At 61.1% G+C, this 51,545-nt stretch carries 67 protein-coding genes and 2 tRNA genes (1 of these 69 only partly in view); 36 read left to right on the top strand and 33 right to left on the bottom strand.

Annotated features, from left to right (window positions below; all coding sequences use genetic code 11):
* Window position 1 precedes the first annotated feature (1 nt).
* Window positions 2-241 (bottom strand): GCG_CRPN prefix-to-repeats domain-containing protein, encoded by a 240-nt coding sequence (locus tag ACVWVY_RS29335; RefSeq protein WP_456629637.1) that lies wholly within the window; start codon window positions 239-241, stop codon window positions 2-4.
* 1,673 nt (window positions 242-1,914) lie between these two features.
* Between ACVWVY_RS29335 and ACVWVY_RS29330 the strand changes: the two genes are divergently transcribed.
* On the top strand, window positions 1,915-2,082 hold the full coding sequence (locus ACVWVY_RS29330) for a hypothetical protein (protein ID WP_456628592.1): 168 nt from the start codon (window positions 1,915-1,917) through the stop codon (window positions 2,080-2,082).
* A 1,468-nt stretch (window positions 2,083-3,550) separates the two neighbouring features.
* Window positions 3,551-3,727: a hypothetical protein gene (locus tag ACVWVY_RS29325; RefSeq protein ID WP_456628593.1), complete on the top strand. Its 177-nt coding sequence runs from the start codon at window positions 3,551-3,553 to the stop codon at window positions 3,725-3,727.
* A 436-nt stretch (window positions 3,728-4,163) separates the two neighbouring features.
* Here ACVWVY_RS29325 and ACVWVY_RS29320 read toward each other — a convergent pair whose 3' ends face one another.
* Window positions 4,164-4,958, bottom strand: a complete 795-nt coding sequence (locus ACVWVY_RS29320; protein ID WP_456629636.1) for an outer membrane protein — start codon at window positions 4,956-4,958, stop codon at window positions 4,164-4,166.
* A 291-nt stretch (window positions 4,959-5,249) separates the two neighbouring features.
* On the opposite strand from ACVWVY_RS29320, the gene ACVWVY_RS29315 reads away from it, so the two are divergent.
* Window positions 5,250-5,495, top strand: coding sequence for a DUF2934 domain-containing protein (locus tag ACVWVY_RS29315; protein ID WP_456629635.1), 246 nt, complete (start codon window positions 5,250-5,252; stop codon window positions 5,493-5,495).
* Between the two features lie 282 nt (window positions 5,496-5,777).
* On the opposite strand, the gene ACVWVY_RS29310 is transcribed toward ACVWVY_RS29315, so the two are convergent.
* The gene (locus ACVWVY_RS29310) at window positions 5,778-5,960 is read right to left on the bottom strand and encodes a hypothetical protein (protein WP_456629634.1); all 183 of its coding nucleotides are present in this window, start codon (window positions 5,958-5,960) and stop codon (window positions 5,778-5,780) included.
* A 961-nt stretch (window positions 5,961-6,921) separates the two neighbouring features.
* A tRNA-Glu gene (locus ACVWVY_RS29305) sits at window positions 6,922-6,996 on the bottom strand.
* A gap of 235 nt (window positions 6,997-7,231) precedes the next feature.
* Between ACVWVY_RS29305 and ACVWVY_RS29300 the strand changes: the two genes are divergently transcribed.
* A complete protein-coding gene (locus ACVWVY_RS29300) occupies window positions 7,232-7,501 on the top strand; it encodes a PilZ domain-containing protein (protein WP_456629633.1) in 270 nt (89 codons plus the stop codon).
* Window positions 7,502-7,537: 36 nt separating this feature from the next.
* The gene (locus ACVWVY_RS29295; protein WP_456629632.1) at window positions 7,538-7,786 is read left to right on the top strand and encodes a hypothetical protein; all 249 of its coding nucleotides are present in this window, start codon (window positions 7,538-7,540) and stop codon (window positions 7,784-7,786) included.
* 4 nt (window positions 7,787-7,790) lie between these two features.
* Here ACVWVY_RS29295 and ACVWVY_RS29290 read toward each other — a convergent pair whose 3' ends face one another.
* The 4 genes from ACVWVY_RS29290 to ACVWVY_RS29275 form a co-directional block, all read right to left on the bottom strand.
* Window positions 7,791-8,438, bottom strand: a complete 648-nt coding sequence (locus ACVWVY_RS29290) for a glutathione S-transferase family protein (RefSeq protein ID WP_456629631.1) — start codon at window positions 8,436-8,438, stop codon at window positions 7,791-7,793.
* Between the two features lie 249 nt (window positions 8,439-8,687).
* Entirely contained in the window at window positions 8,688-8,960 is a 273-nt protein-coding gene (locus ACVWVY_RS29285) for a hypothetical protein (protein WP_456629630.1), read from the bottom strand.
* A complete protein-coding gene (locus ACVWVY_RS29280; protein WP_456629629.1) occupies window positions 8,927-9,379 on the bottom strand; it encodes a VOC family protein in 453 nt (150 codons plus the stop codon). Before ACVWVY_RS29280 ends, ACVWVY_RS29285 begins: the two co-directional genes overlap by 34 nt.
* Window positions 9,380-9,876: 497 nt before the next feature.
* A complete protein-coding gene (locus ACVWVY_RS29275; protein ID WP_456629628.1) occupies window positions 9,877-10,038 on the bottom strand; it encodes a Flp family type IVb pilin in 162 nt (53 codons plus the stop codon).
* A gap of 255 nt (window positions 10,039-10,293) precedes the next feature.
* Between ACVWVY_RS29275 and ACVWVY_RS29270 the strand changes: the two genes are divergently transcribed.
* Both ACVWVY_RS29270 and ACVWVY_RS29265 read left to right on the top strand, forming a co-directional pair.
* Window positions 10,294-10,449: a hypothetical protein gene (locus ACVWVY_RS29270; protein ID WP_456629627.1), complete on the top strand. Its 156-nt coding sequence runs from the start codon at window positions 10,294-10,296 to the stop codon at window positions 10,447-10,449.
* 82 nt (window positions 10,450-10,531) lie between these two features.
* Window positions 10,532-10,828, top strand: coding sequence for a putative quinol monooxygenase (locus tag ACVWVY_RS29265; RefSeq protein ID WP_456629626.1), 297 nt, complete (start codon window positions 10,532-10,534; stop codon window positions 10,826-10,828).
* Window positions 10,829-10,838: 10 nt separating this feature from the next.
* Here ACVWVY_RS29265 and ACVWVY_RS29260 read toward each other — a convergent pair whose 3' ends face one another.
* The gene (locus ACVWVY_RS29260; RefSeq protein WP_456629625.1) at window positions 10,839-11,117 is read right to left on the bottom strand and encodes a hypothetical protein; all 279 of its coding nucleotides are present in this window, start codon (window positions 11,115-11,117) and stop codon (window positions 10,839-10,841) included.
* Between the two features lie 58 nt (window positions 11,118-11,175).
* On the opposite strand from ACVWVY_RS29260, the gene ACVWVY_RS29255 reads away from it, so the two are divergent.
* The gene (locus tag ACVWVY_RS29255; RefSeq protein ID WP_212418160.1) at window positions 11,176-11,361 is read left to right on the top strand and encodes a hypothetical protein; all 186 of its coding nucleotides are present in this window, start codon (window positions 11,176-11,178) and stop codon (window positions 11,359-11,361) included.
* Between the two features lie 55 nt (window positions 11,362-11,416).
* Here the strand turns inward: ACVWVY_RS29255 and ACVWVY_RS29250 are convergent, their stop codons facing one another.
* Together ACVWVY_RS29250 and ACVWVY_RS29245 are read right to left on the bottom strand one after the other, a co-directional pair.
* Window positions 11,417-11,611 carry a hypothetical protein gene (locus ACVWVY_RS29250; protein WP_456629624.1) on the bottom strand — a complete coding sequence of 65 codons (195 nt, stop codon included), beginning with the start codon at window positions 11,609-11,611 and terminating at the stop codon, window positions 11,417-11,419.
* Between the two features lie 241 nt (window positions 11,612-11,852).
* Window positions 11,853-11,999: a hypothetical protein gene (locus tag ACVWVY_RS29245; protein ID WP_456629623.1), complete on the bottom strand. Its 147-nt coding sequence runs from the start codon at window positions 11,997-11,999 to the stop codon at window positions 11,853-11,855.
* 357 nt (window positions 12,000-12,356) lie between these two features.
* Between ACVWVY_RS29245 and ACVWVY_RS29240 the strand changes: the two genes are divergently transcribed.
* Window positions 12,357-12,542 carry a hypothetical protein gene (locus ACVWVY_RS29240; RefSeq protein ID WP_456629622.1) on the top strand — a complete coding sequence of 62 codons (186 nt, stop codon included), beginning with the start codon at window positions 12,357-12,359 and terminating at the stop codon, window positions 12,540-12,542.
* A 433-nt stretch (window positions 12,543-12,975) separates the two neighbouring features.
* Here the strand turns inward: ACVWVY_RS29240 and ACVWVY_RS29235 are convergent, their stop codons facing one another.
* Window positions 12,976-13,143: a hypothetical protein gene (locus tag ACVWVY_RS29235; protein ID WP_456629621.1), complete on the bottom strand. Its 168-nt coding sequence runs from the start codon at window positions 13,141-13,143 to the stop codon at window positions 12,976-12,978.
* Between the two features lie 191 nt (window positions 13,144-13,334).
* Between ACVWVY_RS29235 and ACVWVY_RS29230 the strand changes: the two genes are divergently transcribed.
* The 7 genes from ACVWVY_RS29230 to ACVWVY_RS29200 all read left to right on the top strand — a co-directional run bounded on the left by ACVWVY_RS29230 (window position 13,335) and on the right by ACVWVY_RS29200 (window position 17,078).
* The gene (locus ACVWVY_RS29230) at window positions 13,335-13,571 is read left to right on the top strand and encodes a hypothetical protein (protein WP_456629620.1); all 237 of its coding nucleotides are present in this window, start codon (window positions 13,335-13,337) and stop codon (window positions 13,569-13,571) included.
* Between the two features lie 157 nt (window positions 13,572-13,728).
* The gene (locus ACVWVY_RS29225) at window positions 13,729-14,490 is read left to right on the top strand and encodes an SIR2 family NAD-dependent protein deacylase (protein WP_456629619.1); all 762 of its coding nucleotides are present in this window, start codon (window positions 13,729-13,731) and stop codon (window positions 14,488-14,490) included.
* Between the two features lie 201 nt (window positions 14,491-14,691).
* Window positions 14,692-15,357 carry a cold-shock protein gene (locus tag ACVWVY_RS29220; RefSeq protein WP_456629618.1) on the top strand — a complete coding sequence of 222 codons (666 nt, stop codon included), beginning with the start codon at window positions 14,692-14,694 and terminating at the stop codon, window positions 15,355-15,357.
* A 117-nt stretch (window positions 15,358-15,474) separates the two neighbouring features.
* Entirely contained in the window at window positions 15,475-15,972 is a 498-nt protein-coding gene (locus ACVWVY_RS29215) for a DUF192 domain-containing protein (protein WP_456629617.1), read from the top strand.
* A 65-nt stretch (window positions 15,973-16,037) separates the two neighbouring features.
* Window positions 16,038-16,114, top strand: a tRNA-Pro gene (locus ACVWVY_RS29210).
* 78 nt (window positions 16,115-16,192) lie between these two features.
* Window positions 16,193-16,780, top strand: coding sequence for a CAP domain-containing protein (locus tag ACVWVY_RS29205; RefSeq protein WP_456629616.1), 588 nt, complete (start codon window positions 16,193-16,195; stop codon window positions 16,778-16,780).
* 73 nt (window positions 16,781-16,853) lie between these two features.
* Entirely contained in the window at window positions 16,854-17,078 is a 225-nt protein-coding gene (locus ACVWVY_RS29200; RefSeq protein WP_456629615.1) for a hypothetical protein, read from the top strand.
* Between the two features lie 413 nt (window positions 17,079-17,491).
* Here the strand turns inward: ACVWVY_RS29200 and ACVWVY_RS29195 are convergent, their stop codons facing one another.
* The 5 genes from ACVWVY_RS29195 to ACVWVY_RS29175 are packed head-to-tail and all read right to left on the bottom strand — an operon-like array spanning window position 17,492 to window position 21,457.
* The gene (locus tag ACVWVY_RS29195; RefSeq protein ID WP_456629614.1) at window positions 17,492-18,259 is read right to left on the bottom strand and encodes an ABC transporter permease; all 768 of its coding nucleotides are present in this window, start codon (window positions 18,257-18,259) and stop codon (window positions 17,492-17,494) included.
* Complete coding sequence (locus ACVWVY_RS29190; protein ID WP_456629613.1) at window positions 18,256-19,020, bottom strand: ABC transporter permease; 765 nt, start codon at window positions 19,018-19,020, stop codon at window positions 18,256-18,258. Before ACVWVY_RS29190 ends, ACVWVY_RS29195 begins: the two co-directional genes overlap by 4 nt.
* Complete coding sequence (locus tag ACVWVY_RS29185; protein ID WP_456629612.1) at window positions 19,017-19,820, bottom strand: ABC transporter ATP-binding protein; 804 nt, start codon at window positions 19,818-19,820, stop codon at window positions 19,017-19,019. Before ACVWVY_RS29185 ends, ACVWVY_RS29190 begins: the two co-directional genes overlap by 4 nt.
* A gap of 4 nt (window positions 19,821-19,824) precedes the next feature.
* Complete coding sequence (locus tag ACVWVY_RS29180) at window positions 19,825-20,523, bottom strand: GntR family transcriptional regulator (RefSeq protein WP_456629611.1); 699 nt, start codon at window positions 20,521-20,523, stop codon at window positions 19,825-19,827.
* 10 nt (window positions 20,524-20,533) lie between these two features.
* Window positions 20,534-21,457, bottom strand: coding sequence for an ABC transporter substrate-binding protein (locus ACVWVY_RS29175; RefSeq protein ID WP_456629610.1), 924 nt, complete (start codon window positions 21,455-21,457; stop codon window positions 20,534-20,536).
* Window positions 21,458-21,542: 85 nt separating this feature from the next.
* Between ACVWVY_RS29175 and ACVWVY_RS29170 the strand changes: the two genes are divergently transcribed.
* From ACVWVY_RS29170 to ACVWVY_RS29160, 3 genes are all read left to right on the top strand, one after another.
* Window positions 21,543-22,526 carry a fumarylacetoacetate hydrolase family protein gene (locus tag ACVWVY_RS29170; protein ID WP_456629609.1) on the top strand — a complete coding sequence of 328 codons (984 nt, stop codon included), beginning with the start codon at window positions 21,543-21,545 and terminating at the stop codon, window positions 22,524-22,526.
* Window positions 22,527-22,996: 470 nt separating this feature from the next.
* Window positions 22,997-23,773: a cyclase family protein gene (locus tag ACVWVY_RS29165; RefSeq protein WP_456629608.1), complete on the top strand. Its 777-nt coding sequence runs from the start codon at window positions 22,997-22,999 to the stop codon at window positions 23,771-23,773.
* A 129-nt stretch (window positions 23,774-23,902) separates the two neighbouring features.
* Window positions 23,903-24,910: an amidohydrolase family protein gene (locus tag ACVWVY_RS29160; RefSeq protein ID WP_456629607.1), complete on the top strand. Its 1,008-nt coding sequence runs from the start codon at window positions 23,903-23,905 to the stop codon at window positions 24,908-24,910.
* Between the two features lie 127 nt (window positions 24,911-25,037).
* On the opposite strand, the gene ACVWVY_RS29155 is transcribed toward ACVWVY_RS29160, so the two are convergent.
* Window positions 25,038-25,343, bottom strand: coding sequence for a hypothetical protein (locus ACVWVY_RS29155; RefSeq protein WP_456629606.1), 306 nt, complete (start codon window positions 25,341-25,343; stop codon window positions 25,038-25,040).
* A 338-nt stretch (window positions 25,344-25,681) separates the two neighbouring features.
* Here ACVWVY_RS29155 and ACVWVY_RS29150 point away from each other — a divergent pair, with 338 nt between their 5' ends.
* Window positions 25,682-27,493, top strand: coding sequence for a carbamoyltransferase family protein (locus ACVWVY_RS29150; RefSeq protein ID WP_456629605.1), 1,812 nt, complete (start codon window positions 25,682-25,684; stop codon window positions 27,491-27,493).
* Window positions 27,494-27,624: 131 nt separating this feature from the next.
* On the opposite strand, the gene ACVWVY_RS29145 is transcribed toward ACVWVY_RS29150, so the two are convergent.
* Window positions 27,625-28,770, bottom strand: coding sequence for an OpgC domain-containing protein (locus ACVWVY_RS29145; protein WP_456629604.1), 1,146 nt, complete (start codon window positions 28,768-28,770; stop codon window positions 27,625-27,627).
* Between the two features lie 227 nt (window positions 28,771-28,997).
* On the opposite strand from ACVWVY_RS29145, the gene ACVWVY_RS29140 reads away from it, so the two are divergent.
* The gene (locus ACVWVY_RS29140) at window positions 28,998-29,303 is read left to right on the top strand and encodes an ETC complex I subunit (protein ID WP_456629603.1); all 306 of its coding nucleotides are present in this window, start codon (window positions 28,998-29,000) and stop codon (window positions 29,301-29,303) included.
* A gap of 36 nt (window positions 29,304-29,339) precedes the next feature.
* Here the strand turns inward: ACVWVY_RS29140 and ACVWVY_RS29135 are convergent, their stop codons facing one another.
* Complete coding sequence (locus tag ACVWVY_RS29135; protein ID WP_456629602.1) at window positions 29,340-29,840, bottom strand: Lrp/AsnC family transcriptional regulator; 501 nt, start codon at window positions 29,838-29,840, stop codon at window positions 29,340-29,342.
* Between the two features lie 10 nt (window positions 29,841-29,850).
* Complete coding sequence (locus ACVWVY_RS29130; protein ID WP_456629601.1) at window positions 29,851-30,519, bottom strand: TetR/AcrR family transcriptional regulator; 669 nt, start codon at window positions 30,517-30,519, stop codon at window positions 29,851-29,853.
* A 173-nt stretch (window positions 30,520-30,692) separates the two neighbouring features.
* Between ACVWVY_RS29130 and ACVWVY_RS29125 the strand changes: the two genes are divergently transcribed.
* The 5 genes from ACVWVY_RS29125 to ACVWVY_RS29105 all read left to right on the top strand — a co-directional run bounded on the left by ACVWVY_RS29125 (window position 30,693) and on the right by ACVWVY_RS29105 (window position 37,423).
* Window positions 30,693-31,865: an isovaleryl-CoA dehydrogenase gene (locus ACVWVY_RS29125; protein ID WP_456629600.1), complete on the top strand. Its 1,173-nt coding sequence runs from the start codon at window positions 30,693-30,695 to the stop codon at window positions 31,863-31,865.
* Between the two features lie 114 nt (window positions 31,866-31,979).
* On the top strand, window positions 31,980-33,584 hold the full coding sequence (locus tag ACVWVY_RS29120) for a carboxyl transferase domain-containing protein (RefSeq protein ID WP_456629599.1): 1,605 nt from the start codon (window positions 31,980-31,982) through the stop codon (window positions 33,582-33,584).
* 14 nt (window positions 33,585-33,598) lie between these two features.
* Window positions 33,599-35,599, top strand: a complete 2,001-nt coding sequence (locus ACVWVY_RS29115; protein WP_456629598.1) for an acetyl/propionyl/methylcrotonyl-CoA carboxylase subunit alpha — start codon at window positions 33,599-33,601, stop codon at window positions 35,597-35,599.
* Window positions 35,596-36,504, top strand: a complete 909-nt coding sequence (locus ACVWVY_RS29110; RefSeq protein WP_456629597.1) for a hydroxymethylglutaryl-CoA lyase — start codon at window positions 35,596-35,598, stop codon at window positions 36,502-36,504. The genes ACVWVY_RS29115 and ACVWVY_RS29110 overlap by 4 nt, the downstream gene beginning before the upstream one ends.
* A gap of 229 nt (window positions 36,505-36,733) precedes the next feature.
* The gene (locus ACVWVY_RS29105; protein WP_456629596.1) at window positions 36,734-37,423 is read left to right on the top strand and encodes a GntR family transcriptional regulator; all 690 of its coding nucleotides are present in this window, start codon (window positions 36,734-36,736) and stop codon (window positions 37,421-37,423) included.
* Between the two features lie 45 nt (window positions 37,424-37,468).
* On the opposite strand, the gene ACVWVY_RS29100 is transcribed toward ACVWVY_RS29105, so the two are convergent.
* Genes ACVWVY_RS29100 through ACVWVY_RS29090 form a run of 3 tightly spaced genes read right to left on the bottom strand, consistent with a single transcriptional unit; the run spans window position 37,469 to window position 40,397 of the window.
* On the bottom strand, window positions 37,469-38,827 hold the full coding sequence (locus ACVWVY_RS29100) for a TRAP transporter large permease (RefSeq protein WP_456629595.1): 1,359 nt from the start codon (window positions 38,825-38,827) through the stop codon (window positions 37,469-37,471).
* Window positions 38,824-39,378: a TRAP transporter small permease gene (locus ACVWVY_RS29095; protein ID WP_456629594.1), complete on the bottom strand. Its 555-nt coding sequence runs from the start codon at window positions 39,376-39,378 to the stop codon at window positions 38,824-38,826. Before ACVWVY_RS29095 ends, ACVWVY_RS29100 begins: the two co-directional genes overlap by 4 nt.
* Window positions 39,375-40,397, bottom strand: coding sequence for a TRAP transporter substrate-binding protein (locus ACVWVY_RS29090; protein ID WP_456629593.1), 1,023 nt, complete (start codon window positions 40,395-40,397; stop codon window positions 39,375-39,377). The genes ACVWVY_RS29095 and ACVWVY_RS29090 overlap by 4 nt, the downstream gene beginning before the upstream one ends.
* Window positions 40,398-40,810: 413 nt before the next feature.
* On the opposite strand from ACVWVY_RS29090, the gene ACVWVY_RS29085 reads away from it, so the two are divergent.
* Window positions 40,811-41,050: a pentapeptide MXKDX repeat protein gene (locus ACVWVY_RS29085; protein ID WP_456629592.1), complete on the top strand. Its 240-nt coding sequence runs from the start codon at window positions 40,811-40,813 to the stop codon at window positions 41,048-41,050.
* A gap of 199 nt (window positions 41,051-41,249) precedes the next feature.
* Here the strand turns inward: ACVWVY_RS29085 and ACVWVY_RS29080 are convergent, their stop codons facing one another.
* Window positions 41,250-41,603 carry a DUF6481 family protein gene (locus ACVWVY_RS29080; protein WP_456629591.1) on the bottom strand — a complete coding sequence of 118 codons (354 nt, stop codon included), beginning with the start codon at window positions 41,601-41,603 and terminating at the stop codon, window positions 41,250-41,252.
* A 128-nt stretch (window positions 41,604-41,731) separates the two neighbouring features.
* On the opposite strand from ACVWVY_RS29080, the gene ACVWVY_RS29075 reads away from it, so the two are divergent.
* On the top strand, window positions 41,732-41,905 hold the full coding sequence (locus ACVWVY_RS29075) for a hypothetical protein (RefSeq protein WP_456629590.1): 174 nt from the start codon (window positions 41,732-41,734) through the stop codon (window positions 41,903-41,905).
* Window positions 41,906-42,059: 154 nt separating this feature from the next.
* Here ACVWVY_RS29075 and ACVWVY_RS29070 read toward each other — a convergent pair whose 3' ends face one another.
* A complete protein-coding gene (locus ACVWVY_RS29070) occupies window positions 42,060-42,275 on the bottom strand; it encodes a hypothetical protein (RefSeq protein WP_456629589.1) in 216 nt (71 codons plus the stop codon).
* Between the two features lie 196 nt (window positions 42,276-42,471).
* Between ACVWVY_RS29070 and ACVWVY_RS29065 the strand changes: the two genes are divergently transcribed.
* Complete coding sequence (locus ACVWVY_RS29065) at window positions 42,472-42,717, top strand: hypothetical protein (RefSeq protein ID WP_456629588.1); 246 nt, start codon at window positions 42,472-42,474, stop codon at window positions 42,715-42,717.
* 44 nt (window positions 42,718-42,761) lie between these two features.
* Window positions 42,762-43,070, top strand: coding sequence for a hypothetical protein (locus ACVWVY_RS29060; protein WP_456629587.1), 309 nt, complete (start codon window positions 42,762-42,764; stop codon window positions 43,068-43,070).
* Between the two features lie 487 nt (window positions 43,071-43,557).
* Here the strand turns inward: ACVWVY_RS29060 and ACVWVY_RS29055 are convergent, their stop codons facing one another.
* Window positions 43,558-43,698, bottom strand: a complete 141-nt coding sequence (locus ACVWVY_RS29055; RefSeq protein ID WP_456629586.1) for a hypothetical protein — start codon at window positions 43,696-43,698, stop codon at window positions 43,558-43,560.
* A gap of 56 nt (window positions 43,699-43,754) precedes the next feature.
* Between ACVWVY_RS29055 and ACVWVY_RS29050 the strand changes: the two genes are divergently transcribed.
* Window positions 43,755-43,907 (top strand): hypothetical protein, encoded by a 153-nt coding sequence (locus ACVWVY_RS29050; RefSeq protein WP_456629585.1) that lies wholly within the window; start codon window positions 43,755-43,757, stop codon window positions 43,905-43,907.
* Between the two features lie 649 nt (window positions 43,908-44,556).
* On the opposite strand, the gene ACVWVY_RS29045 is transcribed toward ACVWVY_RS29050, so the two are convergent.
* Window positions 44,557-44,973, bottom strand: a complete 417-nt coding sequence (locus ACVWVY_RS29045; protein ID WP_456629584.1) for a septal ring lytic transglycosylase RlpA family protein — start codon at window positions 44,971-44,973, stop codon at window positions 44,557-44,559.
* A 461-nt stretch (window positions 44,974-45,434) separates the two neighbouring features.
* On the opposite strand from ACVWVY_RS29045, the gene ACVWVY_RS29040 reads away from it, so the two are divergent.
* Together ACVWVY_RS29040 and ACVWVY_RS29035 are read left to right on the top strand one after the other, a co-directional pair.
* Window positions 45,435-45,758: an H-NS histone family protein gene (locus tag ACVWVY_RS29040; protein WP_456629583.1), complete on the top strand. Its 324-nt coding sequence runs from the start codon at window positions 45,435-45,437 to the stop codon at window positions 45,756-45,758.
* Window positions 45,759-45,822: 64 nt separating this feature from the next.
* On the top strand, window positions 45,823-46,044 hold the full coding sequence (locus tag ACVWVY_RS29035; RefSeq protein ID WP_456629582.1) for a hypothetical protein: 222 nt from the start codon (window positions 45,823-45,825) through the stop codon (window positions 46,042-46,044).
* 311 nt (window positions 46,045-46,355) lie between these two features.
* Here the strand turns inward: ACVWVY_RS29035 and ACVWVY_RS29030 are convergent, their stop codons facing one another.
* On the bottom strand, window positions 46,356-46,607 hold the full coding sequence (locus tag ACVWVY_RS29030) for a hypothetical protein (RefSeq protein WP_456629581.1): 252 nt from the start codon (window positions 46,605-46,607) through the stop codon (window positions 46,356-46,358).
* A gap of 261 nt (window positions 46,608-46,868) precedes the next feature.
* On the opposite strand from ACVWVY_RS29030, the gene ACVWVY_RS29025 reads away from it, so the two are divergent.
* On the top strand, window positions 46,869-47,141 hold the full coding sequence (locus ACVWVY_RS29025; protein WP_456629580.1) for a hypothetical protein: 273 nt from the start codon (window positions 46,869-46,871) through the stop codon (window positions 47,139-47,141).
* A 192-nt stretch (window positions 47,142-47,333) separates the two neighbouring features.
* Here ACVWVY_RS29025 and ACVWVY_RS29020 read toward each other — a convergent pair whose 3' ends face one another.
* Both ACVWVY_RS29020 and ACVWVY_RS29015 read right to left on the bottom strand, forming a co-directional pair.
* The gene (locus tag ACVWVY_RS29020) at window positions 47,334-47,609 is read right to left on the bottom strand and encodes a DUF3551 domain-containing protein (protein ID WP_456629579.1); all 276 of its coding nucleotides are present in this window, start codon (window positions 47,607-47,609) and stop codon (window positions 47,334-47,336) included.
* Window positions 47,610-47,750: 141 nt separating this feature from the next.
* Window positions 47,751-48,008 carry a hypothetical protein gene (locus tag ACVWVY_RS29015; protein WP_456629578.1) on the bottom strand — a complete coding sequence of 86 codons (258 nt, stop codon included), beginning with the start codon at window positions 48,006-48,008 and terminating at the stop codon, window positions 47,751-47,753.
* A gap of 329 nt (window positions 48,009-48,337) precedes the next feature.
* Between ACVWVY_RS29015 and ACVWVY_RS29010 the strand changes: the two genes are divergently transcribed.
* The gene (locus ACVWVY_RS29010) at window positions 48,338-48,700 is read left to right on the top strand and encodes a hypothetical protein (protein WP_456629577.1); all 363 of its coding nucleotides are present in this window, start codon (window positions 48,338-48,340) and stop codon (window positions 48,698-48,700) included.
* 154 nt (window positions 48,701-48,854) lie between these two features.
* On the top strand, window positions 48,855-49,229 hold the full coding sequence (locus ACVWVY_RS29005) for a hypothetical protein (protein WP_456629576.1): 375 nt from the start codon (window positions 48,855-48,857) through the stop codon (window positions 49,227-49,229).
* Window positions 49,230-49,756: 527 nt separating this feature from the next.
* Here the strand turns inward: ACVWVY_RS29005 and ACVWVY_RS29000 are convergent.
* Together ACVWVY_RS29000 and ACVWVY_RS28995 are read right to left on the bottom strand one after the other, a co-directional pair.
* On the bottom strand, window positions 49,757-50,866 hold the full coding sequence (locus ACVWVY_RS29000; protein ID WP_456629575.1) for an NAD-dependent epimerase/dehydratase family protein: 1,110 nt from the start codon (window positions 50,864-50,866) through the stop codon (window positions 49,757-49,759).
* 18 nt (window positions 50,867-50,884) lie between these two features.
* Window positions 50,885-51,545, bottom strand: partial view of an FkbM family methyltransferase gene (locus tag ACVWVY_RS28995; protein WP_456629574.1) — the end only. It continues 1,286 nt past the right edge of the window; only the last 661 of its 1,947 coding nucleotides appear in the window; its start codon lies beyond the right edge, outside the window — the gene reads right to left on this strand; its stop codon occupies window positions 50,885-50,887.

The following is a 51,545-nucleotide window of genomic DNA, read 5'->3' as shown; positions in this document are numbered from 1 at the left end:
ATCACCGCGCAACGCACATCATGGATCGCCGACTCCATCGCTGATACGGGCCGCAAGGGGGAGATGGCCGAGATGTGGCCGGGCACACGTTCCAGACGGGCAAACCTTCCTGCCACCCATCGCGAACGCAGGCTCCTTCTGACGTGGCGTGACAACCAACGCCGCACCCGTCTGCAGCCGAGGCCGGCCCAGGAAGCGCGACAACCGCAAGGAGGGCTCCAAAGCAAGCAAAGCGGATCATCAGCGGCTCCTCTTTGTCTCCAACGCGTGGGTTAACATTGGCGCCGCGATTATCGTTCCTATGCTCGCCGGCTCACGCTGGAGGGCCCTCTAACCCAGCCTGTCGCCGGCCCGCGGGGCGACTTAGAAGCTGCGGCTTCCCGTGCTAACCGCTCTGCTTTCAGACGCTCTCGGTTTGCATGGAAGACCTGTTGAGCCACTTCATAATCACTCAACGCTTTTTCCGCCTCACGCGCCGCGAAGACCCTACGTGCTTCGCGCTCCGCCGGCGTGAGCGTCTTTGGCTCAGAATGTTGACGATTGATCATGCGACAGTAATGCTTTCAGAGGAAAAATAGTTCCCTCAACTGATCATGACCGTTGCGGTCTAGATTGACGTGCGGCGATAAGAACAATGAGGACTGCCTGCTTCCGGGTTAGTACGTGGCTTGCGATAGCTGGCAAGAGGCTCGCCGGCTCGGAAGGAAAAGGCCCCAGCTATCTCAACCGACAGTTGGGGCCGCCAACCCGAGTTTTTCTTCCGGCAACGATCTTTGGGAGGTAAAAACCGGAAGCTTAAATCTGACTCCGCCAGCAGGCGGATGTTCCTGGTCGCTTGCTACTTTTCCCGATCGATTTCACGCCGCCGGTATCGGATAAGAAACGGCCCCAGCTTGTGGGGGACAGAAACGCTGGGGCCGCCATTCCAATGCCACGCGGAGGGGCGTGGCGCTTCCATCAACGTGGGCAGTCAGTGCCCGTTCCTAAAGACGGGATGCGTGACGAGTGGCAATGGCCCGGCGTGTGTTGCCCCGGCAACGTCGTGCGCGGGCCGCCAAGTGAGGCGGCCCCTTACTTCTTTAGACTAGTTCGGGTGGTCGAAGCCCCGGAGAGGTAAGCCACTCGTTTATGTCAGAGGCGGTCTCAAGCTGGCTGATCTTCTTGAGCAGCGCATCTCTTTGAGGACCAGGCTTGAGCTTGGCTATCTGTGCTTCTAGCCGAGCCTTCTCGGCTGCGATGTTTTCTTCAAAGGTATGGGCCGGGGATCGGCGACGCTGCATGATTCAACCTCGTTGCATACGGGTCCTAACCGTTGGGTTTGCAAGTCCGATCCTAATATGCCGATCCCGGGCTATCAGTTCCGGAGTGAACAATTTAAAATTAGGCTACTGAGGTTGGAAACAGGCCTGTGTCGGGGACAGGAACGATGTGGCTCTGCCGCGGAGTCGATTCCAAGCTTTCGGCCAGGTCTCCGACTGGAAGAAACCCGTGACCTCAGGCTCGGGTTGGGGGCGGTGGGGCAGGGCGCCAGGGCCGTTTTGATTTCTGAAGAGCGAAGGTTAGCAGCTCAGGCAATAAGCCGCAGGCATTGGCGCACTGCGGCTTTAGCCGGGCAATACTCCAATCCATGGTGAAATGACGAACCGCCGGCTCCGGTTTCCAAAGACTGATCCAAACCATAATGCATGAGGAGTCCGGTTTTCCGTTCCGCGATGGAAACCGCGGCCGTGTTGCCGCCATGCGATAGGCAATGATCTGAGCGTTCAACCTGCGCTCTCCATTTGTACCTTTGAGAGTTAGGCTGGCATTCGATGCAACTCCCGTGAGCCGGCTCGGCCTCATTCGACCGTCGTTCCGGGGACCGAAAGCCGCTTCTGCTTGGAACTACGCGCTGGGCTAGCAATTGGACTTTTCATGAAGATGGCCAAAGCAATCCGGCAGCAGGCAGTCACCGCAGAACGGGTAGCGGCGAGCTCGGCTGACGCGATTGTGGTCGATCAGATGAAGTCTTTGGCCCAGGCCTTCAGAGTTCAGGCCGAAATCATGAAGAAGAACAAAAAGAACAAGAAAAACAAGAAATGAGATTCTCGATAAAGGCGAAGTGCAAGGACGGCGAAATCCTGCATCGGAGGAAGACCCCCGAGGCTGCGCTGAAGAAGGCTCGCGAGATGTCGCAAACGGGCTGCTACGACATCCACATCACCACTCCCGAAGGCCGAGACTACCATTCGTCAGAGTTTGCAGATCTACCGCGCACGCCCGCTGCACGGCGAGCTCCTCAGCCGTCTGGAGTTGGAGGGCAGCGAAGCCGCTGAGGTGATTGCGGCGGAGAACGGCGCCGGGCTTTTTCATGGAGGCCGACGGCTATCGTCAGGATATTCCGCCGCGACAACAGCCGGCTTTCAAGCCGTTTCATCGAGTCCACGGACGCGCCCGCTACCTGCCCAGCGACGCGGACAATCGACGCGAATGGAGGGCGCGTAAGCGTCCAGTGGGACGCCGGCTCAGATTTCAGTTATCAGGAATTTCCGGGCAACTGACGGTGTCGGTGAGCCGAAATCATCGCGAAGAACGCACCTAGGCGTTGTTTGATGAGACCGTCCGGCATGATAGCCTCCGGTTGATCCCCCACGCGGAGGGATCATATCCAGTAGAGCAAGGTACCTGAGCCCCGTCCCACCCAGGCGGGGCTTTTTTCGACCTGGGCGAGCGCCAGCTCATGCGGATCTCGGCCGGCCACATTTGTCTCAAAAGAACTGGTGAACTTTTCTCTCCGCACTACTTTGTCTCAGGGGCTAAAAGTTCACCCAGTTAGAAAGGACAGCAAATGGCTTGGACAGCGCCAAAAATTGTCGAAGTGTCCGTGGGGGATGGAAATCAACATGTACATGTGTGCTACCCGCTAGTAAGCGGCCGCCTTGGACGTTTGATTGCTCACGAAATCAAGGCCTGCCGGTTCACGCTGGCGGGCCTTTCTCTTCGGCATTAATTGGCAGGGGCCCCTGAGCCAGCGGTGCGAACCAACTTGTCCGCCTTTTTTAGTACGTAGGTATTTTCCGGCTGTTCTCTGGCATAAAAACTGAACACCACAAACGCCGCGCAAAATAACAAGCCTACCAGTATAACTTTCCGGTAGGTGCGTCTGTCTGCGCTGTGAAAAGAACTCGACATAAATCACCACTCACGCAACGCGGAACCACTCCAATACTAGCTGGTGTTTATTTCCGGGCGGCTTCGCAGCGATTGAAAAATGGTTTCGTCCGACCGCCGCCTAAACATCACCGCAGGGGGGAGCCGTGCGCCGGCGCCGATCGCACAGGAAACGCAACCGGCAGTGACTGATGAGCCACCGCCGCCGGCTCAAGCGATAGAATGAGGACGCGGGGCGAGACCCCGCGTTTTTCGTGTTGGGCACCTGATGCATCGCCCGAAACGCCCGACGGCCTTAGTCTTGGCCATTTTTTACCATGAATACTCTAGAAAGCGCCTCGAACACGCCCTCAGACGTCCCAATCAATGAAAGGATTAAGAACCAACGGGGAGGTCTAAAATGGAGTCCGGTCTCGAACGCGTAACCTTAGATGCCCTTATGTTGCTTCAAGAAGTTGCCGCCTCTGGCCGTGCAGATATTGCGGCAGTGATCGCCAAGTTTCGACCGGAACAGCAGAGAGTCAGGCGACTGAGCGAGTATTGCGATGAAATTTTCGCTGAGATCCGCGTTGCTTAAACCAAGATCCGGCAAACCGATCTCAGCGCACTCCCCGAGCGTCGAAGAAACGGCCCCAGCGCGCTGGAGCTGAGGCCGCTAACGGGTGACGTGCGGAGATTGGGCAATTCCTGCCACCTGCCGATCGAGTTACGGACACAGCCACCCGTAGGTTTCAGTGCTTGCGGGCACTGCGTGGCACAAGCTCGTACGCACCAGCGGCCCAGACTCGCCCATGCGCTGGCGCCGATGGACCGGCGGCCGGACTCACTACGAAGGATACGAGTGCGTTGTCCCGGGTCCGCTCGGGAGATTTGGATATGGCTGTGCGTCAACAAAGCGGATGGCTCTAGAGCATCTAGGACGCTTGGTTAACCCCGGCAGGCGATTTTTGCTCAGGCCAACAAAAAAGCCCCGGACGATGCCGGGGCTTTTGAGCTTGCTGATTTAGCAGAGATCAGTAATTCGCGCCGACCGGCGTGCCACCCCAGTTGAAACGGTAGGACAGGGTCGATGTGATAGTTTGCGTGAACATCCTGTCGCGGCTCACGTTGCCGGTGAGCACACCCGTCGCAGTGACAAACTCGGCGTTATCGCGGCGGTCGAATTCCGAGAACCGGTACTCGGTCTTCCAAGTCAGGCCCGGAATCCATCCAACCGTGTGTTCGATACCAGAACCGAGAAACCAGCCCTTGTTCGTTCCCCCCGACAGCCCGACACCGGTCGCAACGTTCGCAGCGGTCAGGTAGCTACCGAACCCGGTGCGATGAGCCTCAGTGTAGCCACCAGAGAAATAGGTGAGCGTCTGGGGATTGACCAGCCAGCCGATGCGGCCGCCGATCGCCCAGTACCAGTCGACCTTCTCCGTGTTGCTGACCAAGCCAACAAGGCCGCCGTTACCGGTGAAATCGCCCCTCATGTCAGAGAAATTGTAATCGCCGAAGGCACCGAAAACGAACTGGTTCGCGCCGATCGGGAACTGATAGTCGCAGCCTGCCTGAAGGGTACCAATCCAGCCCCGACCACCCTGATCGACGGAGCGATTAATGGCCAGACCCGTCGGAATGTTGCGCTGCTGCGTCTCGATATCGAACAGACCGTAGCCGCCGCCGCCGCCAACATAGCAGCCCGTCCACGACGGAGCGTAGGCAACTGGAGCAGCCCGCAGCGGAGCCTTGGTGGCCATATCGGCCGCAAGAGCCGGGCCGGTGAATGCCGCCGTCACGGCAAGCGCTGCAATCAATTTGTTCATATGTGGACCCCAAGGCGTTGTGGACTGGAAACCTTAGTTCCGACGGTAACCGGATTCGCATAAATTGCTGTAACTCGAAGGACACAGTGAAATTGTTACGCCGAGAAGGCGCAGGGCAACCGCGATTACGTTCTCAACAAGGCTCACGGCGTCGGCTGGCGCGCCGTCGAAGGCGGTCTTGTCCCGGCGGGCCTTACAACGATCCGAGCATCAGCAGCGGGTAGGATTTCATTAACCTTACGGGAGCAAGCTTTTGTCGCCGGGGCTGGGCGCATCATGAAAGGAAAACCCATGCCTAATCTGGAAGAGGCCATCCGCGAACGTGCTTACCACCTCTGGATCGCCGATGGTCAACCCGAGGGCCAGGCAGACATGTATTGGCTCAATGCTCAACGCGAAATTCTCACGACATCGGTTGAAGGCTCGGGCAGCATCGCTGCCGCCGCAGCGCCCATAGACACGGGATTGGTTGCAACGAAACCCGCTAAACAGGCAAAAGTCGCACGATCGGGAAAAAGCAAAACCCGCGCCGCATAGTTTCATGCGAGCATCGTCACAGGGACCGTCGCGCGCCGGGCCGCCACGCTCAGGCAATAAATTGGCGCGCTGCGGCTTTAGCCGGATCAATGTATTCGTGATGAACTTCGGTCCCGCGCCTAACTATTGGTTCCATTCGGCTGTCCAAATTCGGAAGACGCTTTTCCGTATCTAGGACTATGGGAAAGAAGCACCCGAGGACGAGCCGAAAGACCCAGCGGTCGCAGCTGGAGGAAGCGCGACGGCTCATCGAAGAGTACATGGCAGACCTTCGCGAGATCATCAAGAAGCTCTGCCGTCGCTTGAATTGATCACCGTCTCGATATCGCTTGCGAGCTTCCTGAAATGGCCGGCGAGGCGCTCGTAAAGCTCGCGCTTCTGGACAGCCGTCGCGCTTCTGGCGATCTGCTCCGCATAGTCGGCTTCTGCGCGCAGCTTCTGTGCGCTGGCCTTCATGTCCTGCATCGGCCTTTACCTTGGCGGTTGCTATTCCACAAATCGAAGGGTCCGGCGCCTTTTCATTCGATCGAGAGCGTGGACGAGCTCATCTCTATCAAAGACCCCGATGAGCCGGTGCACTGTATACGTAACGTCTCGCGGGCGTGGCGCGTTGTATTCTCCGAGGATGCGCCTGGCATCCTCCATCGCTCGCAATACAGTCTCTTGATCAGTGTTGTTCATGGTCCGCGCCTAACAGAGCGCTGACTTAATGCGGTATGCTGGAAATCTGTTCCTACGCAAAACCAAGCAGATAGATCCCCAGCCCGGGAAGTTAGGACGTCGTCCGCAACGGTCGTGCGTTAAGGAACTTGACGCCGATCAGCTTTCCCGCTCGCCAAATGATCGTGCAGCTATGTCTGGTGCGGTCAGTGGCTACCAGCAATGTAAATTGTGCCGGAAGCTCGTTCGCGCTGACTACCTCCAACGTGGCTCCAGTCTCGGACTGGTTCCGAACGAGACAGGCGATCCTCAGCCCGCGAAATTCAATACTTCCTGCCTTCAAACCGCTTCGACCCCAGTATTTCCTGAGTGCGTTGTCGCGTTTCAAACGCATCGTTCGCCTTTTAATCTGGCGGCCTCAATCCCGGGGATGTCAGCCACTCGGTGATATGGTTGGCTGTATCGGCCTGCCTTGCCCTGCGCTCCATGCGTGCACGTTCGCTGCCACCCAAGGGAAGGGCTTCGGCCTTTGCTCTAATCCCGTCGATCCGTTCCGCGATCCGCTCCTCCAATGAAGCCGTATGCTTCACTTGATGACGCCGCAGCATGAGGATTCCCTCCAACGAGTCCTGCCTCACTGGCCATAACGCTTTTTGGGGAACCAAAGTTCCAGTCACCCGGGCTCGGCCCTAACAGCAAACCACAGTGGATGCCGGACATTTGCTGGACACGGCACGGAGGCGCGAAGCTAAGTGTTTGATTTGAATGGCGCTCCCTAGCGGAATCGAACCGCTCTCTCCACCGTGAAAGGGTGGCGTCCTAACCGATAGACGAAGGGAGCAAAACAACCGGAAAATCAATGCGTTAGGCGCTTGATAGGCCGTTTGGCCGCCGGCGTCCATGTTCCATGGAGGTGGCGACGGGCGAACGTATAGTGGCGTTTGGCCGGGTGGGCAAGCCGCTCGAAAACCCGTTTTTTGCGGCCGTTCCGGGCCTCCATCGACGCCGGGTATGACGGGATGCAACGGATTTTAAAGCCGCATGGGCGTAAGGTTTTTGTCGGGGGAACTTCCGACATGGCCTTACTATCGAAATTATCGAGCAAAAAGCGCGAGACGCGCAAATCGTTGAGTCAGCCCGGGTGGATCACGCTCGAGGGTGGTTTTGCCGCGCGCCAATGCGTGGTGCAGGATCTGTCCACGACGGGGGCGAAGGTCACGATCGACGATCCCAACTCGTTGCCGGCGAAGTTGCGGCTGGCGTTTTCGCGCGACGCCAGGACCGGACGCCGCTGCGAGGTGGTCTGGCGCCGTGGCAAGTCGGTCGGCGTCAAGTTCGTCCGCTAATCTGGCACTGATCGGCAAGCGGCGATAAAAGGCGGGATGCGAAAAACCCTCCTGGTCATAATGGCTTTGGTGTTGCCGTCGGTTGCCGCCGCCGAGCAGCTTCGTCTTCAGAAGCCCGACAAGGCCGCAACATCCGGCAAGTTGCTGCCGCTGAAGCGCTCGAATTCGGCCAGTGCCTGCGCGGAGTACGGCGCGGGCTTTGTCAAGATCGAGGGCGCCAACACCTGCGTGAAAATCGGCGGGGCGGTGAGCGTCGGCGCCGGTGTGTCGGGCGGCTCGCGCTAGCTCCTCACGTCATCGGCGGCGCGATGTACTGCGCAAAACCGGAGCGGGTGGCGAACTGCGCAAACCAGCGATCGAGGTTCGGCAGTTTTGGCTTGGTGACGCCCTCGACACCGAGCCAGCGCCGCGCATAGGCGCCGAGCGCGATGTCGGCGATCGTGAACTGGTCGCCTTCGATGAAGCGCCGCGTCTCAAGCTGCGCCTCGACGATCCGCCACACCACGGCCTCGGCATCGACATCCTTCTGGATCGCGACCATGTCGCGCTTTTCGACCGGCGTCCGCACCAGCGCCCAGAACACCGGCCGGTCGACCGGCTGCAGCGTCGACAGCGTCCAGTCGAGCCAGCGGTCGACGCCAGCGCGCGTTTTCGGCTGCGCGGGGTAGATCGGCGAATTTTCGCCATAGGCCATGCAGAGATAGCGCATCACCGAATTGGATTCCCACAGCACATAGTCGCCGTCGACCAGCGTGGGGACGCGGCCGTTGGGATTCATCGCCAGATAGGCGGCTTCGTTGTTCTTGCCGAACTGCATGCCGGCGTCGATGCGCTCATAGGCGAGGTCGAGTTCGGCGAGACACCACAGCACTTTTTGAACGTTGACCGAATTGGCCCGGCCCCAGATGGTGAGTTGTTGTTTCTTGTTGTCGGCCACGCGTTATCGCTCCCGCTGATCTTCCGATCGCCGTTCATAGCTGAAGATCAGTAAAAAAGCGCGCTTCTTGCGCGGCCTCAAACCCAACAAAAAATCAGGCTCCGCCGCAGTGCGACAGAGCCCCGAGTTCTCGCGCAACGTGAGCTGGCGTCAGCCGGTCAGCGGCCGAAGAACAGCCACAGCAGAATGATCACCGGAATAGGCACGCCAACCAACCAAAGCAGAAGTCCTCGTCCCATCATTTCCTCCTCAAAATGCAGTCGAGGAGAAAACGCGCGATGTCGCGGCCGGTTCCTGCGCGCAAAAGAAGCTAACGCGAAGGAACGTTTTATGATTTCGAATTTCCGGGAGCAGCAATCCGATCCGAAACAGCAAGTCACCGTCGGGGTCGATGGCCTTGCGCACTTCGGCGTTGACGTCGTCAGAATGGCGGCTTCGCGTCAGCCGCCATTCGCTTTCACACATGCCTGATGGAAACGGCGCGAGGCCTACCAGTGGCCGGTGTTCGGCATCGACGACCACGGCTCCGCCGGCGGCTTCGGATCGCCCTTCTGCAACAGCTCGATCGAATGCAGATCCGGCGAGCGGACGAAGGCCATGTTGCCGTCGCGCGGCGGCCGGTTGATGGTGATGCCGGCCTTCATCAGACGGTCGCAGGTCGCATAGATGTCGTCGACCTCATAGGCGAGGTGGCCGAAATGGCGGTCCTCGCCGTATTTCTCCTCGTCCCAATTGTAGGTGAGCTCGACCAGCGGCGCGCCGCGGTGCTGCGGCGCCGCCTTGAACAGGCCTTCGTCCTCGGGCGCGCACAGGAACACCAGCGTGAACCGGCCCTTTTCGTTGTCGATCCGGCGTACTTCCTTCAGCCCCAGCGCGTCCTGGTAAAACTTCATCGCGGTGTCGAGATTGCGGACGCGCAGCATGGTGTGGAGATAGCGCATGTTTGTTGTCCTCTTGAGGTCTTGCAAAAAATTTGAGTTCGTTTCGGCTCCCGAGGGCACAAAATAGCAGTAAAACCCAATCGAGGGCAGTAGCACCTGCGGGTTACGTGCGTGTGTACCTCGTTTTGATCCTGGCTAGGTGGCGGCCCTAACCCCAATCACTATAGCCCGTTTGAGCCCGTGTCTCTCGGCCAACGCAGCTCCGCCGCCGCCCATCGAGGGGGCGTTTGGTGATAGCGCCGGAGCCGGGCTGTTGTTCGTGGCTGGGCGCATGGCGACCCGGTTTGTCGCCCACCGTGACGGACACTCTGTGGAAAAGGCGCGCAACTGCACCGTTGCAAAGTGCATCAAGAACCAGGCGACCAGGGGTTATACGGCTGTTCAAGCCTCCAACTGGTGTCCAAACAACCTGCACAGGGGTTGCAACTGAGAATCGGCGACAGAATCCCGGAGCAATCCGGGCTTTTCTTTTCCAGCTTCAAGCGTCACCTGCCGCGTCAGGACAGGGTCAACGCAGTTATGAGACTCTGGAACAGTGTGACCAGCCTTTGGCCGGTCATTCCGACGGCGGCAATAATGGCCAGGGCGATAAACCCGGCGAGGAGGCTGTATTCGATAGCGGTGGCGCCGGACTCGTCGCGCAGAAACTTCCCAAACATTTCATGCTCTCTCGAATATTGACGAGAGCGTTGTGGCACGCCCAAGTTGCTGTCTAGAAAACCAAAAGCGTAAAATTGCAATGATTTGTTGGCGCTGCGGCCCCAAGGCGGGCGCGTGCTTCAATCGCGCTCGGCCGCGTCTTGATTTCAGACGGATGTCTTTTGGCGATAAAGAACGCCGCGCCACCGGCGTGATCCCCCACACATACGCGATTGGCTCCCCCGTCCATCGTGGTGCCAACGGAGGGATCAACCATGTACCTGCTTTACGGCGTCCTCATTCTCGCGATGATTTTCTTCTTCGTGCTTCCGATTACCGACGCGAGGACGGCTCGGATGAAATTGTCCGTGCTGTCCAGCCTCGGCGTGTTGCTGGCGGTATCGGTTGTCGTGCCGCGCCTGTTGCATTAACGAAGGATCTGCCCGCCTCGACGCGCAATGACCGGCGCCTTTCCGGGGGCAGGCGGTTGGCTGACGCGCATGGGGGCTCGACATGATTATCGTAACTGGCAGCATTTTGGCGCGCGAGGATACTTTCGAAGACGTGCTCGGCTCGTGCCTGGAGCATGTCGAGCGCTCCCGCAACGAGCCGGGCTGCATCTCGCATGACGTGCATGTCGATTGCCAGAACCCGATGCGGCTGTTCTTCTTCGAGCAATGGGCTGACGAGGCGGCCTTGCGCACGCACTTCGCGGTCGAAGGTTCGAAGGCGTTTGTAAGATCACTCAAGGGCCGGATCGTCGAGACGACGGGGACACGGATCTATCGGGCGGAAGCGATACCGCGATAGGAACGGGCGGCTAGAGCAGGGGATTGTACAACCATTCTTCCGGCCAGAACCTGTTTCCGATCCAGCCGAGGCCGGCCGTCACGGCAAAAAACACGATCGCGGTAGGGATCAGCTCGTGGATCGCAAAGGCGGCGGCCAGCAGCGGGCCGGCCAGATGCGCCGTCAGCCCGGCAAAGCCGATCCCGATGCCGAACAACGCGGCTTGAATGATCCAGATCATCATGTCCCGAAGCGCCATCATGCCTCGACGATAGCGCCCGTGCAGGCCGCCCGATGTGACCGGACGCACAGTGTTGTTCTCACGGCGCGCTAGCCTTCGCGCATCCGCTTCACTTCGGGAGGTCGAAATGCTGGCGTGGGTTTTATTGGTCGCGAATATGCCGACCATCGTGTGCACGATTTGCTCCGCCTTCCTCGCTTACAAGGAAAGGCCGCAATGGGTCTGGTTCGCAGGGTTGGCGGTGCTCGCCGGCATAGGCGGGCTGCTGACGCTCGGCGTCGTCCACGCACAACAGCTCGCATGGCGATCGTGAGCGAAAAGGGCCGGACGCAGTCTGGCCCTCGGCGCAAGATTGGGTCTTCGTCAGATCAGACCTTGACGTCCAGCAGCGCCGGTTCGTCGGGCGGCTCATTCGCAAGGGCCGCTTCCACGGCGGCTGCCTTGGCGTGATAGACGGCCTGAAGATCCTGGTTGATCGTCGTCGATGGCGCCTTGGCGTTCTGATCGACGACGAGTTGTATTCTGGCCTGCGTCACTTCAACCGGTATTGGATAAATGACCATGGGATTGACCCTCCTGGGCCAAACCCTGTCAGGTGCATATTTACGCTTTGTAAAGAGGTTGGGTTAACGGCGCAGCATTTCAGGGAGGCTCGGTAAATGGAGACTTAAGTTTCCATGACCGGCGTCAAAAAATTATAGCATTTCCGAGTGAAGGCCTGATCGGGAGACACGGGGCGCGTCAGGCGCGCCTCAAAGCGAGACCGTGAAGCCCGGGCGCTGCTTCAATCAAAACCGATTGGTCCTAATGCGTCTCTTCCAGCCGTTCGGCGTAGAGGCGGAATTCCTCGGCCATCTCGATCAGCCTCTTCGAGGCTTCCGGATCCTTGACGGCTTCGGCGAGCTGCCGGGCTCTGTTGGCCTGGTCTCGATAGTGGTCGGCTTGGGTCATCGCAGCACCTTTTTAGATAAGTACGGGCTGCGCCAAAAAGGTTCGACATCCGGCGCGCGACCGGACGCGGAACGAGCGGCAACAAATACGCGCAGGATCGATCGGATGGGTGAGAGGACGATGCAGCGAGGTAACGGTATCTTAACACGGCAACGGTGCCGGAAAACGCGCCCCTGTTCGTTCCAGCAGAACAAAAGGAGTCTGGCTCCGCGCAATCGTTGCCGGACCGGTTTCCTCGCGGAAATCCGGATCGGCTTCCTCGCGAAAACGCAGATAACCCTATTCAGTTAGGTTAAAACCCAAATCGCGTTGTGTGTATTTGAAGTTGCGATAGGGATGGCATGAGGAAAACAGGCCATGGTCCCTTCGTTTCACAACGCGGACAAACCGACCCACGGACGCGTCATGGTGGTCGGCCTGCTGTTATGCCTTGCCTTCGTCGTCATCAGCTTTTCATTGCGGCCGCAAGCTGAAAGCGACCACGTACTGGTCAAGGCCGACAGGCTGGTCCGCACCGCGGGCGAACCGCTCAAGGCACACTGACGCCCGACGGATCAGCGCTCAACGGTCCGGCAATTTGTTGCTTGGCGATCGGTGATAGGTCGCGATCGCAATGAAGCCTGCGTAGCCCATCACATTGATCAGAATGTCCAACCACACAGGCATGGCGCACCTTTCCCCAGAACTAAACTCCACAAGGGCCGTGTTAGTTCCAGCGTAATCGGATGATCAGACCCGCCGGATCGCATGGCTAGCGATTCGCATCCGCTCACCCCCACGTCCGCGCCATAACGAAAAACCCCGCCTGCATCCGAAGATGCAGACGGGGTCTTTCATGCTTTCACCTCTCGCAAGGTTGCTGCACTTGAGAGGAAAACGTGGAGGAAGCGACTTCGTTCCTGCCGCTCCCGGAATTCTTCTGGTGGAATTCGTCGTGGGTTCCGCGGCCATCACGCAAAGGCCTATCGGTTCTGCCTCAACGCCAGAACGAGGCGCGGCCGGATCCGTGCAGCGCGTTGGCCAAGGTCGTCTCATAATACGCTTCGCGCTCGCGTTTGAACTTCTGCTGGGTTTCCCTGAAGCGCGCGACGCGGGCTGCGATTTCGGCCCGGTCGCGCGCGAGTCTTTCTTCCTTCTCCGTCATCGCCCATCCGTATCTTGTTTGATTCGCTTTCCGCCATCATTCGCGCGCGCGAATGGGGCGTGAATGCGGACACTGAGTTGCTGCATTGTGATCGCCCGCCGCCTTTGAAGCGAAGGTGGTGGATAAGCTGTGGCGCATTCTTGTCGCTCACGTGGGTTCCCGATAGCGAAAGGCACAAACGGGAGGTTCCAATGGCAAAGATTGATCTGGATTCACTTGGTATCGAAGAACTCGCTGGGCTGCGCGAGAACGCCACCGACAAGCTGTTCGAAAAGGTTGCCGCGCGCCGCGCCGAGCTCGAGGCGGAACTGGAAAAGCTGGCCCAGTACGGCAAGCCGGTGAAGAAGGTGGAAAACGCACCGGCGCCGAAGGCGAAGAAGACCGAAGAAGCCAAAGCGCCGAAGGAATCGGTTGCGAAGGCCGCATGATCAGGCCGCGCAACAAGGCGGCGTAAGCTATAAGGCGGCCTGATAGAGGCCGCCCCGACGATGCGCATGCTGCCCATCCGGGGAGGGCGCATCGATCTGGCAATCCGAACGGCCGTGCTATAGTCCGCACGGCCCAACAGTTTCGGAAAATTCAGCGGTGATCGCCAAGGATTTGCGCAGCGGCGTCGAGCAGCTCGGCAACATGATCGCCGAAGCCGGGTGTATCGTTCCCTTTACGGGCGCCGGCATTTCAACCGAATGCGGCATACCGGATTTCCGCTCGCCGGGCGGCCTGTGGACCCGTAACCGCCCGATCGCGTTCGACGAATTCGTTTCCAGCTCTGAGGCGCGGGCCGAGGCCTGGCGGCGGCGCTTTGCGATGGAAGAGACCTTTGCGGCGGCCAAGCCCGGCCGCGGGCATCGTGCCTTGGCCTCGCTCTACAAGGCCGGCAAGACACCTGCGATCATCACCCAGAACATCGACAATCTGCACCAGGCATCAGGCTTCAAGGCTGACGATGTCGTCGAACTGCATGGCAACACCACCTATGCCCGCTGCATCGGCTGCGGACATGCCTATGATCTTCCTTGGGTAAAAGCGCGTTTCGAAGAAACCGGCGAGGCCCCCGACTGCACCGTCTGCGACGAGCCGGTGAAGACCGCGACGATCTCGTTCGGACAGGCGATGCCGGAGGATGCGATGCGCCGCGCCACCGAACTGGCGCAGCAGTGCGACCTGTTCCTCGCGATCGGATCATCGCTAGTCGTTTGGCCTGCCGCAGGTTTTCCGCTGATGGCCAGGGACTGCGGCGCGAAGCTGGTTATCATCAACAATGAGCCGACCGAACAGGACGATGTCGCCGATCTGGTGATCCGTTTCGACATCGGGGAGACGCTCGGACCGTTTGTAGGCAATTGATCTCCAACTGATTCGCGGTTGTGCAAGGCTGTTCATAGCCCCCGCAATTTTGTTTTTTTTAGCTATGCGCCGCAGTCCGGAGTGTTATCTTTTGATTCGAGAGATTCGCGCTGCGTTACCATGATGGTCATGGTAGGGCGCGTGTTCCGGTCCACGATGGCGATAGTGGGCCGCTTTTTTGAATGTGTGAGGTCCGGGGTCATGGGGTCGGACGAATTTGGGTCCAAGAAGCTCGGGGGGCCGCCGTCAGGCGGGACAGAGCAAAACAGACTTGGACCGAGTGAATACACAGCCGGGGCGCAGCGCGATCCGGCGGTGGATGCGTTTTCGGGGCTCGGCGATGCCGCAGCCAACCTTGTCGAAATATCCGGCGTCATCAAATGGTTCGACGCTTCGAAGGGGTATGGTTTCATCATTCCCGACAATGGCTGGCCCGACGTGCTGCTGCACGTCACCGTGCTTAGGCGCGACGGCTATCAGACCGCCTACGAAGGTGCGCGGCTGGTGGTCGAGTGCGTGCAGCGCGCCAAGGGCTATCAGGCGTTCCGGATCGTTTCGATGGACGAGTCCACCGCGATCCATCCGGCGCAAATGCTTCCGCCGCGGACCCATGTCAGCGTCACGCCGACCAGCGGGCTGGAGCGGGCGCAGGTCAAATGGTTCAACCGGCTGCGCGGTTTCGGCTTCCTGACCTGCGGCGAGGGCACGCCGGACATCTTCGTCCACATGGAAACGCTGCGCCGCTTCGGCATGACCGAGCTGCGTCCGGGCCAGTATGTGCTGGTGCGCTTCGGGCCCGGGTCCAAGGGCATGATGGCGGCCGAGATCCATCCCGAGACCGGCCCGTCGGCGCTGTCCTCGCATTGATCTGCTGACGGAAATTTGAGCCGGACGCCGCGCACCAGCGCGGCGGCCTCTGGCATTTGCCGCAATCATCGGGTTAGGGTCCCCGGCAATTCCCAGATATCCGGCATGAGTGCATTGATGAATTTCACTTTGATGATTGTGCGGCTTCGCATCGGCGGCCGCTTGCTGACGTCGCTGGCCGCGGCATCCGCGGTGCTCGTCATCCTCTGCGCCAATCCTGCCGTGCGGGCGGCGAGCGTTCAGCCGCTCGAGATCGTCACCAAATCAGGCGTGCAGGTGTTCTCGGTCGAGATGGCGACGACGGAGGAGGAAAAGCAGACCGGGTTGATGCACCGCAAGGAGCTGCCTGACGGTAAAGGCATGCTGTTCGATTTTTCGCCGGAGCAGCAGATCTCGATGTGGATGAAGAACACCTACATCTCGCTCGACATGATCTTCATCCGCGCCGACGGCCGCATCCTGCGCATCGCCGAAAATACCGAGCCGCTCTCCACCAAGATCATCTCGTCAGGTGGTCTCGCCAAGGGCGTGCTGGAAGTGATCGCGGGCACGGCGCAAAAATACGGCATTCGGCCCGGCGACCGGGTGGCGCACCCGCTCTTCAACAAGCGCTGAGTCCCTTCCAGATCGCCTTGATGGCCGGGGTCTAAGCGTGTATCGACGCATTCCCAGCATCGGATCGGGGTATAGCGCAGCCTGGTAGCGCGGCAGTTTTGGGTACTGCAGGTCGTTGGTTCGAATCCAGCTGCCCCGACCAACAAAATCAATGGTTTGCCACCGCTTTTTGGATTGAATCCTTCCAGCGATCCCGGTTGGGAAGGGGCAGGGGAAAATTGTGACCGGTATCAAGATAGTCATTCTGGCGAGGCAGGCCCTGCTGCTGGGGCTGGCGCTTTGTTTTGCCACCACTGCGCTGGGCCGGACGGCCGCGGCCGATCCCGCGCAGATGATTTCCGACTTCCGGCTGAAGCACGGAGAGAAGCGCGTCACCCTCGATGGGACTCTCACACGGATTGCGCATGATCAAGCCCAGGCGATGGCGGCAAAGGACCAGCTCGATCACGATGTCCTCGGCCGGTTCAATACGCGTGTCGGCCCGGCGGGCGCCGGCCGGGCCGCAGAGAACATTGCGTACGGCTATGACGGTTTCCCCAAGACCCTCGACCAATGGATCAATTCGTCAGGGCACCGAAAAAACCTCCTGCTGCCCGGCGCCACGCGCGTGGGTGTTGCCAGCGTGAAAAGCGCGAAGACCGGTCGCATGTATTGGGCCATGGTGATCGCAGGCGATTATGAGCGTCCCAAGCCGCCGAAGAGTTCGCCAAAAAGTTCGCCGAAGGATTCAAAGCAGGCCAATGCCGCGAAGCCCAAATCGCGCGCGGCCGAGGCCTGCCGACTGAAGATTCTGAGCCTCTGTTTCTAGTGGAAGTCGCAACGTTGCGCCTTGCAATATCGTTCTTGTTATGTTCTCTTCGGTCATTCCTCGGAGGTGACCAATGGACGTCGAGAAGCAACGGGAAATCATCCGGCTCTGGAATCGCATGCGCCAGGTCGAAGGTCCGGCCGCGGAGGAAATCCGTATCCAGATCCTTGAATGCTTTGCACAACGCGAGCCGTCGAGCGCGCGGATGAGCGATCGCCGGGAGGTGTTGAGCCGTGTGCGGGTTCCGACCGGGCAGGTCCATCGCATCGGCGAGCGCGGCAACAACGCAACGCTTTGACGGCTTCGCGCCTCGGCGAGGTTGATTCGGTGGCCGTCAAGATTGACGGAATCGACGCATGGTGCATGCTGCACCCATGTTGTCGCGTGTGCGCAATCATTTTCAAGGTGCGAAGTTCGCCCGCATGAGCAGCGGGACGTATTGCATCATCCGCGACCTCGGGTTGGTCAAGGGCGGCAAGGGGATGCGGCACCATGAGGTGCTCATCACCTTCAGCCCCCGCGCGTTCCGCCGCTGGGTCGTGACTGCCGGGCGTGATCTGGCAAGCGCAGTGAAGCGGCGGTGGCTCTCGCTTCAACGCGAGCCGCAGCGCGGAACGGATGTTCCAACGACCCCCGTGCCGGAAAGCACTTCTCAGCCATTGCAGTTCGCAAGATCGCCAATAGCGTTGAGCGCGCGACGAGCCAGCACGACTAACGCTGCGAGGCCTGCCACGCCAATAGCCGATGTTCGGCCATGGACATCGCCACCGAAGTCACATAGCCGGTAACGCCTAACAGGATGACACCGGCGAACAGGTCGGCCGAGCGGAACGCGCGGGCCGACAGCAGCACCCAGTGGCCGAGCCCGTCGAGGCCGGCCAGAATTTCGCAGACCACCGACAGAATCAACGCCACCGTCAGGCTAAGGCGCATGCCGGCGAGAATGTCGGGACTGGCGGATGGCAGCGCGATTTTGAAGATCACCGCGAGCCGCGACATCTGCAGCGACCGCGCCACCTCGTAGAGCCGAGGCTCGACCGCCGCAAATCCATGGATGGTCGCCAGCATGATCGGCCAGATCGCGCCGAAGGCGATCACGAACAGCGCCATAGCCTGCGTCAATCCAAGCATGGCGATCGCAACCGGAATGATCGCCGAGACCGGCAGTGGGCGCAAAAACTCCAGCGAGGGCGCGACATAGGTCCGCATCGTGCGCGACGATCCGATGATGGCGCCAATCGCGATGCCGGCGATGGAGGCGGCGAGCCAGCCATAGGCCATGTGTTCGAGCGTGCCGGCGAGCTTGCTCCAGAGGTCGCCTGAGGAAAATCCGCGCACCAGCGCGGCCCAGGCCCGGTCCGGCCCCGGCAGGAACACCGGCGAGACCAGTTTCAAATTTGCGATCAGTTGCCAGAGCGCGATGAAGCCGGCGGCAACCGCAAAGCTCGCCACCCGCCACATGATGACAGCCCGGTTCATTGGCCGTCTCCGCTCAACGCGGCGCGGCCGAACAGGCGCTGCTGGGCCACGGTCAGGAGGATGTTCAGCGCGTAGCCGATGATGCCGATCCAGATCAGATAGGCCAGCATCAGATCGGGGCGCAGCGCCTGCTGCGCCAGCATGATGCCGGCGCCCAGGCCGAGCGGATTGATCGCGATTTCGACCGTCACGGCGACGATCAGCGCGATGCCGGCCGACAGCCGAAAGGCGACGAAGATCCGCGGCAGCGCCGCCGGGATGATGATCTTCCAGACCCGTTGCGCCGGCGGCAGCCGCAGCGCCCGCGCCACTTCCATCAGCCGCGGCTCGATGCTGCGCACGGCCGCGCGCGACAGGATCAGAATCGGCCAGACGCAGGCAAACGCCACGATCACGATTTCCATGCGGTAGCCGAAGCCGAGCGCGATCAGCGCGATCGGCAACAGCGCGATCGAGGGGATCGGCCGGATCGCCTCGACCGTCACTTCCATCAGGCGGTCGAGGGCATCGAAAATTCCGAAGGCAATGCCGAGCGCCAGGCCGATGATCGTGCCGATGGCGAGGCCCGTGAAGGCCGAAAACAGCGTGTCGCGGGTCGCGGCCACGATCGAGAGATCGGCGAAGGCGCCAACGAGCGCCATGACGATCTCGCTCGGCGGCGCCAGGCTGTCGCTTTGCAGATGGATGGCGCGCGCCCACACTTCGAACGCCACCAGCAAGGCGAGCGGCAGCGCCAGCGCCTTGGCGGAATTAACAGTCACTGCTCGGTCGCCTTGATGAAGTCGAACAATTGCCGCCGCAGCCGCAGGAATTCGGGATGCTCGCGGGTCGACAATTGATCGCGCGGGCGGGGGAGGTTGACCGAAAGTTCGATGCCGATCCGCCCGGGATGCGGCAGCAGGCCGATGACGCGGTCGCCGAGATAGATCGCCTCGTCGAGGTCGTGGGTCACGAAGATCACGGTGGCGCCGCTGGCCGCCACCAGCGACAGCACCTCGTCCTGCAATCCCTGCCGCGTCATCGCGTCCAGCGCGCCGAACGGCTCGTCCATCAGAAGCGTCTTCGGCTCCTGCGCGAGGCAGCGGGCGATCTGCAGGCGCTGCTGCATGCCACCTGACATTTCGGAGGGGTATTTTGCGGCATGGCCAGGCAGGCCGACGGTGCGCAGCAATTCCTCGATCCGGGCAGGGCGCTCGGCCGCCGGCATGCCGCCGGCTTCCAGCGCCAGCGAAACGTTGCCCGCCGCGGTGCGCCACGGCAGCAGCGCCTTGCCGTAGTCCTGGAACACGATCGCGATCTCGCGGCGCGGCTCGCGCATCGGCTGGCCGTCGAAATTCACCCTGCCGCCGGTCGGCTGGTAGAGCCCTGCCGCCAGCCGCAGCGCCGTAGTCTTGCCGCAGCCGGAGGCGCCGACGATGCAGAGGAATTCGCCGGACCGGACGCCGATGCTCAGATTCTCGATGATGGTCTTGCCGCCGAGGACGAGCGTGGCCCCGTCAAATGCGATCTGCGGCGCAACAGCGCCGGATACGGCTTCGAGGCGTTTTGCGGCGCTTGCCATAATGTCAGCTCTCGCTGCCTGAGGAATAGACGAAGTCCATGGTCGAGCGCAGATGCGCCGATAGCATCGCCTGCGACCCCGGAATGTCGCGTGCGATGACCCGGTCGGCGAGCAATTGATGGGCGCGGACGAACTTCTTGCCACTGTCGACCGAACGCATCATGACGCGCCGGTAGCGATAGGCCTGATCGTAGAGATCGGAATGAGCCGACAGCATGCGTTTTGAGCCGCAGGCACCCAGCAATGCGGTGTGAAAGCCCTTGTGCAGCCGGTCGAAATCCTCCGCGCCCTCGCGGAATTCATCGCCGATGCGTTCGATATGGCGGCGCATCTGGTGCAGGGAGCTAACGATGCCGGCTTCCCAGGCGTCGTCGCCATGGACGATGGCGAGCCTGATGGCCTCGACTTCGACCGCCGTGCGCATGGTGGTGATGTCGAGCAGATCCTCGCGGCTGATGTCGGCGACGCGAAACCCGCGCTGCCCGGTGCCGACGATCAGCCCCCGCGACATCAGCCGTGACAGGCCCTCGCGCAGCGGCGTGGCGCCGATCTCGTAGCGCTGCACGAGGTCGACGATGCCGAGCCGCGATCCCGGCGCCAGATGACCGGCCAGGATGTCCTGCTCGACCAGCAGGGCCGCGCGCTCGCTCAGCGTGGCGGCCTCGGTCACCGGTCGGTTCGGTTGGCGGTCGGAAGCCTGCATCGGCAATCCCTTACTTCAGGACCAGCTTTGAGGTGTCGAGCTTGGATTGCAGCATCTTCTGCGTCGACATCACCTCGATCCACCAGGCGAGTTGTTCGGGCTTCAGCGCCGGTTCGGATTGGTTCGGCGGCGTCGCCTTGACCAGCTCGATCGGCTGCTTGGTGAATTTTGAAATTGAGTTCGAGGCCTTTTCGCGGTCGTTGTTGACGATGACGGCGGATTCGGCGAGCGCATCGCGGAATTTCTTGATCGCCGCGGCGTTCTTTTCCGCCCACTCCCGCGATGCCGCATAGAAGATGATGGGATCGGTGCGGGCCAGTTCGACGGCATAGCGCGCGCCGACCGAGCCCAATCCGGCATTGGTCATGCGCGTCACGAACGGCTCGGCGGTCAGCACGGCGTCGACGCCGCCGGACTTGATGATATCGGCCATGGTCGGGAAGGTGACCTCGACGAAATTGACGCTCTTGGGGTCGACGCCCTTCTCCACCAGCCATTTCACGAACAGCACGTGCAGGAAGGCGTTCAGCCCGGGCGCGCCGACTTTCTTGCCGACAAAGTCCTTCGGCTCCTTGATGGTGATGCCGTTGCGGACAAAGGCGATGATGTTGCCGTTCGACACCGGGCTCATCACGGTTGCGCCGGCAATCGCGACGAGATCGAGGCCGCCGTCGGCCGCCTGCAGGAACACGGTCGACGTCGGTCCGCCGATCTGGATCGAGTTCGACAGGATCGCGGCCGGGATATTCGAGTTGATGCCGATCGGCGTCATCTCGACCTCGAGCCCGTGCTTTTTGAAAATGCCTTCGTCGATCGCCACCATTGCCGAGGCGCAGTCCGAGGTCGCCGTGCAACCGACCTGGATCTTGGCCTGCGCAAAGGCGGTGCCGGTCAGCGCCAGGCTGACCGCAAGGGCGGCAAGGACCTTTTTCACGACATTCTCCCTATGACACATTTTTCTGTTGTTTATCGATATTTTTTTTGATCATATATTTCATCGGAAAACAAGAGGGCATCCAGTGAAACTCGCAACATTCAAATCCGGCGGACAGGAAAAGATCGGAATCGTGCATACGGGCGATACGCTTCTGTTCGATCTTGCTGCCGCCGCCAGCCGGAACGGAAGCGCCCATCCGGCCTTCGCGTCGATGCTGGCGTTGATCGACGCCGGCGAGAGCGCACTCGAACAGGCGGCAAAACTGTTCGAGAAGCACGGCAAGGACGAAAGCCTGTCCATCAAGACCGGGACGGGCGAGATTCTCGCGCCGGTCCCCGAGCCGCGGCAGATGCGGGACGGCATGTCGTTTCCGCTGCACATCCTGCAAGCCCCGCGCGGGCAGCTCAAGCTTGCCGCGCGCGCCAAGGGCGACATGGCTGAGCTGGCGCGGATCGAGGCAGAGCCGCTCGGCGAGCTGCCGGAGGTCTACCGCAGGCAGCCGATCTACTACATCACCAACCGTTTCAGCGTGCGCGGCACCAACACCACGGTGAAGTGGCCGCGCTACAGCCAGGTGATGGATTACGAACTCGAATTCGGCATCATTACCAAAAGCAAAGGCGCCAACATCTCCGCCGCCAGGGCCAAAGACCACATCTTCGGCTATACGATCTTCAACGATTTTTCCGCCCGCGATGCCCAGCGCATCGAAATGGAAGGGCGGCTGGGGCCGGCGAAAGGCAAGAGTTTTGACGGCGGCAACGTGATGGGGCCGTGGATCGTCACGCCGGACGAGATCGGCGACCCCTACAAATTGAAAATGGAAGCGCGCGTCAACGGCGAGAGGCGTTCGCAGGGCGTGACCGAGGGCATGCTATTCTCGTTCGAGGAGATCATCGCCCATGTCAGCCAGGACGAGACCCTGATGCCCGGCGAATTCATCGGATCCGGCACTGTCGGCAATGGCTGCGGCCTCGAGCTCGGCTGGTATCTCGAGCACGGCGATACCATCGAACTCGAAGTCGAAAAGATCGGTATTTTGAAGAACCGGGTTGAGCGGCAATGAGATCGGGAAGCATTTGCAAATCAGTCTCTTCGAAGGGCGTCCGGTAAGCTTTCAGCCATCCGAACGCCCTTGCATTCCGGTCAAGCTAGATTGTGGAGAGGATGTTCGACCAAAACGCGAGCGCCGTAACGAAGAGAAAGATGGCGGCAAAGGAAGCCACCTCTTCTAGGAGGCTGATCAACATGACAAGGGTTCCAAATACGCGGTTGCGAATGCGTGACCGCTTGGTCACGGCGAATGATGTGCATCCGGCGTGCCATTTTTTTTCGAGTTGTGAATCAAGATGTTGATGAAAGCGAAAGAGTCTATTTACCATCCTGGAGTCGAATTTTTCCGAGCCACCGGGAAATCCTTTCTCAGTAATTCCACCACTTTTGCAACGGCACGCGGGCTCAGCGCGCCGTCTTGCGCAGAGCGACGTACCGGCCCGCGGGGCCAGCAACTAGAACAATAACGAGCGAGGAAACGCCATGGCGCGCAAGTTGATCGATATCTCCGTTCCCCTGCAAAACGACGTGCCGGCCGATCCGCCGGGCGGCCATCCGACCATCCAGTACATCGATCACCAACAGGGCCTGCCGCGGATGCTGCAGTTCTTCGAGGGGCTGAAGGCGGAAGATCTGCCGGACGGACAGGGCTGGGCGGTCGAGCAGGTATCGCTCTCCACCCACAACGGCACGCATCTGGACGCGCCCTGGCACTTCCACCCCACCATGAATCGCGGCGAGCGTTCCTGGACCATCGACGAGGTGCCGCTGGAATGGTGTTTTCAGCCGGGCGTGAAGCTCGACTTCCGGCATTTTGCGGACGGCTATGTGGCGACCGCCAAGGATGTGGAAGCTGAACTGAAGCGTATCGGGCATACGCTGTCGCCGCTGGAGATTGTCGTGGTCAACACCAGCGCTGGCGCCAAATATGGCCGGCAGGATTACGTCACTTCCGGCTGCGGCATGGGCTACGAGGCGACCATGTATCTGTTGGAGCGCGGCGTGCGGCTGACCGGCATCGACGGCTGGAGCTGGGACGCGCCCTTCATCTACACCGCGAAGAAATATGCCGAGACCAGGGACGCCAGCCTGATCTGGGAAGGCCACAAGGCCGGCCGCCACATCGGCTATTGCCACATCGAGAAACTGCACAATCTCGAGCAGCTGCCGTCGACCGGATTCATGGTGTCGTGCTTCCCGGTGAAGATCGAGCGCGCTTCGGCCGGGTGGACGCGTGCGGTTGCCATCCTCGACGGCTGAAGGCTGCACGCGACAACAATAAACGCAGGGAGAGAACGGATGACGGATTTGCGCACGCCGCGCTTGCGGGGATGCTTCTGCTGTGGCCCATCAAGTCCGTCACCCTCCAGCCCAAGTCGGCGCGGCTTCATGCTCGGCGCCGGCGCACTGGCGATATCAGCGGCCATGGGGCGCGACCGGGCAGGGGCGCAACCCGCCGACACGAAACCGTTCCGGATTGACGTCCATCATCATCTGTCGCCGCCGACCTACGTGACCGCATCGAACGACAGCGGCTTTGGTGATCCGCTGATGAAGAACTGGACCATCGAGAAATCGCTTGATGACATGGACAGGGCGGGGATCGCAACCGCGATGCTGTCCGTCACCACGCCCGCCGTCAATTTCACCAGGGGCGATGCGGCGCGAAAGCTCTGCCGCGAGTCGAATGAGTATGGCGCAAAGCTTGTCGCGGATTATCCCGGACGGTTCGGCAATTTCGCGATGCTGCCGCTCACCGACGCCGAAGGCAGCTTGCGCGAACTGATGTATGCGCTCGATACCCTGAAGGCCGATGGCATCGCGTTGATGACGAGCTACGGCGACAAGTGGCTTGGCGATCCTTCATTCCTGCCCGTGATGGAAGAACTCAATCGCCGCAAGGCGCTGGTCTACACCCATCCGACGGCGGCCAATTGCTGCGTGAACCTGGCGCCGACGCAGCCGCCCGTCATGATCGAGTTCGGCACCGATACGACGCGCACCATCGCCGACATCCTCTTCTCCGGCAATGCGCGAAGGTTTCCCGATATCCGCTGGATCTTCTCCCACGCCGGCGGGACCATGCCGTTTCTGATCGAGCGCTTCGTCCGTCATCCGCTGCTGGTGCCGAAGGCCAAGGAGACGGTGCCCGATGGCACACTCACCGAACTGAAGCGTTTCTTCTACGACACCGCGCAGACCTCCAACCGCGGCTCGATGTCGGCGCTGGCGGCGATCATTCCGCCGTCGCAGATCGTGTTCGGAACGGATTTCCCGTACCGGACCGGCATCGATCATGTGAAGGGCCTGCGCGAGACGGCGGTGTTTACGGATGAGCAGATCGCGTCGATCGAACGCGGCAATGCGTTGAAGCTGATCCCGCGGCTGGCAAGTTAGTTTGGACGCAGGTGAGCGCCGTGGCCCGGCGCAGTTGACTCATCAAAAAGAAAAAAGCGCGCCGGTTGCCCGGCACGCCTGAATCTTCTTTTCGATCCCGCCTGAGTTGACGGTGATCGAACCTAGATCACCACCTGCAGACGCGGACGCCGTAGACGTTCCACCAGCAGCGGGGACCACCGCCATAGAAGCCGTACCCGCGGCCGTAGCCGTAGCCCCGGCCGCCATAAAAGCCTCTGCCGCCGCCGCGATAAAAGCCTCTGCCGCCGCCGCCGCGAAAGCCTCCTCTGCCGCCGCCGCCGCCTCGGCCGCCACGCGCCAGCGCGGACGTAGTCGTCCCGCCGACCAGAATGGCAGAGGTGCTGGCGACGTAGACGAACAACAAAGCCAACGCTGCGAGGCAGCGGGTCAGGATATTGTAGCGTTTAGCCATTCAGGAATCTCCGGGTCACTTCCAAGACATCTGGACTTAGGCAACTGTCTCACTTAGATGCGCGGGACAGCTTTCGGTTCAGATGCGCTAAGATATATTTCTACTAAGGTTCTTTCGGGCTTTTGGGACTTTATTGAGTAGGACAGGTAAGGTCAAGTTATGGCCGGCCTGCACAGGAATTAGCGTTGCGTCGTTCATCTTCCTGAATGCTTGCTGAACGCCGATGGTTGTGCGTCGCAGATTTTCGGGAGAAGCTACGGCAAGGCCACGCCAGCAACTTGATGTCGACACGATCTCCATTTCTTCAGCGTAAGACGATCCCGCCTCAACGAGTACCCATGCCCAAAAAACACACTTATGTCCTTGGTCTGAACACCTATGACCATGATGTCAGCGCCTGCCTGTTGCGCGACGGCGCCATCGCCTTTGCGATCGCCAAGGAGCGGATCACGCGGGCCAAGCACGCGTCAGGCTTCTACAAGGAAGTGATCGACTATTGCCTTGAAGCCGAAGGCATCACACTCGATGACGTCGATCTGGTGGTGCGCAACTGTTACATCCTGCCGGTCCCGGAAATGGAGGAGCGGCTGGTCTATTTCGACGCGCCGGGCTTCCTTCCGGATTTCGAACGCGGCGACGCGGCCAAGCACCCGCTGTATCTGTCCGGTCAAGACAAAGTGGTCACGATCTCCCACCATCTGGCGCACGCCTACAGCGCGTTCGCGGTCTCGCCGTTCGAGGATGGCGTCGTGATGATCGTCGATGGCGTCGGCAGCTACCGCTCCGACGTCATGGAAGCCTTCCCCGCCAGCGACACGGCGACGCCGCTGGCCCGCGAGTCCGAGAGCTATTACAAGTTCAGCGGCGCGACGCTGGAGTGCCTGAAGAAGGTCTGGATGGAGCCTGACCGCGGCTTCCTTAGCGACGAGTTCTACACCATGCCCGGTCTCGGCGCGCTCTACAGCCGCGCCTCCACCTACATTTTCGGCGACTGGAATAAATGCGGCGAGCTGATGGGGCTGGCGCCCTATGGCCGCCGCGACCAGGTCAAGCATCTGCTCGAACTGAACGACGGCAAGCTGGACGTGCCGCATTGGACCGCCGACTTCATGGAGCCATACGTCTTCGACGGCACCAGCAACTGGGAAAAGAGCCCTTCGATGCGGCACTGGGAAGATCTGGCCTGGCGGACGCAGGACGACACCGAGAACGTGCTGCTCGCGCGCGCCCGCTGGCTGCGTGAAACCACCGGTGCGAAGAACCTCTGCATGGCCGGCGGCGTCGCGCTGAACTGCGTGGCGAACGGGCGGGTCGCCCGCGAAGCTGGATTCGAGAACGTCTGGATCCAGCCCGCGGCGGGTGACGACGGTATCGCCATCGGCTGCGCTTATTACGGCTGGCTCGAAATCCTGAAGCAGCGCCGTGACTTCGTGATGGATCATTCCTATGTCGGCAAGCGTTACAGCGACAAGGACGCCGCAAAGGAGCTGCAGAAGTTTCTGGTGCGGATCCAGGTTGATGCCGTCAAGAGCGAGAACGTCTGCCGCGATACGGCCAAGCTGCTCGCCGACCAGAAGGTGATCGGATGGTTTCAGGACCGTTCGGAATTTGGCCCGCGCGCGCTCGGCAACCGCAGCCTGATCGCAGATCCACGCAAGCCCGAGATGAAGGACATCCTCAACAGCCGCGTCAAGCACCGGCAGGCGTTCCGCCCGTTCGCGCCGATCGTGCTGGCCGAGCGGATGAAGGAGGTTTTTGAAGGCGACGAAGATTCGCCCTTCATGCTGATCGCCAAACCGGTTCGTCCCGAATGGCGGGACAAAATCCCGGCGATCGTGCATGTCGACGGCACCGCGCGGGTGCAGACCGTGCGCGAGGCGACCAATCCGATGCTTTATCGCTTGCTGAAGGAGTTCGAGGCGCTGACCGGTGTTCCCGTGCTGATCAACACCTCATTCAACATCAAGGGCGAACCCATCGTGGAAACGCCGCAGGATGCCGTGAACTGCTTTCTGACCACGGGCGTCGATCATCTGGTCATCCACGACACGATCGTCTCGAAGGCCACGATGCACAAGGTGGTCGCGCCGATACTCAACGTCTACGCCGACGTGCGAACGCTGGTGGACTCGACCGCGCAGCCGGCCTGAAGGCGCCAGAGATTCGGTTCTGATTAAATCAGAACCGAATCTCCAGATTTTTGTTTTGACGCGTTTTCTTGATGCGAACCGGTGTCCACTTCGCTCGAAAACGCTATAGCGACAGTCCAGCCAGAAGCCGCTCAGGCAGGTTTCGGCGCCGGTGGCTTCAGCGGCTTGTCCTGCCGCTTCGACCAGGAAATGTAGTAGGCGACGATGGTCATGATGGCGATGCCGGTCACGCTAACGAAGATCTGCGCGAACAGCGAGCCCGAGCTCATCGACAGTTCGAAATGCCCGACGAACGACAGGAACACGCCGACGCAGAACACGGCCAATGATTGCTGACCGCAGACGACCAGGGGATCGAAGACCTTCCACTCCAGGCCCGGCCAATCCTTCGGCACGAAGCGAATGACCAGGATCACGATCACCACGAAGTGCAGGAAGCGATAGGGCGCGAGGTTGGTCTTGTCGTTCGGATTGAACATCGAATACAGCCACTGCGGGAACATCTCGCCGAACGCCGGAAACCTGCCGGCCATGGTCATGACAAGCCCCAGGATCATGTAGCCGATGCAGAACCACAGCGTGGCCGGGTGCATGATCAACCCTGCCGCCTGCCGGGCACCGCCGAGTGCGCACCATGCACCGAATATGAACAGCACCTGCCAGGCGAACGGGTTGAAGTACCAGGTGCCCTGCGGATAGGCGGCCAGGTTCCACCCGGTCTGCCGCGACACCAGCCAGAGCACGATCGCGGCCACCATGGTCCAGTTGGGCTGGCGCAGCATGATCCACAATACCGGCGGGAACAGCCCCATCAGCACGATGTAAAGCGGTAGCACGTCGAGGTTGACGGGCTTGAACTTCAGGAACAGCCCCTGCCGCAGCGTTTCGGTCGCGTTATCGACCAGGCCGACGACGTTGAACTCGTTGACCAGCTCGGAATCGCCGAAGCGCAACGCCAGATAGCTGATCGAGGCGATATAGATCACGAACAGGATGATGTGGGCGACATAGAGCTGCCAGACCCGCTTGGTCAGCCGCGTGGCGCCGACGATGAAGCCGCGCTCCAGCATCATCCGGGCGTAGACGAAGGAGGCGGTATAGCCGGAAATGAAAACGAACAGGTCGGCGGCGTCGGAAAACCCGTAATTGCGGGTAGTGATCCAGTTCACGACATTGTCGGGAATGTGGTCCAGATAGATCGCCCAGTTCGCGACCCCCCGAAACAGGTCGAGCCGGAGGTCGCGTCCTTTTTCTGGCAGGGTGGCGTTGATTTTCATGGGTGCCGTTTCGCAGTGATGTTTTCAGGAGGATGGCGCCGCAAGAGGTCCCGGGCGCCGGATAGCCCTAGATTGTCACAGTACGGCATAATGACTATACCGGTGCGGAAATGGTACATCCGGGTTTTACGGAATCACCGATCAAATTTCCTGAAAGGTGTCTCTATACTATCCCGGCCGTTTCCACCAATCGCTACCATGTCGCAGACGCAAGGACCCGACCATCCATGACCGCACGCATTTTTAAGCCCGCCAAAAACGCGATGCAATCGGGCAGGGCCAAGACCCGGGAATGGCAGCTCGACTACGAGCCGGAGCACCCCCGGGCGGTCGAGCCCCTGATGGGCTGGACCTCGTCGGTCGACATGAAGCAGCAGCTCACCTTGCACTTCGACACCAAGGAAGACGCGATCGCCTATTGCGAGCGCAAGGGCGTTGCCTACCAGGTGATCGAGCCCAAGGATTCGAAGCAGCGGCAGGTCGCCTACGCCGACAATTTCGCCTTCAAGCGCGTCGAACCCTGGACGCACTGAAGACGCTCCCGGTCGCTCGACGCGGGAAGTTGCCGGCTACTGCGCCGGGTCGGGTGCTGCAGGATGGATGGGGATCGGCAGCGGCGCATCCTTGGCGACGCCAAGCACCGGGAAGGTTCTGATGTTGCGCACTTCAGGCATCGCTGAAAACTGCAGAAGCTGCTGGTGCATGCCTTCGACGTTTCGTGCCACGCATTTGAGCAGATAGTCGGCGTCGCCCGAAATCCGCCAGCTCTGCAGCACCAGCGGCACCGCCGCGATCGATTTTTCGAACGCCTGCAGCGGGGCCTGGGCCTGGCTCTGCAACTGGATCAGGACAAAGGAAATGACTTCGTAGCCCAGGAGCGTTTCGTCGAGCGTGGCTCTGATGGCGCTGACATAACCGCGTTCGCGCAAGGCGCGCACCCGGCGCCGGCATGGGGGCTCGGAGATGCCGACCCTTTCCGCCAGTTCGTTGTTGCGGATGCGGCCATCCCTCTGGAGTTCGGACAGGATCTTCAGGTCGATATCGTCGAGGGGGTGGTGGCGTTCGGTCATGGGCGGCACCTCATCGGCGCTCCAGCCTGCCGGGCGCCGTCAGGCCGGAGGAGGGCGCGCGTTTGATTCGGGCCGGGTCAGGTGTCGCGCCGGGGGCGACGCTCGATAGCACCAGCTTTTCGTGGGCGGCGACGATGGCCTCCCTGGTGAGCCGCCCGCCGGGGCGGTACCAGGTGGTGAGGCCGGTCAACAAGGCCAGGATCGCAAATGTCGCCACCTGGATATCCACCACCTCGAATTCGCCCTCGGCGACGCCCTCGCTGAGGATTTCGGCCAGCCGCTGCTCATAGGCGCCGCGCAGCGCCACGATCGCCTCATAGTTCTTCGGCTCGAGGCTTCGCAGCTCGGAATTGGCGATGAAGACCTCGCGCTTCCTGGTCATGTGATAGGTGACGTGGAAGGCTGTGAAGGCGCGGAGTTTGTCGACTGGCCGCTGTTTCTCCTGCAGGGCGCGATCGAGCTGGCGGAGCAATTCGTTGATGTGGTCGCGTATCAGGTCGAACAGCAATTCCTGCTTGGTCGAGATGTGGTTGTAGAGCGATCCCGACTGGATGCCGACCTCGGCGGCGAGCTGGCGCAGGCTCATGGCCGCGTAGCCGTGCTCGAAGATCAGGCGGAGGCCCGCTTTGCGGATCGCCTCCATCGTCTTCGGGCCGTGAGAACCGATCGTCCGCGCCATGGAGCCTCTGGGCATTCGCCGCCGTGGAAACGAGCGGTCGATCGTATAATTGTGGCACGAAATGATAGTAATTTCAATCGACTGTAGTCACTATTTGAGTTTTGGCAGGTTCCGCTTGCAGGTAAGTTAAAAAAACGTATGATCGTTTAATTCCAGGAAGACAGGGGGAAATGATGGCCTCGAACAGGGCGCTGCTTCTCAACTTCGATCTCGGCGAGACCGCGGATGCCATACGCGAGACGGTGCATGCCTTTTCGCAGAACGAGATCGCGCCGCGCGCCGCCGAAATCGACCGCAGCAACCAATTCCCCAGGGATCTCTGGCCCAAAATTGGATCGCTCGGCCTGCACGGCATCACCGTCGAGGAGGAGTATGGCGGCAGCGGCCTCGGCTATCTCGAGCACTGTATCGCGGTGGAAGAGATGTCGCGCGCCTCGGCCGCGGTCGGCCTGTCCTATGGCGCGCATTCCAACCTCTGCGTCAACCAGATCCGCCGCAACGGCAGCGAAACCCAGAAGCGGAAATACCTGCCAAAGCTGATTTCGGGCGAACATGTCGGTTCGCTGGCGATGTCGGAGCCGGGCGCAGGTTCCGACGTGGTCTCGATGAAGACCCGCGCCGACAAGAAGGGCGACCGCTTTGTGCTGAACGGCAACAAGATGTGGATCACCAACGGCCCCGTCGCCGACACGCTGGTGGTCTATGCCAAGACCGATCTCAACGCCGGTCCGCGCGGCATGACCGCCTTCATCATCGAAAAGGGCATGAAGGGATTTTCCACCGCGCAGAAACTCGACAAGCTCGGCATGCGCGGCTCCGACACCTGCGAACTGGTGTTCGAGGATTGCGAGGTGCCGGAAGAGAACGTGCTGAGCGAGGTCGGCCGCGGCGTCAACGTGCTGATGTCCGGTCTAGACTATGAGCGCGCGGTGCTGGCCGCCGGTCCGATCGGCATCATGCAGGCCTGCATGGACGTGGTGCTGCCTTACGTGCACGAGCGCAAGCAGTTCGGCGAGCCGATCGGCACCTTCCAATTGGTGCAGGGCAAGATCGCCGACATGTACACCACCATGAACGCCTCGCGGGCCTATGTATATGCGGTGGCAAAGGCCTGCGACCGCGGCGAGACCACGCGCGAGGACGCGGCCGGCGCCATTCTTTATGCTGCGGAAAAAGCCACCCAATGCGCGCTCGATGCCATCCAGCTCCTGGGCGGCAATGGCTACATCAACGACTACCCGACCGGGCGGCTGTTGCGCGACGCAAAACTCTACGAGATCGGCGCCGGCACCAGCGAAATCCGCCGCATGCTGATCGGGCGGGAACTGTTCGACAAGACCGCCTGAGCTTCACATCGGGGCAAAGATGGTACAGGCTCTGTTGCATTCTCTTCGAATGGGTTGTTCCGACCATCCTGAAGCCGTCTCAGGGCACTCCAGCATCCAAAGAAAACGCTGACCATGCCGCTTCATTCCACTATCGATCCCACGTCTTCCGAGTTTGCCCGCAACGCCGACGTGATGCGCGGCCTGGTGGCGGAGCTTCGCGACAAGCTCAAGGTCGTGTCCGGCGGGGGCGGCGAGACGTCGCGCAAGCGGCATACCGCGCGCGGCAAGATGCTGGCCCGCGAGCGCGTCGACCTCTTGGTCGATCCCGGCACCGCGTTTCTCGAACTGTCGCCGCTCGCCGCCCACGGCCTCTATGGCGGCGATGTCCATTCCGCCAGCGTCATCACGGGCGTCGGGCGCATCTCGGGCCGCGAATGCGTCATCGTCGCCAATGACGCCACCATCAAGGGTGGCACTTATTACCCCATGACCGTGAAGAAGCATCTGCGCGCGCAGGATATCGCGCGGCAGAACAATCTGCCCTGCGTCTACATGGTCGATTCCGGCGGCGCCTTTCTGCCGATGCAGGACGAGATCTTTCCGGACGAGCGGCATTTCGGCCGCATCTTCTACAACCAGGCGCAGATGTCTGCGCAGGGCATTCCGCAGATCGCGATCGTGATGGGCTCCTGCACCGCCGGCGGCGCTTACGTGCCTGCGATGTCGGACGAGAGCATCATCGTGCGCAACCAGGGCACGATCTTCCTCGGCGGGCCGCCGCTGGTGAAGGCGGCGACCGGCGAGGTGGTGACGGCCGAAGAACTCGGCGGCGCCGACGTGCATTCCCGCCAATCCGGCGTCACCGATCATTACGCGCAGAACGACGCCCACGCGATCGGGATCGCGCGGCGCATCGTTGCCACGCTGAAGCCGCCGACGCGCGCCGCGCTCAACATGCGCGAACCGCGGCAGCCGCTGTTTCCGGCCGAAGAAATCTATGGCGTGGTCTCCGCCGACGGCAGAAAACCGTTCGACGTGCATGACATTATCGCGCGCATCGTCGACGGCTCCGAATTCGACGAGTTCAAGAAACTCTACGGCACGACGCTGATTTGCGGCTTTGCCCATATCTGGGGCTATCCGGTCGGCATCATCGCAAACAACGGCATCCTGTTCAGCGAGAGCTCGCTGAAGGGCGCGCACTTCATCGAGCTGTGCTGCCAGCGCAATATTCCCTTGGTGTTCCTGCAGAACATCACCGGCTTCATGGTCGGCAAGAAATACGAGGCCGGCGGCATCGCGCGCGACGGCGCCAAGCTGGTGACGGCGGTGGCGACCGCCGGCGTGCCGAAATTCACCGTCGTGATCGGCGGCTCCTATGGTGCCGGCAATTACGGCATGTCCGGCCGCGCCTATAGCCCGCGTTTCCTCTGGATGTGGCCGAACGCGCGCATCTCCGTGATGGGCGGCGAGCAGGCCTCCATGGTGCTCAGTCAAGTTCGCCGCGATAACATCGAGGCCAAGGGCGAGAACTGGTCGGCCGAGGAAGAGGACAAGTTCCGGGCGCCCATCCGCGCGCAATATGAGCACCAGGGTAGCCCCTATTACGCCACGGCGCGGCTGTGGGACGACGGCGTGATCGATCCCGCCGATACAAGGCTGGTGCTCGGCCTCGGATTGTCGGCGGCGGCCAACGCGCCGATCGAACCGACGAAATTTGGTCTGTTCAGGATGTGATGCAGGAAACGATGATGGACCGCGCAAAACTCTACCGGCGTTTTCGCACACTGCTGATCGCCAACCGCGGCGAGATTGCCTGCCGCGTCATCCGCTCCGCCCGCGCCATGGGCCTGCGCACCGTCGCGGTCTATTCGGAAGCCGATCGCGATGCCATGCATGTCGCCATGGCTGATGAGGCCGTATTGCTCGGACCGGCGCGGGCGCGCGACAGCTATCTCAACATCGAACGGGTGATCGAAGCCGCGCGCCAGACCGGCGCCGAGGCCGTCCATCCCGGCTACGGCTTTCTGTCCGAAAATGCCGAATTCGCACAGGCGTGCCTGAACGCCGGGCTGGTGTTCGTTGGCCCTACCGCCGAGATGATGACGGCGATGGGCTCGAAGTCCGGCTCGAAGGCGCTGATGGAAAAGGCCGGCGTCCCGCTGGTGCCCGGCTATCACGGCGAGGCTCAGGACGAGGCAACGCTCGCAAAATCCGCCGACAAGATCGGCTTCCCGGTGCTGGTGAAGGCCTCCGCTGGCGGCGGTGGCCGTGGCATGCGCGTGGTCAATTCGGCCGGAGAACTCGCGGCGGCGATCGTCAGCGCCAAGCGCGAGGCCAAGGCCGCGTTCGGCGACGACCGCATGCTGGTCGAAAAGTTCGTGCAGAACCCCAGGCATATCGAGGTGCAGATCATCGGCGACAGCCATGGCAATCTGCTCTCGCTTTGGGAGCGCGAATGCACGCTGCAGCGGCGGCACCAGAAGGTGATCGAGGAAGCACCGTCGCCGACGCTTGATGCCACGCAGCGCGAAGCCGTCTGCGCCGCCGCGCGCAAGGCGGCCGGTGCGGTGAATTACGTTGGCGCCGGCACCATCGAATTCGTCTCCGACGGCAAGGAAGTGTTCTTCATCGAGATGAACACCCGCCTGCAGGTCGAGCATCCCGTGACCGAGCTCATCACCGGCGTCGATCTGGTGGAGTGGCAGTTGCGGGTGGCGTTCGGCGAAAAGCTGCCGCTTCAGCAGGACGAGATCAAGCTGAACGGCCACGCCATCGAGGCGCGGGTCTACGCCGAAAATCCGCAGAAGAATTTCATGCCTTCAGTGGGCCGGATCAAGACCTGGCGCACGCCGGATGCTGTCGACGGCCTGCGGATCGATGCCGGGTATCGCGGCGGCGACGCCGTGTCGCCGTATTACGACGCCATGCTGGCAAAGGTGATCGCCTGGGCACCGACGCGGCAGGCTGCGATCGAGCGGCTCAACCGCGGGCTGGAAGAGACTGACGTTCGCGGCATCGTCACCAACATCCCGTTCCTGTCGGCGCTGATCACGCACCCGAACGTGCGCGCCAACACCATCGACACCGGTTTCATCGAACGCGAGTTGAAGAAGCTGACGGAATCGTCAGGCGCGGCCGGCGATCTCGAGTTTTGCGCCGCGGTCGCCGCCATCGTCGACGCGGAGCAGAAATCGGCGCGCAAGGATTCGCCGTGGCAGACGTTTGGCTGGATGCCGGTTGGAAGGCGGCAGCGGGTATTCTCGTTCCGGCAGGGGCAGGGCGCCGAGCACAAGGTGACGTTGCACTACGGCTCCGGGCCGATGACACTCTCGATCGGCAAACACGAATTCGTCTTAGCGCCCTCGCCGGCGGATCACGGCAGCTTCGATCTGACGATTGACGGCATGAAATCGCGCGTGACCGCCGTGATCGAGGGCCATGAGCTTTATTTGCGCACCCGCAACGGCCGCTTCGACCTGCACTGGGTCGATCCGTTCGGCGGCGAGACCGAGGAACAGGTCGGCGAGGACAAGATCGTCGCGCCGCTGCCCGGCACCGTCGTGGCGCTGCTGGCCGAGGAGGGCGCGACGCTGGAGAAGGGCGCTGCGATCCTGACGCTGGAGGTCATGAAGATGGAGCAGACCCTGCGCGCACCCTTTGCGGGCGTGTTGAAGAAGATCAAGTGCAAGGTTGGCGATATCGTCGGCGAAGGCGTCGAATTGGCCGAAATCGAACCGGCAGCGTCATGAGCGATCGCGTCCATATCGTCGAAGTCGGCCCGCGCGACGGGCTGCAGAACGAGAAGACGCCGATCAGCGTCGCCGATCGGATCGCGTTCATCGAGGCGTTGATCGCTGCGGGCCTGCATGCCGTCGAGGTCGGCGCCTTCGTCTCGCCCAAGGCGATCCCGCAAATGGTCGGATCGGCCGAGGTGCTGCGCGGCGTCAGCCATCATACCCAATGCGAACTTCCGGTGCTGGTACCCAATGAGAAGGGTTACGAGGCCTCGCAGGCCGCCGGCGCCAAACTGATCGCGGTATTTGCCGCGGCATCGGAGAGCTTTTCGCGCGCCAATATCAATTGCTCGATTGCGGAATCGATCGACCGGTTCAAGCCGGTGCTGGCGCGCGCCAAAGCCGACGGCGTCAGGGTGCGCGGCTACATCTCCACCGTGCTCGGCTGCCCCTATGAGGGCGAGATCAAGCCGCAGGCGGTGGTCGATGTCGCAAAGGTGCTGTGGGACCTCGGCTGTTACGAAATCTCGCTCGGCGACACCATCGGCGTCGGCACGCCGCTAAAGGCGCGGCAACTGCTGCGCACCGTGGCGGGCCATGTGCCAATGGCCAACCTCGCCATGCATTTCCACGACACGTACGGGCAGGCCCTCGCCAATCTCTACGCCGGGATGGAGGAGGGCTGCCGCGTGATCGATTCCGCCGCCGGCGGCCTCGGCGGCTGCCCCTACGCCCCCGGCGCGACCGGGAATGTCGCAACCGAGGACGTGGTCTACATGCTCGAAGGCATGGGCGTCGCGACCGGCGTCGACATGGCAAAGCTGGTCGCGGCGACCAATGTCGTGAGCGGATTGATCGGCCGGCCGCCGGTCAGCCGCGTCGCGGCGGCATTGAACGCAAAGGCGCGGGCCGCGAAATAGGCCGCGTATGCGGCCTTTTACCCGACCTTTGGTCGCAACCGCCGGTTCTTTCAGCGCTGCCGCTTATCATGGCTTCGCCGCTGCCTTCTCTGCTTTCCGTATAATTTATACAATATTGCCAAATGGAGATTGTGGGGGACGCCTTAGCTTTTGCTGGGTCGGGACCGCGTCTACATGCGAAATAGGCCCGTCTCGATCCGAAAGGCCGGCCATGACGACGGAAGATCAAATGAAAGGCCCCCTGAAGCACCGGACGCTGTCGGCTGCGATCGTCGACCAGCTCAGGCAGTCGATTCTCGACGGGACCTATCCGGCTGGCTCGCAGCTGCGCCAGGACGCGCTGGGGGAGGCCTACGGGGTGAGCCGCATTCCGGTGCGCGAAGCGCTGTTTCAGCTCGAGGCCGAAGGGCTGGTGCGCATCGTCCCGCAAAAGGGTGCGATCGTATCGGAGCTGTCGCTGGACGAAATCAACGACGTGTTCGACCTGCGCGGGATCATGGAGCCCCGGCTGCTGGCGCAGTCGGCGCCGCACTTTACGGACCGGGACTTTGATGGGCTGGACGACATCCAGAAGCACTTCGAAAAGGCGATCAAGGCGGGCAACATCAGCGAATGGGGCCAGCTCAATGCCGACTTTCACATGGCACTATACATTCACGCGCGGCGGCCGCGGACCAAGGCGATCGTCATTGCGTTGCTGCAGACCAGCGACCGCTACACGCGCTTGCAGCTTTCCAACACCAAGGCGATGGGGACAGCCGAAAAAGAGCACGCGCATCTGATCGCGCTTTGCCGGGCGCAGCAGATCGACGAGGCTTGCCGGTTTCTGGCGCAGCATATCGAGGCGGTGCGTACCGACCTGTTGCAGGTCGTCGGTGGAGGATCGATCGCAGCGCCTGCCAGAAGTGAAAGCGCGTGACTTGCAGGATGGGTTTCGCTCCGCTCTACCTATCCTGCGGAAGCTTTACCTCCCCCCGTCCGGGCCCATCACCAGGTCCGGCAGCCCGGTCGAAATCCCCGGGAAGAAGCACAACAGCAGCACCGCCAGCATCATCAGCAGCACGAAGGGCAGCGTGCCCCAGATTACCTCGCTGAGCGGGATATCCGGCGCGACGTTGCGGATGACGAAGATGTTGAGGCCGACCGGCGGGTGGATCAGCCCCATCTCCATCACGATGGTCATGACCACGCCGAACCAGATGATGTCGAAATTGGCGGCGCGCAGCGGCGGCAGGATGATCGGGGCGGTCATCAGGATGATCGACACCGGCGGCAGGAAGAAGCCGAGCACCACGACCATCAGCAGGATCGCAACCAGCAATTCCCAGCGCGGCAGATGCATGGCGACGATGGCCTCCGCCGCCGATTGCGAGATGTGCAGATAGCTCATCACGTAGGAATAGAGCAGTGACATGCCGATGATCATCATCAGCATGGTGGATTCGCGGATGGTGGATTTCAGGATCGGCGAAAGGTCGCTCGGCCGCCATACGCTGTAGATCAGAGCGATCAGCACCAGTGCGAGCAGGCCGCCGAGGCCTGCGGTTTCCGACGGCGTGGCGTAACCGCCATACAGCGCGATCATCACGCCGGTGAGCAGCAGGACGAACGGGATCACCCGCGGCAGCATGGTGAAGCGCTCGGCCATCGTGAATTCGTCGTGCTGCAGGATCGCGGAATCCGTTCCGGTCTTCTCGTAAAGCGCTTTCGCCGTCGTATATTCCTTGCGGAATCGAAACACCGCGTAGATGCCGAACAGTGTCACCAGCAACAGTCCCGGGCCAATGCCGGCGAGGAACAGCCGGCCCAGCGATTTCTCCGCGGCGACCGCAAACAGGATCATGGTGATCGAAGGCGGCAGCAGGATGCCGAGCGTGCCGCCGGCGGCGATGATCCCTGCGGCAAAGCCGCCGGAATAGCCGCGCTTGCGCATCTCGGGAATGCCGGCCGAACCGATCGCCGAGCAGGTCGCGGGCGATGAGCCCGCCATCGCCGCGAACAGCGCACAGGCGAATACGTTGGCGACGCCGAGGCCGCCGGGCACGCGATGCAACCAGGCATGCAGCGCCGAATAGAGGTCCTGACCGGCGCGAGATTTGCCGATCGCAGCCCCCTTGAGGATGAACAGCGGGATCGACAGCAGCGTGATCGAGGCCATTTCCTCGTAGACGTTCTGCGTCACCGTATCCAGCGATGCCGTCGGCATGTAGATGGCCATGAAGGCGACGGCGACGGCGCCCAGAGCAAAGGCAATGGGCATACCGGAAAACATCGCAAACAGGGTAGCCAAGCCGTAACTGATACCAATTCCAAGAACGCTCATCGACGTGAAGCACCAGCAAAGGGAATAATGATCTGCAACAGGATTTGCAGGCACAACAGCGTCATGCCCAAAGCCATCAGCACGTAGGGGATCGCAAGCGGGGGCGACCACATCGAGTTCGACACCTGGCCGTCGACCCAGGCCTCATGCGCCAGCGTCCAGGATTTCCAGGCAAAGAAGGCGCAGAACAGCAGGCTCGCGACATCGACCAGCCACAGCCTGATGCGGTTGGCGAGCGGCGACATCAGCCCGACAAAGGCTTCAATGCCGATATGGCCGCGCTGGCCCTGCACATAGGCCGCGGTCATGAAGGTGGCGCCGACCAGCAGGAATACCGCCGCCTCGTCCTGCCAGTAATTGGGGCTGTGGAACAAGGCGCGGCCGAGCACGCTGTAGCTGAGGATCACGCAGGCCGCGATCAGCGCGATGGCGGCGAAGACCACGATGACGTTGTTGCACAGCGCCAGCGCCTGGCCGAGCGCCGCCACGAGCGGGTTACCCGTGGCGGCCTCGGAATGGTCATGTTGATCCGGAAGCGGACCATGCATCATGCGGAGACGTCGCTTGCGAGCTTGAGCAGATTGGCCGACGTCGCGGTCTTGGCGCTGTAGTCCTTCCAGGCAGTATCGCGCGCAATATCCCGCCACTTGTTGACGGTCGCCACGTCGAGCTTGCTGACCTTGGCGCCGGCCTTCTCATAGACCTTGGCGACCTCGATATCGTCGTCCTGTGCGCCCTTGCGGCCGAACGCTTCCAGTTCGCTGCCCACCGAAAGCAGGATGTCCTGCTGCTTCTTGGGCAGCTTGTCGAAGATCGCCTTCGACATCATCAGGGGCTCCAGCATGAACCAGTAGGAGGCGCCGGCGCCCGAGGTCAGCGACTTCGCGACCTCTTCGAGGCGGAACGAGATCAGGCTGGTGGAGGAGGTGATGCCGGCGTCGCAGGCGCCCGTCTGCATCGCGGCGTAGATTTCGTTCGACGGCACCGACAGCACGGCAGCGCCCGCGGTCTGCAGCACCATGTCCATTTCGCGCGAGCCGCCACGCACTTTCATGCCCTTGGCGTCTTCGGGAGCGACGATCGGCTTGGAACGGCTGGCGACGCCGCCGGCCTGCCAGACCCAGGTCAAAAGGATGATGCCCCTGTCGGCGAGGAAGTCGGTCAACGCCTTGCCGACCGGCTCCGTCTTCCAGCGCAGGCCCTGATCGTAGGTCGCGACCAGGCCCGGCATCAGGCCGATATTGGTTTCCGGCAATTCGCCGCCGGCATAGGGCATCGGATAGAGGCTGATATCGAGCGCGCCTTTGCGCATCGCCGAGAATTGCGCGTTGGTCTTGATCAGCGAGGAGTTCGGATAGATCTCGGCTGCGATCTCGCCGCCACTGCGCTTGGCGACTTCAGCGGCGAACGTGCGGCAGAGCCGGTCGCGGAAGTCGCCCTTGTCGATGGTGCCCCCCGGGAACTGGTGCGAGATCTTCAGTGTCGTGGCGGCATGGGCGGTGCCGGTGCCGAAACGAAGGACGGCGGGCGCAGCAAGTGCGGATGCGATGACATGGCGGCGTGTGAGCATGGTTTATCCCCTGCGAATTGGTTTTTGGGCGGCGATCGGGACCGGCCTGAGCCCATGTTAGCCGGTCTTCGTCCGAAGTTGCTCTAGTCTGATAGTTCGAGGCGGTGTGATAGGTCGAGGCGGCACGCGACGGCAAGCCCGGATTCCGACCCTCAAACCAAAGCCTGATTCCGCTGCGGTGCACCCGGGGTGCGGTGCGCACCCGGGAACAGCCGTTCGCAGAAGACTCGGTCAATAATGCGTCCAATCCCGGGCACTCGCGCGCCGTGGGCCGCCATTAATTTGCCGCTTCAACTATCCGTGACAACGGCAAAACTTTGGGATGTGGCCGGTAACAAACCCGGTTTCGGCATCGTCGTTGGGGGAAGCGGCAGACGTCGCTTCGAGAAACCAACTAAAAGGATGACGATCCCATGACCACCACGACCCGTATCGGCCTCGGCCTGTCTGCCGCGCTCGTTTCGCTCGGCCTTGCGTTTGCGCCGGCCGTCTTCGCTCAGGACAAGATGGGCAAGGATGACGGCATGAAGAAGGAATCGATGTCCAAGGATGCGATGAAGAAAGACGACGGGATGATGAAGAAGGACGGCATGAAGCACGATGGCATGACGAAAGACGGAATGAAAAAAGACGACGGCATGAAAAAGAACTGAGCCGCGCCGTCATTCTCTGCGACAAACGCAAAGCGTTTGCGCAACGGAGCGATGCTCAAGCATCGGCCCTGGAGGTTCGAGATTCCCCGATGCGCAATGGCGCATCCGGGGGCTGGCTCACGCACCAGCCTGAATCACGGGAGGACTGAAACTGTCATAGGCAAGAGACGGCGGCGCGCGTTTTGCCCGCTCCTCTTGCCTACTTCTTCTTGCCCTTGCCTTTGCGCGCGGCGTAACGGGCGTCTCGCTTGGCCTTCTGCTCGGCCTCCAGCGCGGCCAGCCTGGCGGCCTCTTCTTCCTTCTCCAGCGCGATCCTGGCGGCTTCCGCCGCGGCGGCCTCGGCCTCAAGACGTTTCTGTTCGGCCTTTTCGGCTTCCTTTGCCTCTCTTGCCTTGGCGCGCGCGGCGGCCTGGGCCTCGCGTTCGGCCTGGCGGCGCTTCACCTCGGGATCGTCGGGTCCCGGCTGGGCGCGAAACTTGTTCAAAATGTCCTGTCGCGCCTGCATCGCAGCCTTTTGGCGGTCCGCGAAGTTCGGTTCCTTGAATCCACTCATAGACGAGGCCTTGTCGCTTTCACTCTCGGGGGTTGGGCGCACGCGGCGCGCGGAATGGGGCCTTGGTAAGTGAACCGGCGCCAAAATGCCAGCGTCGAAATAGGACCGGTAGAGCAGGGGAGACTTGCGTGTACAGCAAATGGCCCGAATTGATGCTGATGGGCGTCAGCCTGGTTGCTCGACGAGATGGCAACGGCGACCGAAGCCCCCAGCCGGGCGCTGGCCATCCGCAATACGGGCTTCTCGCCTGTGTGCTGATTGGCCTGATCGGCTCGCTGGCAATGCTCGTTTCGGAAAAGTGACCGCGCTATCCCAGAGCATGCTTCAACCGATTTGAATCATGCTCGTCGATCGTCTTGTTTGCGCACGATCTCCGGGCAAACGCTTCGCGCTTGTCCCGCGGGAAAACCGGTGTCCACTTTGCGCCAACGCGGCCCTTCGGGTCCGGATCATGCTCTAGAAGTTATCGCGCCGCCCACCGGGGCCGAGAACGCGTGCGACCGTCATCGCCGTCATCGCGACCCGATCCGCGGTCTGCTGCGCCTCCAGCCTGTCACGGGCGTTTTCCCTGATCATGGTCTCGATCAGTTCGAGCCGCTTGGTCTCATCGACCGCTTCCGCCAGCAGTTGCTTGTACCTGATGTAGTCGTAGGTCGTTTCCTGCTTGTTCATCGCACGCCCCGCACACGCGCTCCCCCCGAACGCGCAATGTCGATCAAAGGTTGTGAGCACGCAACGGATTTGCGCGAGTTATACCCGTTTCCGTATCGATCACGATCCCGCACAAACCCGTGTAATGTGAACCGGTTCACAAGGGCTGTGGCCGGCCGTTCCTATGTTCCGGGCTACTCGAACAGGAACGACCGCCATGCGCCTCAATTGGTGGACCCGCAAAAACCTCGTGCTCGCCGCCGCCGTCGTCGCGCTGGCCTTCATAGGCTTCGTCGTGATCGGCGTGTCCTATCCGGAGCCAGCCGCCAGCGCCGCTCTCGGTCCGGACTGGCAGTGCAGCCGGTTGGTCTTCGTCTTCACGACCTGCAGCCGGGCCAAGCAGACGCAGTCCATGCCCGTCCGCTTCGCCAGAATCCCGGTGTGCGGGCGACTGCGGACGTAATAGGATCGGGCCGGAATCGGAGTTGGCCAGCACCGGAGCGTCCCATGCAAAAACTGCCATGCCTTGTGGTGGCCGCGTCGGCGGCAGCTCTCGTATTGCTGCCGGCCGGCGTCGCGCTGGCGCAGGGCGCGCCGAGCGGCGGCACCGCGCCAGCGGCGACGTCCACTGCCGCGCCGGCTCCTGAAAACACGGCTCCCGCACCGGAGAAGGCAGCGCCGAAGAAAAAGAAACCGGCCAGGATGACCCGGCAGCAGGAGATCGACCGTTCGGTCGACCGTGGCACGGTGCCCGCGCGTTACCGGAACTCGGTGCCGAAAGAGTATCATCAGTATATTCCGTTCGATAAGCGGTAGAACGCGGCCTGACCACGTCCTTGCGGGCCATCGGTTCGCGTGAACGCGCGCGCCGCGACGAGCGCAATTGCGCTCGCGCAGTGATGACAGGCTCCGCCAAGCAATCATCTTTTCTTGTGCTGTGAGATGGATTGTTGCGCGCGCAATGGGACGGCCCGGCCGAATTTCGCGGTCTCGCGTGGGACACAGGCAAGGAATATTCGCACGAATATCGCACCGTACTCATACGGATTGGCCGTGCGTGCAAGGCGCATCTATAACGACGTCGCTTGCAGCGGGGGGCAGGGCGGTCGTTCATCACGACGAACGCCGCCACTGGAGGCCACGAGGCCCGGACTCCTAGGCACTCCGGGCCTCGTCTACTCCTTATCGCAGCGGCCGATCCGCTTGCGCCACTCGACCCGCTTCATCGGCACGGTCACATCGGAAAAGCGCAAACGTCGCACGCGGTCATTGGACTGCGTGCCGACGATCACAGCGATCCGAGTCATTGCCAGATGACGGCCAGCGCCACGATCACGAGCATGACATGGATGATCTTGCGGACGATCCCGCGGATCGCGCTTCCGGTTTCGCCCGCCTGAACGCGATGCTGGTCATTGGTCGCCGGGTCAGGTTCCAAATTCACCTTAAGTTCGCCTTTTGCTCCGACAGTGGGATTTCGGTGTGCTAAGGGGTGGCCCCATGTGGAACGGTTGGAAAAAAGCGGCCATCGGATTGAGCGCGCTGCTCGCCTTCGTCCTCCTGGAGTTGATGGCGTTCATCGGCGGCGTTGCCGTATTCCTGGGCTTTGTCATGGACGTGGATTTGCCGTTTTTCGCGGTCTCCGAGGAATAGGGTCGGACCCCTAATCCAGCAGCCGGTAGACTAGGTCGGTTGACGCGCCGGCCAGGCAGAACGCCAGCGCCATGCACACCGGCAGCTCGTCGCGATCGAGCTCGGGTGGTGGCGGGCTCAACGGGTCCTCGCGCTCAGCCGTTTCAATTCATGAGATTGGGAAAACGTGCCGAGGCACTCTGTTCCCTATTCGGGGGTTTTCGGCCCGTTTTGCGCGGTTTCGGTTCCCTTGATGCCCGGATGCCAGCGCCAGCTAGCGGCTGCTGTCACAAAAAGGGTTATAGCTCAACGGTTTTTTAAATTCTCTTTAAGTTAGAAATGAGTTCCTATTCGGGCCGCACCGCCGCGCGGCCCGAATAGCCGGGCGCCGCCCCTTTCACCTACCCCAGGGAGACGAGCGCTCGGCTATTGTGGGCATCGCGCCATTGCCGCAGAGGCAGAGCCCGGTCTCTAGACCGGATTGGCGAGGGTGCCGGTTGCACCGACCGCGAGAACGGAAATCGCGAGTGACAGCCTTTATGAAAAAGCCGCCAAACAGGATTGCGCGAAACCGGTCCAGACTATCGGGTTCTTGGGCGAACGATGTCACCCGGCGGCAACAGCGGCGCAGTTTACAGACACATTCTAAAGCTGTTTTGGATTATGCCTGCTACTCGTAGCCGGCGCGCCGCACGGTGACGCGGCACAAGCCGTCGCAGCCGATCTGGCGCGCGGCGCCGAGCGAGAAGTCGAGAACCCGGCCGCGTGCGAAGGGGCCGCGGTCCTGCACCGGGCAGCGGATCTTCTTGCCGTTCTCGAGATTGGTGACGACGAAGATGGTGCCAAATGCCTCGGTGCGATGCGCGCAGGAGACTTCATTGGCCTTGAAGCGCTTGCCGCGCGCGTCCCACTTGTCCTCCCAATAGACGGAGGCTTCCTGATCGTCTGCCGGCGGCCGGGCGATCCGGCCCATCCACTTTTCCTGAAAGGAGTCGGCGCACGCATGCGACGAGGTCAGCGCCAGCGCAAGCGCCGCGAACCGTAGCCTGGAAGCACCGCGGCCATCGCGGTGGCGATACCCTGCCATGACGCCAACATTCTGTTGCGGCGCGGGGCTTGCACCCGCCGGAGGTTCCGGCAGCAAGTTCCGTTTCGACTTTGGCGTTGGCGTGGCGCAGGTGCGGCGGCATTGCGCCGAATCGAAATTGCAGGACGGGTGGGTCGCCTGCAACGGTGAGCGTGCAGCAGCACGCTTCAGCAGCCGCAGCGCGATTAGGAAACCGTCAACGGGATACCTTTAGCTTCCGATTTCCTGACGGCGCTAATCTCCCACCAGTCGTGAAAATTTGGGTGCGCCGTAGGGCAGCTTCTGTCATGGTTGCATTATCTAAAGAGGTCAACCCGGATGGAACTTTTACAATCTGAGGAGGTAACCCGATTGCACTTTGCAGCCTGAAAGAGGGACTTAAAGCGGCGCGGAATCCGCCTTATTCTGCTCATGTTTTCTACCAACGATGACAGCTAAATCAATCATGATTGGGGACGGTCGTGAATCGGAACAACTTCAAATCGATGTCCACGGATGAGTTGTGGGCACTCCATGAGGAAATCGCGTCCACGCTTGCTGCCACGCTGCTCGCGGAGAAGCGCGTACTCGAAAATCGCCTGAAACAACTCAAGGGTAGCGTCGAAGCCGAGCGCGAGAGTTCGCCGACAGGGCGGCGCCCATATCCGACCGTCCTTCCGAAGTTTCGGAATCCGGATCAGCCGTCCGAGACTTGGGCGGGACGAGGAAAGACGCCGCGCTGGCTGGCCGCAAAGTTGAAGTCCGGCAAGCGGATCGATGACTTCCGGATTAGGCAGGTAGCATAAGCCGATTTGCAGCCGGCCGCCCGAAGCCGGCTTGCACTTCTCGGCCAATCCACGAATTTGCTTCGTGAGGCCAGCAGATGCCGCGCCGATCTGCTTACTGAGTGATGTCGATCTGGATTCAGATGCTGGCGTCACCGTCGCACTTCAGCTTATCTTGATTTGGACCTTCACGATCGCGAGCGAGTGTCCTTTCGACATGCGCTTCCAGCGCCCTGACAATTCCCATGCGCGCAAACAGCATGGGTCCGCGGTCTTCAGCGGCATCTATGAGCATCTGGACGGCTAGCCGCCATTCCTGACCATCACGTTCTGGCTGAGGAAGCTTCCTGATGTACTCGGCGGCGTCGCGCAGGGTTTGCGCAGGCGGTCCCTCCGGGAGAGGGACAGGCTGAGCGAACGGACGATCCCACGACATGCTGAACTCCCGTCACAGACCTCCAAACGCCCAGGCGGAAGGGACGCGCCCGAACGGTCAACCCCGCTTGGGTCGTGTTCCCGGAGAACGGAAGCACGGGGATTCGACGCGGAATCTCGATGTTAGTTCCATTGCCCCGGGGCAGTTTGTTTCACCGGGGCCGTTCCCCGAGTTCCGCGTGATCAGTTTTGAAAGGCAACGCCGACGAAATCGCCTTGCCGCCAGATCACCCGGCACTCGCGAACGGTGTGAAAATTGTCAAAACTCAGTTCGAAATTCAGCGGCAATATATTGAGGGTGTGGAGTTCGATTCCGGCGCCGGAATTCGTGACGTCCTGAACGCGACAGGTGAGGACACCGCGCTGCGCGTCAAAGAACAGCAGCGCGTCTTTCGCGATCGTCGTCCTCGCCACATATCGGCGTTCGAATTCCATCGGAGCTTACCAATAGTTCACGCCAGGCCCTGGGAAGTTGAGGCTAGCGTATTGGGCCCAGTCGGCAATCAGGTTCGGTCTTCTTCGTAAACAATCAATTTTAATCATCGCATAAAGCGTGTTCCACAGGCGAAGCGGCCGGTATCTGGAGAGTGCAGTTGCGCCTTAAGCACAGCTCCGCCAGTTCCGTATGCGGAACTCACAATCAGGCTTGATGCGCCAGTGAAAGCCGGCCTCTCTTAATATGTAGAGGGGAATCAAATGTACTTACGTTGGATGTGTGTGCTGGCGCTTTGTCTTGGAACATCAAGCGCCGGATTTGCGGGTGAGTCCGGCGTTTTGCGTCGAATTTCGTGTCCTGTCGTGCGCTACTACGTGGCGCAATATAGTGCGTCCGCCGCCGAGCAGTGGGCCCGCGGCAAGGGCGCGAGCGACGCTGAGATCGAAGCCGCCCGGCGCTGCCTGAAGCCCGACACGACGCGAACCGCCAAGGCCCCATCGAGGCCGCTCGCGCTCGGTTCTTACGGCTGGTGACGGGCTGCCCAATGAGGCGGATGGGCAGGCCCGCATGAGCAACGAATGCGCGTCCGACCACGAGCGCAATTGCGCTCGCTAAGTGATCACAGGCTCCGCGATATTGGGGGCAGAAAATAAAAAACCGGGCATCGCTCCGCTCATCCGGGCCAAATTCAGGCGGGGCCGTCAGGCCGTCGAAGCAAACTGGTTTCAATACTGCCGCTGACGCTTGCTACGCTTGGCTCTCGGCCCGGCGAAATATGGATTGACCACGCATTGCGCGGAGCGGCCCGAGGCCGACGCCGCACACTGCGCCATCGTTTGATAGCGGCACTCGTAGTAAAAATCCGCGATGCTCTGGTAGATCTGCAGGCAAACCGGGTAGTTCGGATCGTAAGTCTGGGCGCGTGCGGGGGCGGGCAGGGCGATCATCGCGGCCAAAATTGTCAAAGACATTATGCAGGCGGGCGTGTGTGGCAGCTTCATCCTGAGGTCCTCTCCCAATACGTTGAGCAAGTAGCAAGTAGCCCGCATGAGTGGAGCGGAATGTGGCCTCGAGAAGATGAAAACCGGATGTCGCTCCGCTCATCCGGGCTATGCTAGCTACACTTACCAAGAGCCCGTTTTTCAGACTTCCCGATCCTCAAATCCGTACTCTCGATAGACGGCGGCGCGATCGGCGTGGGGGTTTAGCCGGCACTTTGCCTGGGCGAGGTGCAGGTTGAGGGTCCCGGGCTGACAATTGGCTGCCAGCAGTTTCCTGATGTCGTCCATCTGCTGCCGTGATTGCTGGGTCGGTTCGAGTTGCTCAAGCGCGACCAGTGCCGTTGCCAGCGCTTCCGTGACGACCCATTCGTCGTGGCCGGTGATTCCCTTTCTTGGCATTACGACCCGCATCCTTTGTCTGGGCAACGGAGCAATTCCCAGCGCGCATTATAAGCCCAATTCGCAACTCGTCACCCGTGCCGCTGCAGTTTTGGTTGGCCCTTGATGGACAAGTCCCCCTGAGCGGAACGATGCGCGGCGAAGTCCCCGGATGCTCGCACGACCGGTTCCTCCGCGGCTCCGGGCCGAGCCTATCAATCTTGGATTGTATCACCGGAATGGGGAAATCGGGCCTGGCAGGGCAAGAGCGTCTTGAATCGGCCTTGTTATGCTCCCGATATCTGCCAACGATGAGCGCTCAACACATCGAATCATGATTGGGGACCGTCATGAACCGAAATGACCTCAAGTCGATGTCCACCGACGAATTGTGGGCGCTCCATGAGGAAATTGCCACCAGGCTTGCGGCGGCACTGACTGCCGAAAAGAGCGTGCTTGAAAACCGCCTGAGGCGACTCCAGGGCGGAACTGAAACTCAACCTGCAGCTCACGCTGCCAAGTCCTCTGCTGCCAAGTCGTCGACGCCGCGCCGCCCCTATCCCGCGGTCGTTCCAAAATATCGGAATCCGGAGGCGGCCGTCGGAGACCTGGGCGGGACGCGGCAAGAAGCCCCGCTGGCTCGCCGCACTACTGAAGTCCGGCAAGCGGATCGACGACTTTCGGATCAGGCACGCAGCATAGGCGATCAGTAATGCCGACCAGCCTAGGCTTTCTGAACCTGCTTGCGTAGCGCCTGCGCCTCGGCCAGCCGTCTGGCGAGCTTCTCGTAAGGGCCATTACCCGTCGCGCGCTGGCCCTGCTCGTCAGAATTGCTCGTCTTCGTTGTGACTGGTAGTTCTGTTTTCCATGCTCAAGCTTTCGTTGAATTCGTTCCGAGAGGAGGCAATCGCTCTGGTTGCCGGGCTTGTCGTGTTTGCCGTTTACTATCCTCTGGCCGTCCGGGTTCATCGCGATTTTGTTTCGACAGGGCGGCCGGAAGGAAGGGTGGTGGAGTTAATCCTCAGATTCGAGGAGAGCGCTGACGGCGGCTACCAGGCGCAGGTGTATGGAAACTCCCCTTACCCGAAGGCGATCTTGTACGAGGATTTTACGCGGCTCGAGGAAGTTGAAATCCTTGAGCTGCCATCGCGTCCGCCGTCTTGGCGCTTTATCAAGATGTCGCCAAGAGATGGATCTGATCCGCGAAACAACGGCCGGCACTATTATCTCGTACAGCCCTAAAGGGACCTTCCGGTGCGATCATGGCCGTTGAGCCGCCTTCCGGGCGGCATCTCTTGTTCATCGTCGGGCAACGGCGTCTTTTGCGTTGCGGTGGCGACCCCAGCTGGATTCGGGAATTTGTTGCGGGTTTGCATTATCCCCGGAGATTGAGGCCCCGGCGCAGATCGGCTGCGCCGGGACCCGTTCGCTCCGCCGATATTATGAAGGGGGCTGGGAATCGACGAGGCGAGCATACTCAGAAAAACACAACCGTAGCGGGTTTGCCAGTGCAACCTTGTGCCAATCCACAAAAAAGCTGCAGAACGCAAGATAAGCAACCTAAGCGGGTTTCATTTATGGAACCCGGAAGCCCAGCACTCCCCCAACTATGTCAGTAAGTGTCAGAAACAATGACGTTTCGCTGCGCGACTCTGGCGGGGGATAAAGCGCGGGTTGGGCCGCTGCCAGCGCCGCCGATTCCGCTTAGAGGCTCGATGGCCGCGCCAGCCAGCGCGTTGCAATGTGACCTTGCTCGATTTGAATTCGACTTACGATCTAGACTGCGAGGCCAAATAGTAATCTATCGTGCGACGAAATCCTTCGGCGAGGCCAACCGTCGGCGACCAGCCCAAGGCCTTAACCTTCGTGATGTCGGGACACGTCGCTGCCAGCTTTGTTGTCACCTTGTCTCTGACATTCGAACTGGGTTGACCGATTTGCGGCGGGTGTTTGGAGAAAAGCCCGGCCAGCAGGCGGGCCAAATCGGCTATCGAAATTGATCCCGAAGGATTGCCGATGTTGTAGGCTTCGCCCGGGCGTCCCCGTAACAGAACCTGCAGGAATCCTTCGGTCGCGTCCGATAGATAGCAGAAAGAGCGTTTATCCTTACCATCGCCCTTCAGGGCAATCTGTCGTCCATTAACGACATCGCGAACGAAATCAGCAAACACGCGCCCATCGTTCAGTTTCATGCCCGGCCCGTAGGTGTGGAACGGCCGCACGATCGTCGCGGCCACGCCATACTGAAGCGCATAAGCGGAGCAAAGTGCCTCGCCCATGCGCTTCGATTCAGCGTAGCAGGAACGGTTGTCGTTGGGATCGAGTGAGCCATAGCGGGTTTCATCGATCGCCGCAGGCGGGTCGGAAAACTGGCCGTAAACTTCGGCGCTCGAGAAAAACAGGACACGCTCCGTTCGCACGTTCCGCGCCAAATTCAGTAGGTTTAGTGTTCCAACCACGTTGGGCAGCATGGTGCCGACAGGATCAGGCCGATAGAATTTGGGACTTGCCGAGCTCGCCGCGTGGACGATCAATTGCGGTTTGAGGTCGCTTGGAAGGGATTGTGTGACGTCCTGCGCGAGCAGCGAAAAGCCCTCGTTTTCCAACCAGTGCTGAAACCGCAACTTGGCCTGCTCGGCGGACCGCACCAGCGCGACGATCCTGACGTTGACTTTCTTCGGGCCGGCCCGGGCCGCCATCAGAGCGTCGACCATCGCCGCCGGAAGCATGCCAGCAGCCCCGGAAACCAGAACTGTCTTTCCCTCCAGCAACTCCCACGGAATGGCCGACGAATGCACGCGCTCAATGTCGCCGCGCACGGTTGGATGGTCAAAGGCGAACCGAGCTGAGCGATTGTCGTCTGCGGCATCATCCGCCATGCGCGCCACCCTGGTTCGTCAGCTGCCGGGCAAATTGCGGGGCATCATGCTTCCGTCGGAGATAGCCGCCATTTCATCCCGGTGGCGAGCGTGCAGGAACACATAATTCGTTTCGGAAGTGTCGTCGTCAACAGCTTCAATCTCGCGCAGCGCGTGCTCGCCGATGGCCCAACAACGGTATCCACTTGCAGCCAGCAGACCGATGATATCGTTCGGATGATAGTCAAACTGCCGGGCCCATTTGCGCAGCATCTCGAGAAAAACGATCGGTTTGTCTCGCTCGATTACCTGTGTGGCGCCGCGCAGCACGAAGAGTTCAGCGCCTTCGACGTCGCATTTGATCAGATCGACCTGCTTGATCCGCTCACGTGCAACGAAGTCGTCGAGTGTCTGGAGCTGCACGCTAAGCTGAACGACTTGTTCCTCCGGATGAAGGTTCCTCGCCGAAGCCGCAACGGAACCGGACGCTGCGGGCAGGAAGAATTGCGCCGTTGCGCTACTGTCGCTCAATCCGAAATCGAACACGGTGATGCGATCTGCGAGACGATTGAGCTGCACATTGCGCGCGAGCTTCAAGCGAGTCGACGGGACCGGTTCAAAGCAACAGATTTTGGTGTGGTCGCTGCCGACAGTTGTAGCGAGCTGAACCGCGTACCAGCCAACGTTCGCGCCGACGTCG

Source organism: Bradyrhizobium sp. URHC0002 (assembly GCF_054059515.1).
This window is presented reverse-complemented; position numbering and strand designations above follow the sequence as displayed.

Excerpts from the sequence above, each read along its gene's own strand:
- ACVWVY_RS29310 (WP_456629634.1), bottom strand. The coding sequence starts at position 5,960 with ATGCAGGACATGAAGGCCAGCGCACAGAAGCTGCGCGCAGAAGCCGAC.
- ACVWVY_RS29250 (WP_456629624.1), bottom strand. The coding sequence starts at position 11,611 with ATGGTCATTTATCCAATACCGGTTGAAGTGACGCAGGCCAGAATACAA.
- ACVWVY_RS29215 (WP_456629617.1), top strand. The coding sequence starts at position 15,475 with ATGAATTTCACTTTGATGATTGTGCGGCTTCGCATCGGCGGCCGCTTG.
- ACVWVY_RS29110 (WP_456629597.1), top strand. The coding sequence starts at position 35,596 with ATGAGCGATCGCGTCCATATCGTCGAAGTCGGCCCGCGCGACGGGCTG.
- ACVWVY_RS29195 (WP_456629614.1), bottom strand. The coding sequence starts at position 18,259 with ATGAACCGGGCTGTCATCATGTGGCGGGTGGCGAGCTTTGCGGTTGCC.
- ACVWVY_RS29300 (WP_456629633.1), top strand. The coding sequence starts at position 7,232 with ATGGCCTTACTATCGAAATTATCGAGCAAAAAGCGCGAGACGCGCAAA.
- ACVWVY_RS29160 (WP_456629607.1), top strand. The coding sequence starts at position 23,903 with ATGCTCGGCGCCGGCGCACTGGCGATATCAGCGGCCATGGGGCGCGAC.
- ACVWVY_RS29080 (WP_456629591.1), bottom strand. The coding sequence starts at position 41,603 with ATGAGTGGATTCAAGGAACCGAACTTCGCGGACCGCCAAAAGGCTGCG.
- ACVWVY_RS29335 (WP_456629637.1), bottom strand. The coding sequence starts at position 241 with ATGATCCGCTTTGCTTGCTTTGGAGCCCTCCTTGCGGTTGTCGCGCTT.
- ACVWVY_RS29265 (WP_456629626.1), top strand. The coding sequence starts at position 10,532 with ATGATTATCGTAACTGGCAGCATTTTGGCGCGCGAGGATACTTTCGAA.
- ACVWVY_RS29050 (WP_456629585.1), top strand. The coding sequence starts at position 43,755 with ATGTGGAACGGTTGGAAAAAAGCGGCCATCGGATTGAGCGCGCTGCTC.
- ACVWVY_RS29315 (WP_456629635.1), top strand. The coding sequence starts at position 5,250 with ATGCCTAATCTGGAAGAGGCCATCCGCGAACGTGCTTACCACCTCTGG.
- ACVWVY_RS29030 (WP_456629581.1), bottom strand. The coding sequence starts at position 46,607 with ATGGAATTCGAACGCCGATATGTGGCGAGGACGACGATCGCGAAAGAC.
- ACVWVY_RS29125 (WP_456629600.1), top strand. The coding sequence starts at position 30,693 with ATGGCCTCGAACAGGGCGCTGCTTCTCAACTTCGATCTCGGCGAGACC.
- ACVWVY_RS29135 (WP_456629602.1), bottom strand. The coding sequence starts at position 29,840 with ATGACCGAACGCCACCACCCCCTCGACGATATCGACCTGAAGATCCTG.
- ACVWVY_RS29100 (WP_456629595.1), bottom strand. The coding sequence starts at position 38,827 with ATGAGCGTTCTTGGAATTGGTATCAGTTACGGCTTGGCTACCCTGTTT.
- ACVWVY_RS29000 (WP_456629575.1), bottom strand. The coding sequence starts at position 50,866 with ATGGCGGATGATGCCGCAGACGACAATCGCTCAGCTCGGTTCGCCTTT.
- ACVWVY_RS29105 (WP_456629596.1), top strand. The coding sequence starts at position 36,734 with ATGAAAGGCCCCCTGAAGCACCGGACGCTGTCGGCTGCGATCGTCGAC.
- ACVWVY_RS29165 (WP_456629608.1), top strand. The coding sequence starts at position 22,997 with ATGGCGCGCAAGTTGATCGATATCTCCGTTCCCCTGCAAAACGACGTG.
- ACVWVY_RS29220 (WP_456629618.1), top strand. The coding sequence starts at position 14,692 with ATGGGGTCGGACGAATTTGGGTCCAAGAAGCTCGGGGGGCCGCCGTCA.
- ACVWVY_RS29115 (WP_456629598.1), top strand. The coding sequence starts at position 33,599 with ATGGACCGCGCAAAACTCTACCGGCGTTTTCGCACACTGCTGATCGCC.
- ACVWVY_RS29090 (WP_456629593.1), bottom strand. The coding sequence starts at position 40,397 with ATGCTCACACGCCGCCATGTCATCGCATCCGCACTTGCTGCGCCCGCC.
- ACVWVY_RS29060 (WP_456629587.1), top strand. The coding sequence starts at position 42,762 with ATGCAAAAACTGCCATGCCTTGTGGTGGCCGCGTCGGCGGCAGCTCTC.
- ACVWVY_RS29185 (WP_456629612.1), bottom strand. The coding sequence starts at position 19,820 with ATGGCAAGCGCCGCAAAACGCCTCGAAGCCGTATCCGGCGCTGTTGCG.
- ACVWVY_RS29085 (WP_456629592.1), top strand. The coding sequence starts at position 40,811 with ATGACCACCACGACCCGTATCGGCCTCGGCCTGTCTGCCGCGCTCGTT.
- ACVWVY_RS29155 (WP_456629606.1), bottom strand. The coding sequence starts at position 25,343 with ATGGCTAAACGCTACAATATCCTGACCCGCTGCCTCGCAGCGTTGGCT.
- ACVWVY_RS29295 (WP_456629632.1), top strand. The coding sequence starts at position 7,538 with ATGCGAAAAACCCTCCTGGTCATAATGGCTTTGGTGTTGCCGTCGGTT.
- ACVWVY_RS29270 (WP_456629627.1), top strand. The coding sequence starts at position 10,294 with ATGTACCTGCTTTACGGCGTCCTCATTCTCGCGATGATTTTCTTCTTC.
- ACVWVY_RS29240 (WP_456629622.1), top strand. The coding sequence starts at position 12,357 with ATGGTCCCTTCGTTTCACAACGCGGACAAACCGACCCACGGACGCGTC.
- ACVWVY_RS29275 (WP_456629628.1), bottom strand. The coding sequence starts at position 10,038 with ATGTTTGGGAAGTTTCTGCGCGACGAGTCCGGCGCCACCGCTATCGAA.
- ACVWVY_RS29235 (WP_456629621.1), bottom strand. The coding sequence starts at position 13,143 with ATGACGGAGAAGGAAGAAAGACTCGCGCGCGACCGGGCCGAAATCGCA.
- ACVWVY_RS29320 (WP_456629636.1), bottom strand. The coding sequence starts at position 4,958 with ATGAACAAATTGATTGCAGCGCTTGCCGTGACGGCGGCATTCACCGGC.
- ACVWVY_RS29325 (WP_456628593.1), top strand. The coding sequence starts at position 3,551 with ATGGAGTCCGGTCTCGAACGCGTAACCTTAGATGCCCTTATGTTGCTT.
- ACVWVY_RS29010 (WP_456629577.1), top strand. The coding sequence starts at position 48,338 with ATGAACCGAAATGACCTCAAGTCGATGTCCACCGACGAATTGTGGGCG.
- ACVWVY_RS29180 (WP_456629611.1), bottom strand. The coding sequence starts at position 20,523 with ATGCAGGCTTCCGACCGCCAACCGAACCGACCGGTGACCGAGGCCGCC.
- ACVWVY_RS29070 (WP_456629589.1), bottom strand. The coding sequence starts at position 42,275 with ATGAACAAGCAGGAAACGACCTACGACTACATCAGGTACAAGCAACTG.
- ACVWVY_RS29200 (WP_456629615.1), top strand. The coding sequence starts at position 16,854 with ATGGACGTCGAGAAGCAACGGGAAATCATCCGGCTCTGGAATCGCATG.
- ACVWVY_RS29150 (WP_456629605.1), top strand. The coding sequence starts at position 25,682 with ATGCCCAAAAAACACACTTATGTCCTTGGTCTGAACACCTATGACCAT.
- ACVWVY_RS29015 (WP_456629578.1), bottom strand. The coding sequence starts at position 48,008 with ATGCCAAGAAAGGGAATCACCGGCCACGACGAATGGGTCGTCACGGAA.
- ACVWVY_RS29245 (WP_456629623.1), bottom strand. The coding sequence starts at position 11,999 with ATGACCCAAGCCGACCACTATCGAGACCAGGCCAACAGAGCCCGGCAG.
- ACVWVY_RS29140 (WP_456629603.1), top strand. The coding sequence starts at position 28,998 with ATGACCGCACGCATTTTTAAGCCCGCCAAAAACGCGATGCAATCGGGC.
- ACVWVY_RS29020 (WP_456629579.1), bottom strand. The coding sequence starts at position 47,609 with ATGAAGCTGCCACACACGCCCGCCTGCATAATGTCTTTGACAATTTTG.
- ACVWVY_RS29065 (WP_456629588.1), top strand. The coding sequence starts at position 42,472 with ATGCGCCTCAATTGGTGGACCCGCAAAAACCTCGTGCTCGCCGCCGCC.
- ACVWVY_RS29005 (WP_456629576.1), top strand. The coding sequence starts at position 48,855 with ATGCTCAAGCTTTCGTTGAATTCGTTCCGAGAGGAGGCAATCGCTCTG.
- ACVWVY_RS29095 (WP_456629594.1), bottom strand. The coding sequence starts at position 39,378 with ATGATGCATGGTCCGCTTCCGGATCAACATGACCATTCCGAGGCCGCC.
- ACVWVY_RS29255 (WP_212418160.1), top strand. The coding sequence starts at position 11,176 with ATGCTGGCGTGGGTTTTATTGGTCGCGAATATGCCGACCATCGTGTGC.
- ACVWVY_RS29230 (WP_456629620.1), top strand. The coding sequence starts at position 13,335 with ATGGCAAAGATTGATCTGGATTCACTTGGTATCGAAGAACTCGCTGGG.
- ACVWVY_RS29025 (WP_456629580.1), top strand. The coding sequence starts at position 46,869 with ATGTACTTACGTTGGATGTGTGTGCTGGCGCTTTGTCTTGGAACATCA.
- ACVWVY_RS29130 (WP_456629601.1), bottom strand. The coding sequence starts at position 30,519 with ATGGCGCGGACGATCGGTTCTCACGGCCCGAAGACGATGGAGGCGATC.
- ACVWVY_RS29145 (WP_456629604.1), bottom strand. The coding sequence starts at position 28,770 with ATGAAAATCAACGCCACCCTGCCAGAAAAAGGACGCGACCTCCGGCTC.
- ACVWVY_RS29120 (WP_456629599.1), top strand. The coding sequence starts at position 31,980 with ATGCCGCTTCATTCCACTATCGATCCCACGTCTTCCGAGTTTGCCCGC.
- ACVWVY_RS29280 (WP_456629629.1), bottom strand. The coding sequence starts at position 9,379 with ATGCGCTATCTCCACACCATGCTGCGCGTCCGCAATCTCGACACCGCG.
- ACVWVY_RS29330 (WP_456628592.1), top strand. The coding sequence starts at position 1,915 with ATGAAGATGGCCAAAGCAATCCGGCAGCAGGCAGTCACCGCAGAACGG.
- ACVWVY_RS29045 (WP_456629584.1), bottom strand. The coding sequence starts at position 44,973 with ATGGCAGGGTATCGCCACCGCGATGGCCGCGGTGCTTCCAGGCTACGG.